The following is a 56,978-nucleotide window of genomic DNA, read 5'->3' as shown; positions in this document are numbered from 1 at the left end:
ACCTATGGCTGTGCGAAGGCAAGCACTCCGGCTGAGGCCGTTGCCGCGTCTGACTTTTTATTTAGCTGCCTCGGCGATGATCCGGATGTGATGGTCGTCTATGAGGAAGTCATTCCTGCCGCGCGAGAAGGCATGGTTCTGGTTGATCACACGACAGCAAGCGCACATCTGGCCCGGTCACTTTATGATCGCGCGCTCGGTGAGGGGGCTATGTTCGTTGATGCGCCTGTGTCCGGTGGACAGGCCGGTGCGGAAAACGGTCAGCTGACGATTATGTGCGGCGGTTCTGATGAGGCCTTCGCCGCAGCCGCGCCAATCATGGACGCTTACGCGAAGCAGATGACGCATATCGGTGGGCCGGGAGCTGGCCAACAGGCCAAAATGGTGAACCAGATTTGTATCGCGGGCATTGTGCAGGGCCTGTCGGAAGGGCTCGCTTTTGCACAGAACGCAGGTCTTGATCCGGCTAAGGTTATTGACGCGATCTCCAAAGGCGCAGCGCAAAGCTGGCAAATGGAAAATCGCTGGGAAACCATGGTGAATGGCAAGTTCAACTATGGCTTTGCGATTGACTGGATGCGCAAGGATCTGCGCATTGCTCTGGAAGAAGCCCGCGCGAACGGCTCGAAGCTTCCTGTTGCTGCACTCGTCGACCAGTTCTACGCTGACGTTCAGGATATGGGTGGTAATCGCTGGGATACGTCCAGCCTGATCACGCGCCTTGGACAGGACGTAAAACATGGCGAAAGCGGAAAATAAAACCAAAGCGACGAATGTTTCGCCGGAAAGCTTTATTAGCACTGTCGAACACGATGTGCGTCGCGCCGATGCAAAACTGCTCCTCGATCTCTTTGCGGACGTGACACAACTTGTGCCGCGTATGTGGGGACCGAGCATCATCGGCTATGGCAGATACCACTACAAATATGAGAGTGGCCGTGAAGGCGAGTTCATGATGACCGGGTTCAGCCCACGGAAGGCGAACCAGGTGATCTATATCATGCCAGGATACACCGACCACTCTGCCATTCTGGACCGCATCGGGAAGTATAAGATCGGTAAGTCGTGTCTCTACATCAACAAGCTCGCCGATATTGATCTCGATGTGTTGAGAGAGCTGATAACCGCAGGTTTTGAGGACATGAAGTCCAGATATCCTGACTGGAAGCCTGAATAGGACTACTCGTGAGCAAAGCACCGTTTCGACCACAAATCGCGCTCTATCGCGACTGGCTAAAATCAGAGCGCGGACTGGAATTCGCTGACTATGAGGCGCTTCGCAGCTGGTCTGTCACGGACGTCGATGCGTTCTGGCAGAGCATCTGGGATTATAGCGGCATGCAGTCGCCGACGCCTTATGAGGGCGTGCTGTGCACGGATAAAATGCCGGGCGGCGAGTGGTTTAAAGGCGCACACGTAAATCTCACCGATCACGTCTTTAAACATGTGGGTGCGGCGCATGCTGCGGGTCAGCCTGCTATCATTTGCGAGAATGAATTAGGTGAAGTGACCGAAGTCAGCTGGCCGGAGCTACGCCGGAAGGCCATATCGCTTGCGCTCAAACTCAAAGACCTTGGCATAGAGCCAGGTGACCGTGTCGCCGCCTATCTGCCGAACGGACCGGAAACCATGATCGCGTTTCTGGCGTGCGCAAGTGTGGGGGCGGTCTGGAGCCTATGTGCGCTGGATATGGGCGTTCGCGCGGTGATCGACCGGTTCGCCCAGATTGAGCCGAAAGTGCTGATCGCCGCCGATGGCGTCCATTATGCTGGCAAACCGATGGATCGGGGGCAGACCGTCATCGATCTGCTGGCCGAGCTGCCAAGCGTTCAGGCGACGCTGTTGGTTCAGACGCCTTATGCGACCGTATCGGTGCCAAACTGTGAGAGCTTTGAAGACGCTGTCGCGCGAGACGATAGCGGCGTTGCCGGTTTCGAGCCGGTGAAGGTGCCGTTCGATCATCCGATCTGGATTTTGTATTCCAGCGGCACAACTGGAAAGCCGAAGCCGATTGTACAGGGGCTTGGCGGCACGCTCATCACCTCCTTCGTCAATCTCATGCATATGGATCTCGGCCCGAGCTATGCTGAGAATAGCCTGAATGAGCGGTTTCATTGGTTCACATCGACAGGCTGGGTGATGTGGAATGCGCAGTTCTCAGGCCTCATCGCGGGTTCAACGATTTGCCTGTTCAATGGCGCACCGAACGGCCCGAAAGGCGCAACGGACTGGACGACGCTCTGGCGCTTTGCTGCCCGCCACAAGGTGACCTTCTTCGGGTCCGGCGCAGCATTCTATGTCAGCTGCGAGAAAGACGGCGTGGACCTTTCGACCTGCGGTGATCTCTCGTCAGTTCGCGCGCTTGGAAGTACCGGATCGCCTCTGCCGGAATCCACTCAAATCTGGGGCACAGACCAATTCGCGGCGATTGGAACGCCCGACATCTGGTGGTGCAATATATCTGGCGGCACTGATCTTGGTGGATGCTTCTGCACGGGCAACCGCGAACTGCCGGTCGTGCCGGGACAGATGCAATGTCGCCAGCTCGGCATGGCTGTCGAGGCGTGGAATGATGATGGTCAGCCGGTGAGTGATCAGGTGGGTGAACTCGTCTGTGTACGTCCGTCGCCAGGCATGCCGCTGCGCTTCTGGGGCGATGATGACGGGGAACGCTACCGCACGAGCTATTTCGAAAAGTATCCGGGCATCTGGTGTCATGGCGACTGGCTGAAAATCCAGCCTGATGGAAGCTGTATCATTTATGGCCGCTCGGACTCGACCATCAACCGTCATGGCGTTCGCATGGGCACGAGCGAAATCTACTCGGCTGTTGAGGCATTGCCTGACGTGGTGGACTCACTGGTTCTTGATCTGGAGTATCTGGGGCAGGAAAGCCGTTTGCTTTTGTTCGTTGTCCTTCGGGACGGATCAGATCTGAGTGACGACCTGAAATCCGCGATTAACGCCAATATTCGGTCCAATCTATCACCGCGCTTCGTGCCCGATGAGATTATCGTGGCACCTGAAGTTCCGCGCACGCTGTCCGGTAAGAAGCAGGAAGTGCCGCTGAAGAAGATTTTCCTCGGTCAGGACGCATCTAAAGTGCTAACGCGGGATGCCATGGCGAACCCACATGTTCTGGACTGGTATGTCGAGACAGCACGACGAATGTCTGAGTGACTGAGCGCTAAATGCGGTAAGTTTCCTTCGATAAAGGGCTTTCATCCTTCCATTCGCTCTGCCAGTTTCTGGTGAGACACATTGGGAGGATACCAGATGACGATCCGCGCACTCATTACGGACAAGGACGGCGAAGGCTACGCAACAAAGCTCACCAACATAGATCAGGCTGATCTGGGGGAGGGCGATGTGACCATCTCTGTCGAGTATTCCACGGTCAATTACAAAGACGGGCTCGCGCTGAATGGCAAGCGCATCATGGCGAGTTATCCGATGATTGGCGGTATCGATCTCGCAGGCACCGTCGAGGCGTCTGATAGCATCAACTTTCAGCCGGGTGATAAAGTGCTGGTGAATGGCTATGGTCTCAGCCAGACGCACAATGGCGGCTATTCTGAAAAGGCGCGTGTGCCTGCCGAGTGGGTGATCCCGCTTCCGGAAGCTTTCTCGACGCGAGACGCCATGGCGATTGGTACGGCTGGCTACACGGCCATGCTATGTATTCTGGCGCTGGAACACGGCGGCCTGACGCCCTCAAGCGGCGATGTTCTGGTGACCGGTGCAAATTGCGGCGTGGGCTCCATTGCGATCTCTATCCTGTCCGGCCTTGGCTATAATGTTCTGGCATCTACGGGGCGTCCGTCTGAGGCGGAGTATCTGAAGTCACTTGGCGCTGCGGATATCGTAGATCGCAACACGCTCTCAGAACCGGGCCGCCCGATCGGCTCCGAGAAATGGGCTGGTGCAGTCGATTCTGTTGGGAGCCACACGCTGGCGAACGTGCTGGCGCAAACCAAGTATGAGGGCGTTGTGGCTGCCTGCGGTCTGGCACAGGGTATGGACCTTCCGGCAAGTGTCGCGCCGTTTATCCTGCGCAATGTGACACTCGCGGGCATCGATTCAGTGAATGCGGGGCGCGCAAAGCGTATCGAAGCGTGGGGGCGACTGGCGAAAGACCTTGATCCGGCTAAACTCGAAAGCACGATCAGCGAAGTGAAGCTGGAAGAAGTTCCAGAGGTCGCGAATGCTATTCTGGGCGGTAAAGTGCGCGGTCGTACTGTAGTCAACGTTCAGAGCTGATGACTGACGGCGCGTCGTCTGTTTATTCGACGGCGACGCGCTTCCCATCAAATACTTCATGCGCGCCGATGTTTTCGAGCACGTCGCCAACGGATTGCACGTCAAATCCGGTAGCGTGAACCGCGTCGACAAGCGCCTGGAAGTCACTGGTCGAGCAGCCCCATTCAGTTGGTTTGTCCTGTACATCATGGGTGAAGATGATCATCCAGCCACCCGTGTTTTCCAGCTCTTTCAGATAGTCCAGGCATTCAGCGATACCGCCGCGATCAGACTGAATGCCATTCGCTTTCAGCAACGAAATGTCCGTTTCACCCTGATTGATGCCGCCCGCAACGCCGCGCAGCCCTGAAAAGTGAGGGAGTAGTGCGCGCTTCGTGAAGAGTGTGCTGGATCCGCGCGGATAAGCGAAGCTGCGGGCCTCTGGCAGTTCCTGATCGACGAAGAACTTACGGTTCGCAACGCAGTCCGAAATCGAAACTTCAGCGGGCTGTTCCGGGAAGTGAGAATGATCGAATGTGTGGCAGCCGATGTCCTGGCCTTTGTCTTTCAGCGCGTTGAGCGCGTCCTGCGTGAACATTGGTCCGTAGTTTGGGTGCACAGTGTTCATATAGCTGCCGCAGATATACCAGGTCGCGGTCCAGTTGTGCGCTTCCAGCATTGGGAGTGCGTTATCGAATGCGGACTGTGGGAAGTCATCAAAGCAGAAGCTGACGACAGGTCTTTCCGGAATGGAAATCGTGTGCCGGTTCAGATATTTTACGAGCTTTGCTTGAAGTTTCTCGTTCGCGTTTTGAGAAAGGTAAGACAAGGCTGACATGATTTCCCCCATATTCGAGAGGGGATGGTAGGCCGTGGTTGCAAAAATTTCTTTAAACAAGCTCAGCAATCTGTCCGCATCTGACCGGCAGGCGTGGGACATGATGCAACGTGAGAACTCAAACCTGCACAGCCCTTACTTCTCTTATGATTTTCAGAATGTTGTGAACGCAGTACGCGGCGATGTTGAAGTTCTGCGTTTCGCAGATGCCTCGGACAAACCGGTTGGTTTTCTACCATTGCGCCGAAACTTCATGCGCATGGCGCGACCGACTTCGGGTCCGATGGATGATCTTCATGGTGTGATCAGCGCAGCTGACGCAGACATCTCTTTTGATGCGGATGAGGTTAGCAAACTGATCGGTGGATATTCGTTTTCCGCTGTTCCGGCGCAGCAGTTCCAGTACGGCCTGAAGGGCTTTGCGGGAGATGGCAATTATGTGCTCGACCTCTCAAACGGTTTTGACGCGTATATAGAGAGCCGCTCTGAAGCGAGCAGCAATTTCCGCCGCGCATGGCGTAAGGCAGAGAAACTCCTCAAGACTGATGGCGTCACTATTCAGCACGATATCTGGGATGAAGCCGTCTTCGAGCGCATGATCGAACTAAAGCGCGATGCGCTGGCAGAGGCCGGGCATTTCGATCTGTTCTCAATTGAATGGCCTAAAGCGCTTCTGGAGGAACTCCATCATCGCAATCTGAATGGTGCGCGCGGCGTGTTTTCAACGCTTCAGATCGACGGTGAGGTCGCAGCGATCTGTTATTGCATGCGTTCTGAACACGTCCTGCATTACTGGTTCCCGTCTTATGAGCCACGTTTTCAGAAACAGCAGCCAGGGATGGCGCTGTTATTCAGTCTCGCTGAGTGGGCGTCCCATGAGGGCATGACTGAATTCCATCTCGGACAGGGCGATGTTCAGTATAAGCGCCTTATGGCGAGCTTCATCGCGCCAATGCGTCATGGCATGGTCGAGGTGAGTGTGCCGAACCGTATTCTCGGCGCAGTTGGCGAGTTGAGCTACAAACTTGATGGCCGTGGCAAGCTGTTAAGCCTGCCGGCAAAAGCGCTCCGCAAATGGGAGCGCATGGCGCTATTCGGCACGGTTCGGGCTTAAGTACGGAACTCTGCCAGCTTGCGCTTTTGGTGGCCGTTCTCATCAAAATTGTCTGGTGAGAGCCAGCGTTCAAAAGCCTGCTTGACCTCTGGCCAGTCATCATCCGTTATGGCGAACCATGCCGTGTCGCGGTTCTTGCCCTTCATGACCATGTCATTGCGGAACACACCTTCGAATTTGAAGCCATAGCGGGCAGCCGCGTTTCGCGACTTCTCATTCTCGTTGTGACATTTCCATTCAAAGCGGCGGTAATCGAGGTCATCAAAGATGTGGCGCCCCATCAGGTAGATGGCTTCGCTGGCGTGTGCGCTACGCTGGAGTTTCTTTGAATAAGCTACACAGCCAACTTCTATGCTGCCATGTTCCGGACGCTGGCGCATATAGCTTGTCGTTCCCAGCACTTCGCCTGTCTCGGCGTCGGTAATGATATAGGGCAGCCAATCATTCTTCCTGGCGAGTGCCGAGAAGACGTTGATGAAGTCAGCAGCATTCTCAACCGGATCGAACGGCATATAGGTCCAGATATCGTCATTGCCGGGCCCGGCGACAGCGTTGCCGAGCCCTGCGCCATGCTTTTCAACGTTCAGAGGCTCAAGGATGACCAGACGGCCACGCAGCACTCTGGTCCCGGGCAGGAGCCTCGGCGTGTAGTTCGACAGGTCTGCCATGATCTAGCTCAGCAGTTCTGCGGCGCGCTCGGCGAAATAGGTGACAATGCCGTCAGCGCCTGCGCGCTTGAAGCTGGACAGCGTTTCCAGAATGGCTTTGTCGCGGTCCAGCCATCCGGCTTCGGACGCCAGCATGATCTGGCCATACTCGCCGGAAATCTGGAACACGATGGTCGGCACGTTGAAGGTAGAAGACACGCGATAGACGATGTCCAGATACGGCAGGCCCGGCTTCACCATCACGATGTCCGCGCCTTCCTGAAGATCCAGCGCTGTCTCACGGATCGCTTCGTCCGTATTGCCATAGTCCATCTGGTAGGTCTTCTTGTCGCCCGTCAGAACTGCGCCTGAGCCGACGGCCTCACGATACGGGCCATAGAAGCAGCTCGCATACTTGGCCGAATAGGACATGATCATCGTGTCTTTATAGCCGTTGGCTTCGAGCGCCTCGCGGATTGCGCCGATACGGCCGTCCATCATGTCCGACGGTGCAATAACGTCTACACCCGCCGCAGCCTGAACAAGGCTTTGCTGAACCAGCATATTGAGCGTCGCATCATTATCGATCTGGTTCTTCTCGTTCATAACGCCGTCATGGCCGTGCGTCGTGAACGGATCGAGCGCGACGTCACACATCACACCGATTTCCGGAACGGCTTCTTTAATGGCGCGGATAACGTTCGGTACAAAACCGTTCGCATTGAGCGCTTCACTGCCAGTGTCATCCTTGCGGGACGGATCAATATGCGGAAACAGAGCAAGGGCAGGGATGCCGAGGTCCCGTGCGCGTTTTGCAGCTTTTACCGCTTCATCCAGATTGAGCCGGTCGACGCCCGGCATAGCCGTAACAGGAATGCGTGGCTCTTCACCGTCATGAACAATCAACGCCCAGACGAGATCATCTTTTGTCAGATAAGTCTCGCGGGTGAGGCGACGGCTCCAGTCAGCCTGACGGTTACGACGCATGCGGGTGAGCGGGTATTTAGAAGGCACAATCTGAGTCATGCCCTGCAGTTTTCATGAATCAGGATTGGCTGCAACACGCTTTTCGTCGCTCCTACCTTCAAAACCTGGGACGCGAAACCAGTGTTGGTCCCATTTGCCAGGACGGCGCATGAAGCAACGAAGGCTTACATCCATGGTATAAGACTGGATGGCTTCTAATTGCAGCATCCACTGTTTCATCTGATCGCGCGGAATTTCTGTGAAGCCATATTTTCTGTAAAATGGGCCATTCCAGGAGAGATCGCGAAAAGTGGACAAGACCGTGCCGCGCAGCCTCAGACTGTCGGCTTTGTCGATGACCTGTTGAAGCAATCCTGCGCCAATGCCGCGTCGGCCAAAGGCTGGCGAGACAGATATCTGGTCAAGATACAGATCTGGTGACACGCGCCGCGCCAGTGTGAAGCCGACAATCCGGTCTTCCGGCTTGAATACAGCAACGGTGGCCAGATCAGACTTTATACCTTCTTCCAGAAATTTCGCGGGAACCGGCTGCGGGCCATCTGGTCCGTCCTGAATCAGGCCTGTTGGTTCGAATAGCCGGGACGCGTCCAGATCGACTGCTTGGATCGCGTCAATGTCCCCGTGACTGGCGGCGCGTAGGCAAATATCGTCGCCGAAAAATTGCAAGCGTTCCCCTCCCGAATTCGTTCAGCGGTGTCAACATGAAGTGATCCGGCGCGTGTGACAATTATCGATGCGCTCGGGGGCAGGTGAATTTCTGACGCTTGCACGCAAAAACCTGGAAACTTTTTTAGGAATAATTTTGGAAATATCAGAAAAAAATTTTCGAAATTTTTTTGTCACCAGCCAGAACAGATGGAGTATAGGCAAGAAGTGTTCCGTTATGGAACAAAAGTCCTAGTATAGGGTAAAAATTGCCGCACCTGTTAGTTGTATGTTAACTATAGACTAGATTCGTGATTAGCGATTTCTTAGCATAGCTCATGTAAAACCCATCAAAACCAAACAAAATTACATGGGTGATAACATGATGATCGAGGCAAAAAGCCATACTGATTATGAAGGTGCGAGCGTTGGAGAAACCTTCCTCAAAAGCCTTTCCCTTCTGGAGCAGGTTCACCGTCGTCTGCATGACGTCGTTAAAGACGATCTGGAACGTTCCGGCGAACGTTCGCTTACAGGCGTTCAGGCGCTTCTGCTTTATGAAATTGGTGATGGTGAGACCCCGGCATCAGCTCTGCGCGCTCGTGGCGCTTTCGCAGGCACATCCATGTCATACAACGTCAAGAAACTTCAGGAAGGCGGCTATCTGGTTCAGACACGCAGCTCCGACGACCGTCGTACGGTCCGCCTGAAGCTCACTGCGGCTGGCCAGGAAGTTCGCAAGCAGGTTGCTGCTCTGTTTGAACGTCAGGCTCATGCGCTCGAACCAACAGCTAGCGTCCGTCCGGACGATCTGGATGCGTTCAACCGTACAGCGACCCGCCTGGAGCGTTTCTGGTCAGATCAAATTCGTTATCGCCTTTAGTCTGTAGATCCGTTCAATACGGAATCTGGCAGTTCAAAAGCCTCGCGACCTGAAGGGTTGCGAGGTTTTTTGCATTTAGGCTTGGAGGCGCGCACCAATAGCTAATAGGGTGGTATTTGGCGGCAATATCTTACTCTGATTGTCTGGCGGGGGACTCAACATGCTTCACATTCTGAAAGCGTGTATGATGGCGACGGGTTTTGCGCTTGCCGTTTCAGGAAACTCTCAATCTCAGGAGATGCCAGTTGAATTCCTTCTGGTCAGCGATGCGGATATCGAGTTTCTCACGACGCGTGGTGATTTCAGGCACGCAGACTGGTCTGACGCTGCAGAAGGAAACCTTGAAACGGCCATTCGAACTGAATTGAGTGGCAGCCGTTTCGTCCTGTTATCGCAAGCAGCTGAGTGTTTTGATCAGGACAATAACCGACAAGCTATTCTTCTTGCGAAAACCATCGCGGTGTCTGTGGATGAACCGCGTTTTACCGACGACCTTGAAGGATTCACCTTGGGGGCAGGCGTCGCGCAACTACAGACCTGTGCTGATTTTCAGAAACTGGCCCTCATTTCACATGATGCGAGCCTGGCGAGTTCAGGAACGATACTTGCCAGCGTCGCAGCGGCTGCGCTCACAGGTTTTAACGCAGATCGCGATCAGTATTCCCGTACACGGCTCGATATATTTGACGGTCGGACGGGACGATTAATGACACACATTGATGTCAGTGGCGGCGATGCGCGTTCTGAAGAGGGCGCAGCGCGGCTGGTCGAGCGTCTCATCAGCGAGTGGGATCAATGAGCCGATCGTTCGTTTTTGCACTGACAAGCCTGTTTCTGGCTGCGTGTGCTACAACCAGCTTTCAGGTGCCCGACGGGCGGCTCACCCCCGGGGCTGAATTCACGGTCGAGATTTCGGAAGGTTGGGCCTATAGCTCACCTTCAAGCGATCAGGCCCTTTTTGGCGGATCCGCTACACGTGATGGCATGCGTCTCAACCGCGTTCACTTCGTCACGCTCGATGATGGTGATAGCCTCATCCGTGTTGCGCGCGGCATGGAGCGTCCGTTCTATTCAACTGGGTCCAGTGAGCTGGAAATTGTGGAGTTGGTGACCAACAGCCTGACGTCAATCGGTTACACCACAATGGAAGCTGACAATATCCGCCCGACGACGATCGACGGGCATTCCGGCATTGAGTTCGGCCTGTCCGGAAAATGGGAAAACGGGTTGAATATCAAGGGTGACGCGGCGGCTATTCCAGTAGGGGATCAGCTGCATCTGGTCGTCTTCCTGGCACCTGAACTACATTATTACGATGCTCTGCATTCCAGCGTCGGCGATATTATCCAATCCATGGACCTGCCGGGTAGCCCGGCTGTTGGCTAGATATTGAGAGATAACCGGATCAACTGGTCCGGTTATCTTCTCCCTTGAGGCCGCACGCTTCACACACAGTTTCGTCCCCGTCGTTGACGAGGGTAAAATGACCGCAGGACGGGCAAGGTTCGCCCAGATAGGCTTGTTCATCTTCGCCGTCTTCATCGCGATTACGGCGCTTATCCAGAATGACGATATTGTCTGGCAGTTGGCCGCGGCTGAAGCCTTTGGAGACGATCTGTGCAGCTTCGGCAGGGAAGGTGAATACATCATCTTTCAAGCCGCGACCGAGGCCGTCATGTGACTGACCTTCAGAGAGCTCTGCCAGGTCTTCCCGCCCAAGATATGAGACAGCAAGTTCGCGGAAGATATAGTCCAGAATGGATGTGGCGCGCTTGATCGAGTCGTTGCCGGTGACTTCGCCTGCCGGGTCGAAGCGCGTATAGACGAAGGCTTCCACAAATTCTTCGAGCGGCACGCCATATTGCAGGCCGATAGAAATCGCGATGGCGAAGTTATTCATGAGGGAGCGGAAAGCGGCGCCTTCCTTGTGCATATCGATAAAGATCTCACCGAGCTCGCCATTTTCGAACTCGCCAGTGTGCAGATAGACCTTATGGCCACCGACCGTAGACTTCTGAATATAGCCTTTGCGGCGGTCAGGCAGGCGCAGGCGACGCGCACGTCCGGCCTCGCCCTGCGCAAAGTAGGGTTCAGGCGCAGGTTCAGCTTCCGGACGATAATTTTCTTCGGCTTCGCGGCTGTCCTCGATCATATCGAGAATGCTGTTGATGCGTCGCGCGGCTTCTTCGCGGCGTTTCAGATCGGCGCTACTCGCAGACAAAACGAGCGAAGATTCTCCGACAGCTGAGAGCGCAGCGGGGACGGTGGATTCAATCGTTTCGGAATCGAAATCAACGGCGAAGCCAGTTGATATATTGTCAAATTCTTTGCTTACGGCATACGCCCAGGCCAGCTCGTCTTCAGAGCTCTCAACCAGATTTATACCGGATTGTTGCAGAAGCGGAATGAATGTGCGCGTTACGGCGGAGGCAAGGTGCTTATCTGCTGAATCAATGTCTTTTCGGGAAAAGCCCATATTCTTCAGAATTGAAGGATCTTCCTCATCGAGCAGATCGGCAGGTAGCTTCAATTCTTTGAGAATGATGTCATCGCCAAGCACCCAGCGAGAGGTCGCCTGACGAAGCGTCAGACCTTCTGACAGGTGTGTCTCGATCGTGTCGATGGTTTCACCTGACAGGCCGCGAGCCATGAGGCGCTCACGGTCCACGCCGGGCGCTTTTTCCAAAGAATAGAGATTGGCCAGCGCTCGCTCGAAAGCAGGCAGGAGCTGAGGGCTGGCCGCAGCAACGCCGTCACGCAGTACACTGATCTGAGCGTCATTCAGAATTGGCGCTTCTGTGTTCAGGTGGAACAGATTGATGCCATTGCAGAGGCATTCAAAGTGTTGAAGCACTTCGGGTGTCACCAACTCGAAGCTCAGGTCGATGTCGAAGTCGCTAACATTGGCGCAGACAGCTTTGACCTGTTCGAGAAGCGATTTGCTTGCCGCGATACGCGCTTCGTTGGACGAGTCCTGGCCGAGTTTGATCAGCGCATCGCCAAGTCCGCAAACGAGAAGCGGCAGCTCTGTTGCGCCGGTTTCAGCGGCCAGACGCGCAGGGATAGCGAGTGCGTCTTCGATCAGGCCTGTATCGACCTGACCGTCGAAAACACATGCGGACAGGTTCAATGCCAGTGCGCACATAGCGTCCGTATCGGAGGTCAGATAGCGCTTCAGAATGATGTCATTGCCAGCGCGGAAGTAACGTGACAGTTCCGGAAGCACGTCCGGGCCTGCCTCGGAGACGGCAAATACCGGCGTCTCCATGAGAGATTCCTCGGAAATCGTCTCATGCAGCGCCGCCACCGCGCCGCGAATACCTTCAGGGTGTGCGAGCGCGCGTTCCAGCAGATCGATGCTGAGGCCCTGCTGAAGCGCCTCAGCGATTTCAGGGTCACGCGGAGCCGGGCCGAGTTCTTCGAGTTCGTAGGCGGCAGTCCGCAGAAGGTCGGTCTTCAGCGCGTTCGCCAGACGTTCGGACACCAGATGCTCAAGCGCGTCACTCGTCAGCGGCATCGCTGGCGCATCAGAGCGCAGGCGGACGGCAAACAATGGCGCTAGTGGAGAGATGAGACGGTTCTGAATGGCTGAGAGATATTGCGCGCGGTCTTCTTCAGAGACCGGTGCGCCTGAAAGCGTCAGAATATAGTCCGCCCATTCCGGAGATTCTGTGATGCAGTTTGCATCGAATTCGGGGTCGCGCGCGAGAAGCACTGCGGCGCTGGACAGGCTTTCAGTCGCCCAGTCTGCTCCGGTGGTTTCATTATTTGTCAGTTCTGGCATCGAATCACTCCGCCTGTTGGCGAAATCATGACGCGTTCACCGGGGATTTGCGAGTCTGAGGGGGGGCTCTTCCACCGGAAATTACGCCGATATGAAAAAAGCCGGAGCTGAGCCCGGCTTTTTATGTGTGACCAATTGTGATGCGTTGTTATTCGCCGCCTGCGGAGCCTTGTTCCAGCTGGAGTGTGTTGGCGAGCGCTGTCACTGTGTTTTCGCTGTCAGGGAATTGGATCGCCTGAAACGCAATGCGTGTACGCAGGTCCGGCTCTGCCGGTCCCGTCATATCAATCGCAGTGAAGGCCGCTTCGAGCAGTTCTGTGACGTGCGTGTTGCGCGCGCGGGATGTTGCGCCGCCCAGCATCACCGCAATAACGCGATTTCCGTCACGTTGCGCTGTTGCCATCAGGTTGTAGCCAGATGCGCGGGTATAGCCGGTTTTGATGCCGTCAACGCCCGGCACAACGCCAAGCAGGCGGTTGTGATTGCGATAGGTTGTCGAGCGGTAGCGGAATTCCTGTGTCGCGAAATATGCGTAATGGTTTGGGTGATCTTCCATCATGCTCTGCGCCAGAATGGCCAGATCGCGTGCTGTAGAAATCTGGCGCGTATCAGGCAGCCCGTGTGCGTTATAGAAGCGCGTGTTCTGCATGCCCAGCGCGCGCGCCTGAACAGTCATCAGCGCCGCGAAGCGTGATTCAGACCCGCCGAGGCGCTCTGCTACAACGACAGCAACATCATTGGCGGACTTTGTGACCAACGCGAGGATTGCATCCTGCACAGAGATTGTATCGCCCGGTGCGAGGCCAAGGCGGGATGGCGGCGCCTGTGAAGCGCGTCGTGACACCGGAAGCTGCTCATCTAGTGTCAGTTCGCCATTATCGAGCGCATTGAACACCATGTAGAGCGTCATGACTTTCGTCAGCGAGGCAGGGTAACGCGGAGAGTCAGCAAAGCGGTCGTGCAATACCTGGCCTGAGCCCATATCGATCACGATACTGGCATAGCGGTCATCAGCATGAGACTGCAGAGGCATCACGCAGGCGGCTGCGATCAATGCGATAAATGCTGCAAAACTCCGGTAAACTACGCTCGGAAGTGTTGGGGCCATGGTCAAGCTAGCTCCTTCTAAGACAGCTGGAGTGTGCGTGAGGTGACTTTCTTATTCGTTAATGCTGTGTCCACTTTCGTTGGGAAATTCACAGAATTCCATTGTGGAACATTAACCATACTCAGTCATTAATTGTGCAGCGCACAAAAAATGTTGCAATTGCTCACTAGTTGAGTTATATGTTGAACACCCCAGAGGCGAAGGACAATACCAATGGCTACATCTGCTAAGAAAACTGTCGAAACTGCATTCGAAACATTCTCAACGACTGCAAATGAGACAATGAAGAAGTCATATGAGCGCTCAATGGAAATGATGGGCGAAGTTGGCGAGCTCCAGAAAAAGAACATGGAAGCGTTTGCCGAATCTTCCCGCATCACAACCAAGGGCCTCGAAGAGCTGGGCACACGCGCAGCATCTTACTCACGCGACGCGTTCGAGAAGGGTGTTGAAGCGGCTCGTTCAATGGGCGGTGCTCAATCCGTTCAGGAAGCAATGGAAATGCAGGCATCTTTCACGAAATCTGCTTTCGAAGCTTACCTTGAAGAAATGAATGCGATGACCGGCATGTTTGCGTCACTCGTTCGCGAAGCATCTGCTCCGCTGAACACGCAAGCTGGCGAGTTCGTCTCCATGATGCAAAAGTCTGCGTAAGTTTCGAATTCCGAAGCATACCAACTCCAAAACACTTAAAAGGCTGGCCATGTGCCAGCCTTTTTCATTTTGGAATTTGTTTCTACGCCGACTTTGACTATCTTCACAGAATGTCAGGCACAGAATCTCTCAAAACCATCCAGCGATCGCCAAAGCCGAATTCAGCGTTTTTTGCCTCTGAAGGCGTAGAAACTCAGGCTGAAGTGGATGAACGTCTGCCACAATTTGATATGTCGGCTGATGACCTTTTGAGCTGTGCTGTCGAAGTTTTTGGAGCGCAAAAGAACACTCGCACGACAAATCGTGATGAGAGCGTGAAGCAGGCAAGTTTCGTTTGCACGACGCCATTGCTGCGTTTCAAAGATGACGTCGATCTGGAGGTCGTCTCAATGGGAGAAGGCCGTGCTGGCATCATTCTTTTTTCACGTTCGCGCGTGGGCTATTCCGATCTCGGCACGAACCGCAAGAGACTTGCGCACTGGGTCGAACAACTCAATCACAATGTCAAAAAGGCTTGAACCGCAATTAAATTGCCTTCAGGCTTTCGATACAGAAAACAGATATTATCTTATAAGCATGACCGACACGAATTTCAGACATTCGCGCCTTCTCTCAGACATGACCATCCGTATGAGCGAAGGTGAGGGCGACAAGTCCAACGGTGATGATCCCAATATTGGGATTGCGACACGTACTAAGGCAAAGACGAAACGTCCTTCAATGTATCGTGTCTTGTTGTTGAATGACGACTACACACCGATGGAGTTCGTCATCTACGTATTGGAGCGCTATTTTAATAAGTCGCGAGAACAGGCGACGCAAATTATGCTCCATGTTCATAATCACGGGGTCGGGGTGTGCGGCGTCTTCACATACGAAGTCGCAGAAACGAAAGTCGCACAAGTGCTGGATCTCGCGCGGCGGAATGAACACCCGCTGCAGTGTACAATGGAAAAGGAAGACTAGAGGCCCATTATGCCATCACTGACCCCAAGCCTCGAACACGCTCTTGAAAAAGCCCTCGCGCTGGCTGCCGAACGGCGCCACGAGTACGCGACGCTTGAGCATTTGCTTCTGGCACTCACAGATGATGAGGACGCAGTTGAAGTGATGTCGGCCTGCAAAGTCGATCTCGAAAAGCTTCAGGACGACCTCTCCGATTATATTGATGACGAGCTGTCTAATCTCTCAGTTGACGAGCTTGATGATCAGGTCCGCCCGACAGCCGCTTTCCAGCGTGTTGTCCAGCGCGCGATCCTGCACGTTGAAAGTTCTGGCCGTGATGAAGTGACAGGCGCAAATGTGCTCGTCTCTATCTTCTCCGAGCGTGAGAGCCATGCCGCTTACTTCCTGCAAGAGCAGGATATGACGCGCTATGATGCAGTAAACTTCATCTCTCACGGCGTTGCGAAAAAGCCTGGTATGTCCAAGCCACGTCCGTCCAAGCCAGCGGGTGAGCGCGAGGAAGAGCCGCAAAAGCCGGCTAACGAGGCGCTGGATGCTTACTGTGTGAACCTCAATGAGAAGGCTCGCGAAGGTAAGATTGATCCGCTGATCGGCCGCCAGCTTGAAGTGGAACGCTCTATTCAGGTGCTTTGCCGCCGCCGTAAGAATAACCCGCTTCTGGTGGGTGACCCAGGCGTTGGTAAAACTGCGATTGCCGAAGGCCTTGCGAAACGCATCGTCGATGGCGAAGCGCCAGAAATCCTCAAAGAGTCTGTCATCTACTCACTTGATATGGGTGCGCTGCTCGCTGGTACGCGTTACCGCGGTGACTTTGAGGAACGCCTTAAAGCGGTTATGAAAGAGCTTGAGGGCCTTGAAAAGGCTGTACTCTTTATCGACGAAATTCACACTGTGATCGGCGCTGGTGCAACATCCGGCGGTGCTATGGACGCGTCCAACCTTCTGAAGCCTGCGCTTCAGTCCGGTGGCCTGCGTTGCATGGGCTCAACCACATTCAAAGAGTACCGTCAGCACTTTGAGAAAGACCGCGCGCTTGCTCGCCGCTTCCAGAAAATTGACGTTGTGGAGCCAACGGTTCCTGATGCGATCAAAATTCTCAAGGGTCTGCGCCCACACTTTGAAGAGTTCCACGGCCTGAAATATTCAGATGATGCGATCAAAACAGCTGTTGAGCTGGCTGCGCGCTACATCACAGACCGTAAGCTCCCAGACAAGGCGATCGACGTGATCGACGAAGCCGGTGCCAGCCAGTGGCTACTGCCGGAAGAGGAGCGCAAGAAAGTCATCGATGTTGAAACCATCGAAGCTGTTGTTGCGAAGATGGCGCGTATTCCGTCTAAGCAAGTTACCAAGTCTGATGCCGAAGCGCTTAAAGGTCTTGAGAATGATCTGAAGCGTGTTGTTTTCGGTCAGGAAACTGCGATCACGGCGCTCTCGTCTGCGATCAAACTGTCGCGTGCGGGTCTTCGTGAGCCGAACAAGCCGATTGGTTGTTACCTCTTCTCCGGCCCTACGGGTGTCGGTAAGACAGAAGTTGCCAAGCAGCTTGCATCTCTTATGGGCGTTGAGCTGCTCCGTTTTGACATGTCCGAGTATATGGAACGCCACACGGTGTCCCGTCTCATCGGCGCGCCTCCAGGTTATGTCGGCTATGATCAGGGCGGCCTTCTGACAGATGGCGTTGATCAGCATCCACACTGCGTGCTGCTGCTCGACGAGATCGAGAAAGCACACCCGGAACTGTTCAACATCCTGCTGCAGGTTATGGATAACGGCACGCTGACCGATTCTAACGGTAAGAAGATCGACTTCCGCAATGTCATTCTGATCATGACGACCAATGCGGGCGCATCCGAATCCGCCAAGAACTCAATCGGTTTTGGCCGTGGCAAGAAAGAAGGCGAAGACGAAGAAGCAATCAAAAAGCTCTTCACGCCGGAATTCCGCAACCGTCTGGATGCGACGATTCCGTTCGCCGGTCTGTCCCAACCGATCATCGAGCGTGTGGTCGAGAAGTTCGTGCTTCAGCTTGAAGCTCAACTGTCTGATCGTAACGTGACAATCGAAATGACAGATGCCGCGAAGTCATGGCTCGGCAATAAAGGCTTCGATCCTGATTATGGTGCGCGTCCATTGTCGCGTGTCATTCAGGAACACCTCAAAAAGCCTATGGCCGAGGAGCTGCTCTTTGGTGATCTGAAGTATGGCGGCGCTGTGAAGGTCGACCTGAAACAGGACGGCGATGAAGGCAAAGGTGAGCTGACGTTTGAATTTTTCCCGGCCCCGAAGCCAGAGCCGCAGGAAGAAGTGAGCCAGTCAGAGGATGATGGCGATGCGCCTGATTCTGATGAAAAGGCCCCTGTGAACTAGGCCTGCACGTAAAAGCAAACTTTTAAAAACCCGGCGAGAGATCGTCGGGTTTTCTGCATCTGGCGCGCCGTTAATCAATGGTTAGCGATATGTTAATCTTGAATCGCCAATTTTCACCGGTGAACAGCTCCTGAAACATAATCAGGGCATCTAAGGGAAAATGCGGTGAGTGGCCTGACATTAGTGTCTTCGAACAATATGACGGGGTGGGGGCAGTCTCAGGCTGACTACCAGTATCGTCATGCCGTTCAGACGGACGCTTATGAGCTGCTTGACCTCATCGAAAACCGGTTTGCTTATGCGGAGCGTTTCCCCAACGGGTTGACGCCGGTACGCGCCGAGTTGCAGCATCTGATCCCGTCTCTTCAGGGACGAAATGATCTGATTGCGTTTTGTCAGAGCGCCTTCCACGCGCTTTATGACCATCATTCCATCACATCGACGGGCCTGCTCGACGATTATGCGCTTGTGCCAAGTTTTGCCGATCTCTGGGTCGAGAAAACGGCCGGCGGCTATCAGATCATGGATGTCCGCCGTGGATCGCCGGCTATGCAGGTTGGGATTCGCCCGGGAGCGGTCATCACGTCGCTTGAAGGCAAGCCGGTCGATCAGGCCGTTGCTGACTTCATCGGACTTTATCCGTATGCGCTGAATGACGAACGTCGCAGCTATGCCGCGCGTGTTATGGCGGCGGGGCGTAAAGGTTGGCTGCGCCGAATTGGCCTCTATCATGACGGTCTTGAGTGGACGGTCGAGCTGCCAACGCTTTATCACGCGCGCCTTCGCCGGGATACGAACCTTCTCAGCGTGAGCAGCGTATCTCATCTCGGCCGCCGTTATGGTGTCATCCGTTTCAATGATAGTCTGGGCTATAACGAGACGGTTCAGGCCTTTGACTATGCTCTGAACACGCTGCCGAACGTGAACGGACTTGTGCTCGACCTGCGCGATACAGCGAGCGGCGGAACTGCGCTTGTTGCACGCGGCATTCTCTCCCGCTTTATCTCTGCTCAGACCATGTATCAGCGTCATGAGCTGCCGAGCGATCAACGCGATTTCGGGGTGAAGCGTAGCTGGTCAGAGGAAGTCGAGCCACGTAGTTGGACGTTCAACGCGGCTGTGGCTGTGCTGTCTGGTCGTTGGACGGCGAGCATGGGCGAGGGGCTGACAGTTGGCTTTGACGCTATTGGCGCAGCAACATTCGGCACGGATATGGCGCGCCTTCTGGGCGGCATCACCGATCACACGCTCAAAGAAACCGGCGTTAAGGTGAAGCTAACCACCGAGAAGCTGTTCCACGTGGACGGCACGCCGCGTGAATTCTTCCGTCCTCGTGGCTATTTCAATTTTGCAGACGCGCGTGATGAATGCGGTCGCGACGGCCCAATGGATGCCGCGCTCGATTATCTGAGCCAGCACTAGCATTTTCCAGAATCAAAAAGGCCACGCAGAGCGTGGCCTTCGTGAGACTAGGTGCCTCAAATACTTGTCAGAAGACGTGGTGTTTATCCACGTACCAGAGGCTGCTCCGATACGTTGATCTCACACTCAAGCATTTTCACCACCTGCAGGACCTCACTAGACATCGGATCACCTCCTTTCTGCTGTTAAAACCAGATCTCAAGGTAGGATGATTTGCGGAAAAAGCAAAATCCAAATGCAGAAAAATACCTATTCTATGCAGCTGCTGATTTTATCGGCAAGCGCGTTGAGTTCAGACATGTCTGCCTGTTGTCCGTGGCTGTGCCCTTTAAGGCTGTCCCCTTCATAGCGCGGGATGATGTGGAAGTGCAGATGGAAGACCGTCTGACCGGCTGGCGCGCCATTGAACTGAGTGACGACTATGCCGTCCGGCTCAAGCGCTTTTGAAACAGCTTTAGCCACCTTTTGAACGCGCTGCATGTAAGACCCGACCAGATCGCCTGGCATTTCAATGAGATTGCGGGCTTCGGCGCGCTTGGGGATGACCAGCGTATGGCCCTTGGACTGTGGGAAGATGTCCATAAAGGCGAGGGCGGTGTCGTCTTCGAAAACTTTGACGCACGGGATTTCTCCGCGCAGCATTTTCGCGAAGACATTGTCTGTGTCGTACTCACCGTGAAGGCTCATTGTGTCTCTTCCCCTTTGTTTTTGAACGGCTGCCGCGCGAGGAGGTATTCATTCTCGTCAGCGACGGCGTAGCGTTCCTGTTCCAGATATTGATCGACTGCGCGACGTAATCCTTCATGTCCAATCCAGTGGACAGAATGCGTCGTCACGGGGCCGTAGCCGCGTGCGAGTTTGTGTCCGCCCTGTGCGCCAGCTTCAACGCGTTTCAGTCCGCGTTCAATGGCAAAATCGATGGCCTGATAATAGCAGACCTCGAAATGCAGAAACGGGCGCTCTTCCAGACGTCCCCAGTAGCGACCGAATAGCGTCTCAGAGCCGATGAAGTTCAGCGCGCCCGCAATCGGCTTTCCGTCCTCGCAGGCGAAGATCAGGAGCGCATGCTCGCGAAGCCGGTCATGGATCAGGTCGAATGTCGCCCGGTTGATGTATGGAAAGCCCCATTTGCGGCTACCGGTATCCATGTAGAATTCGAAGAATGCATCCCAGTGATGCGGTTGGATCTCGTCACCGGTCAGCCACTCGAATGTCAGGCCTTGCTGAGCTTTCTTGCGCTCTTTGCGCAGGTTTTTGCGCTTGGCTGACGATAGCTCCGCCAGGAAAGCGTCAAAGTCCTCATAGCCACGGTTTTCGAAGTGGAATTGCTTATCCGTGCGCTGCAGCAGGCCGAGCTCTCCGAGATCGTCGTATAAATCCTGCTCGACGAAATTGATATGCAGTGACGAGAGGTCGTTGTTCTGCGCAAGCTGGATTGCGCCTGACAGAAGCGCGTGCTGAAGACCGCGCTTGTCGATCTCGCCATCGCGTACGAGAAGCCGCCGCCCCGTAACCGGTGTGAACGGTACAGCGCTCAACAGCTTAGGGTAGTAGTCACCGCCTGCACGCTCATAGGCGTCTGCCCAGGCATAGTCGAAGATATACTCGCCCTGAGAATGCGCTTTGGCATAAAGCGGCATCGCCGCCGTCAGCTCGCCGTCCACATTTTCGATGATGAGATGGAGCGGTGACCAGCCTGTCTCGCGGGTGGCAGCGCCGCAGCTTTCCAGTGCTTCGAGAAATTCCCAGCTGAGAAACGGATCGAAGGGTTCGCTCGATGGATTGGCGGCAGCATTCCATGCCGCCGGATCGACAGCTGACAGGGAGGAAACGGTTTTCAGCTGCAACTCGGACATGCACCTAATCTAGGAAGCGAAATGCGCTCTGACGAGGTCTGTCGGAAGATTTTCAAAGATCGGTGCCGCATTAAGTGACCGGCATCCTTCAAGGCTCGTTTCGTCGCGAACGGTCCAGCTTGCGAGTGGCAGATTGCTATCCCTGAAATGCGTGAGCTGGGAGACGTTGGGCCCGAGATAATCCGGTTGGATATCTTTTACGATTCCGAAAAAGCCCACGCGGCCTTCAGGCGTCTCAATGCGCCGGGGATCAGCCAGAAGGCCGAGCGTTATGTGTGATGTGATCTGTTTACAGATTCTGATCAGCGACGGGCTGAAGCTCATAATCGCCACAGGCCCTTGCGCTTCTGCCACGCTCATCAGGGTTGCGGCTGCGAGGCCAGGCAAATCAGTCGTCTCGTCTGCTTTGAGTTCAACCAGCAAAGGCTGATCGCCCATGGCGGAAAGCACGTCTGATAAAGTCGGAATTGTGTGGCCAGTGCCTGCCAGATGTAGCGCGTGAAGCTCGTCTGCGCTCGCGTCCGTTATTGCACCTTGTGTGTCGGTCATCCGCTCAAGCGTGAAGTCGTGAAAGACCATGGGTACGCCATCAGCCGACAGATGGACATCGCATTCGGCGCCGAACCCATGCTCTGACGCCCGTTTGAAAGCTTCCAGAGAATTTTCAGGCAGATCAGCCGACCAGAGCCCCCGATGGGCGTAGGCAAAGGCCGGCAGATCAAACGTAAGTGGCATTATGCGATTTCAAAAATGCCGTCGACTTCAACTGCGCAGCCAAGTGGCAGGGTCGGGCAGGCTACGGCCGAGCGTGCGTGACGCCCAGCATCGCCGAGCACGTCAACCATCAGGTCTGAGCAGCCATTGATGACTTGCGGAATTTCCACGAATGAGGACGCTGCATTCACGAAGCCACCAAGCTTCACAACGCGCTTGATGTTGGAGAGCTCACCTACGGCTGCTTTGCACTGTGCGAGCAGATTGATACCGCACAGGCGCGCAGCATACTGACCCGCTGCTGTGTCCATACCTTCACCCAGACGGCCCATGACCAGGCCGTTGACGCCCATGCTGACCTGACCTGACACGAAAAGCGTTTTGCCTGTGATGACGAACGGAACATAGTTTGCCACTGGCGCAGCAGGTGTCGGCAGCTGAATACCAAGCTCTACGAGTTTTTCTTCAGGGGTCATGTCAGGTGTCCTTATGTCTGGATGTCTGGTCCGAAGTCTTTTGTGTATCAGATTGTTTCCGGCTTTGCCTGTCCGCCTGTACACGAATGCCGCGTCCAGTGGAAATGGCGTTTGAGCCGAATTTTGTCTTTGCGATGTCGGCTGCCCGTTCTGCACGCGCGCGCTTCAATGCGCCGGGGTCAATCAGGTCGGCCATATCTGCGCCTGCCTGCTCCAGATCGGAAATGCCAATTCCGATAAGCCGGAAGCGGGCGCCATCAACTTCCTTGCCGAGAAGTGTCTGGCCCTGGCGGAACATAACCTGCGCAAGCTGGGTCGGTCGTGTGAGCGTCATGCGTCTTGTACGCGTTTTGAAATCACTCGTCTTCAGTTTCAGAGTCAGCACATTGCCTGCGACCCCGATTTCCTTTGAACGTAGTGCAACTTTCTCGCAGAGCCACCAGAGATGGTCGATCAGCAGTTCTTTGTCAGAGCAGTCTTCAAAGAAGGTCGTTTCGGCGGACACGGATTTGCGTTCCGACCGTGGGTCTACAGGGCGTTTATCGATACCGTTAGCGCGTTCGTGCAGCCAGAGACCGGTTTCCCCGAACAGGCCGATTAGCTGTTTCAGTTCGGCCATTTGCAGGCCGCCCAGCGTCTCGTATCCCTTCTGGCTGACCTGCCTTGCGAGGGCGGGGCCGACACCATGAATGAAGTCGACAGGGCGGGGCGCCAGGAATTCTCGCGCTTCGGCTTTTCCAATCATGGCAAAGCCGTTTGGCTTATCGAGATCGGACGCCGATTTGGCCAGAAACTTGTTGTAAGACAGACCGATGGAAACGGTGATGCCGACATCACGCTGGATGTTGTTCTGAAGTTCGCCCAGCATTTCGGCTGGCGCTTTGCCGTGAAGCTTTTCTGTGCCTGACAGGTCCAGATAAGCCTCATCAATCGAGACCTGCTGCACCAGCGGTGTCAGGGAATCCATGCTGGCACGGATCGCTCTGGAAGCGGTTTTGTATTTATCGAAATCCGGACGCACCACCACGGCATTCGGGCAGAGCTTCAGCGCCTTGAACATGGGCATGGCAGAGCGCACACCAAACAGGCGAGCCATATAGCAGCACGTTGCAACCACACCTCGCTTGCCACCGCCCACAATAACCGGTTTTCCTTGCAGATCGGGATTGTCGCGTTTCTCGATTGAGGCGAAAAATGCATCACAATCTATGTGTGCAATTGAGAGTTCTTTTATCTCTTTATGCGCAATGTAGTGGTCTGAACTGCAGTGAGGGCACAGGGAGCCCGAAGGCCGGATTTTCGAGCAATTCCGGCACAATCTGGGAGCTTGGGACGGCGTATGATGACGATCCATTGTCAGCATCTTAACAGAACGGTGCGAGCTTTCAGCAAGTGTTGTAAACAAGGATTAAGACTATCCGGGTTAAATGTCCCCTTGAAAGTTCATCGGGACGATTCTCAAGGAAGATGCTGGGCTAATGTCGGTCACTGAACGCAAAAAAGTTCTTGTCGTTGAGGACAATGAGCTGAACATGAAATTGTTCTGCGACCTGCTTGGTGCGTTCGGTTATGAGGCGGTTCAGAGCCGTGATGGCCTGAAAACCCTTGAAATTGCACGTGAACACAAACCCGCTCTCATCATCATGGATATCAACCTTCCGGAAGTGTCCGGCCTCGATCTGACACGTTGGATTAAGGATGATGACGATCTGGCTGATATTCCGGTCATGGCGGTTACCGCTTTCGCCATGCGATCCGATGAAGAACGCGTTCGCGAAGCTGGATGCGAGGCTTACATGTCCAAGCCAATCCAGATGATGCCATTTCTCAATCAGGTTCAGAAACTGACCGAAAGAGAGCCCGTTCAGTGAGCGCTCGGGTCCTCGTCGTCGACGATATCTCTGCGAACAGAAAACTGCTTCAGGCTAAATTGAGCCATGAATACTTCGAGGTGATCACCGCTTCGAATGGTCAGGAAGCCATTGATATGGCACGCGAACAGCGCCCTGACATTATCCTGCTCGACGTGATGATGCCTGTCATGGACGGCTTCGAGGCCTGCCAGATCCTGAAAACGGATCAGGATACCCAACACATTCCGGTTGTTATGGTCACCGCACTGGGCGACCGCGATCACCGCCTGAAAGGCCTGTTGGCTGGTGCGGATGACTTTCTGACTAAGCCGGTTGATGACTTTGCCTTGATGTCCCGCATCCGTGCGCTGACCAAGTTCAAACTCGTTATGGACGAGCTGCGGTCTCGAGAAGCTAATGGTCGCCGTATCGGCGTCATTGAAGGTGAAGAGCCTGGCGGGCCCATCGAGCCTGCACGCGTTCTGATCATCGATGATAATGAACGTCAGGCACGTCGTATCGCATTATCGCTCAAGCAAGAGCACCGCCCGATTCTCTGGTCTGAGGCGCGCAATCTTGCGGCTAAGGAAAAGGCGGGCATCGATCTGATTGTTTTGTCGCTGGCATCTGATTCTTTTGATCCGCTACGTCTGTGTGCGCATTTCAAATCTCAGCTTGCGACGCGTGATTTGCCGGTGTTGATTGTTGCCGACTTCGAAGAAGAGGCCAAAGCGCTGCGCGCGCTGGACCTTGGCGCAAGTGACATCATCATGCGCCCGATCGATACCGAAGAGCTGTCTGCACGTGTGCGGACGCAGGTGCGTAAGAAACGTTATCTTGATGCTGTGCGTCGTCGTCTCGATGAGAGCATGGAGCTGGCCATCACAGACCAGCTGACAGGCCTTTATAACCGTCGTCATATGAACAAGCAGCTGAATCAGTTTCTGCAGCGCGCAAATTCAGGCGGCGAGCCTGTGTCTGTCTTCATTGCGGACATCGATCACTTTAAAAGCGTCAATGACACTTATGGTCATGACGTTGGCGATGAGGTGCTTCGCGAGTTTGCGGAACGAATGCGTGAGAATGTGCGTCCCGCTGACATTCCCTGCCGACAAGGCGGGGAAGAGTTTGTTGTCATCATGCCGGACACGACGGGTGATATGGCGAGTGTTGTTGCTGAGCGCCTGCGCCGTCACGTGGCGTCACAGACATTCGCTGTCGAACGTGGCCGCAACCAACTCGATGTAACGGTCAGCCTTGGCGTCTCAACGTCTTACGGCAGCGATTGCACAATTGATGACCTGCTCAAGCGTGCGGACGAAGCGCTGTATGAAGCGAAGCAGTCCGGCCGAAATCAGGTGAAAAGCCGCGCCGCTTAGGTTCGCATTTTCTAAAAATCAGGCACAAAAAAAAGCCGGCGCACAAAGCAACCGGCTTTTGTTTTGTCCGTAGAAGACAGATCTTACTTGATCTTACCTTCTTTGAACTCGACGTGCTTACGTACGACGGGATCATACTTACGCATCACCATTTTTTCAGTGATGTTGCGAGGGTTTTTCTTTGTGACATAGAAGAAACCCGTGCCTGCAGTAGAGTTCAGGCGGATCTTGATTGTAGCTGGCTTCGCCATGAGAGCAGACCTCAGTTAGAATTCGAAGGGCGCATAAACACCGTGTTGCCCCGGTAAGTCAAGAGGGGTTTTTCCTATATACGCTCAACAATGTGACCTTTTGCAGAATACCGCAAAAAGAGTGGGTCATGCAGCGTCTTCGGAGCCTCTAATCGGGCTTTGACCTCGTCTATCATCATCTGAGTGACGGCGGGAAGGTCGATATCGCCTGTATCTTCCAGATCAATCCAGCGTACATCCACAAGTTCTGCGCCGGATGCTGCCGGTCGCTCGTCAATCAGAGCTGTTTCAGCGTCCGCCATGAAGAATCGCGCATCGAATCGGCGTGGCCTGTAAGGCGGGGTGATAGCGCGACCGACGAATTCGAGATTCGTCATGCAGGGTAGCGCGCCTTCTGCGAGGAATGGACGCCAGTTTTTTGGGGCGCGCGCTTCGTCGTTGAGGGACTTGCCGATGATCAGGCCGGTTTCTTCGAAGGTTTCACGAATCGCAGTCAGACCGAAAGCTCGCGGCTTACGGCGTGCTTTGAACTGAAGCTTGGCTTCCACAGGCGACAGCAATTCGGAGATTGCCGGCGCGCGGCTGTCTTCGGGATCAACCCGTCCACCGGGAAATACAAATTTGTCCGGCATGAAGGCGTGTTTGTTGGAACGCTTGCCCACCAGCACGCGTGGCTTCGGGCCGTCGCGGCGGATCAGTATGAGAGTTGCTGCGTCTTTGGGGCGTGCAGATGGCTTAGAGCGATCTACAACGTCTCCATCCTCCATTTTATCAAAGACGCCGGTTCCGTATTCTTTTTCTTGTGTGGTCATCTTCTGCGTTTGCCTTTGAAGCCTCCTTTGCGGGGGCCGCCTTTCCCGGGTCGTTTATGTTGTAGCACACGTTTGTGGCGATGTTTCGAAGGTGGCTTTTCACCTTTGCGTTTTGGACGAGGCTCAGACAGCATTTCCAGCACAAGACTAGCCGCGACAGAGTTCGCTTCTTTCAGCTTTACGCGTACTGGCTGGCCAAGCTCGTAACGACGAGCTGAGTGTTCTGCGACGAGCGCAGAGGCGCCATCATCAAAGAACCAGTACTCGTCACCGAGAGAGGCCGCGGGCACAAATCCGTCAGCCGCAGTTTCATCGAGGCGGACGAATAGACCGAACTTCGCCACACCGGTGATACGGCCTTCGAACTCCGCACCGACGCGATCCTGCAGGAAGGCTGTCAGATAGCGGTCTGACGCGTCACGCTCGGCGGCCATGCTGGCACGTTCGCGGTCAACCAGATGGCCCGCAATCTCTTCCAGGCGCACACGCTGCTGGTCATCAAGGCCATCAGGACCAAGCCCATAAGCGCGGATGAGAGCGCGGTGTACGATCAGGTCTGAGTAGCGGCGGATCGGTGACGTGAAATGCGCATATTTCGTCAGGTTCAGCCCGAAGTGTCCGAGATTGTCGGGCGAATAGATCGCCTGGCTCTGGCTGCGCAGAACGATTTCGGAAATCTCGTGATGACGGTCGGTTTCGCGCGCGATCGCGAGAAGACGGTTGAAGCGGGCAGGGGTGACCTTCTCGCCCATGGACCAGTTGAGATCGAGTGTTTCGAGGAAGGTCGAAAGACCGTGAATTTTCTCATCAGATGGTTCTTCGTGAACGCGATAGATGAGTTCGTGTCGCTTGGTTTCCAGAGCTTCTGCCGCGCAGACATTGGCCTGAATCATCATCTCTTCAATGAGCATGTGCGCATCAAAGCGATCTCTCACCCGCACGCCGAGGACTTCGCCGTCTGGCGACAGTTCGATCTTGCGTTCCGGAATATCGAGATCGAGCGGAGAGCGTTCAGAGCGTTTATTCTTCAGCGCGGCATAGGCGGCCCACAGAGGCTTCAGAACCGTCTCGAGAAGCGGTGCCGCGCGGTCTGATGGCTCACCATCAATCGCCGCCTGAGCTTCCTCATAGGACAGGCCTGCAGCCGAGCGCATCATACCGCGAATAATGCGATGTCGAAGTTTGGTCCCTTCAGCGGAGAATACCATCTCAAACGCAAGACAGCAGCGCAGCTCTCCTTCTTTCAGCGAGCATTCGCCGGCCGACAGTGCTTTCGGGAGCATGCTAGCAACGCGGTCTGGAAAATAGGTCGAGTTGGCACGCCGATAGGCTTCTTTGTCCAGAATACCGTTGAACGGCACGTAGGCAGAGACGTCGGCAATCGCGACGATAATTTTCCAGCCATCCTTATTTTTCGGGTCGTCATCAGCTTGCGCAAAGACGGCGTCGTCATGGTCGCGCGCATCCGCAGGGTCGATGGTGATGAGTGGGATTTGCGTCAGGTCTTCGCGCGGGCATTCTGCAGGCTGGGCAGCCTCAGCGGCGGCTATAACATCCGGATCGAATGTGTCCGGAATGTCGTAAGACGCCATAGCGATGAGGCTGGCCGCCTTCGGATTGTCCGCGTTTCCGAGGATTTCGACGATCTTGCCGCGCTTCGGACCATGGCCGTGGTTGCGGGAAGGCTTAGGCTCCACGCGCACGAGGTCGCCATGGCGTGCATCCATCTGGTCGCCCGGAAAGATGAGGAATGAGCGTTTGTCCTTGCGGGATGTGCTTTCAACCTGACCGCCGCCATGCGCCATTTGCTCGAAGACGCCGATCATAGTGTCAGAGCGCGTTTCGAACTTTTTGATCATGCGCGCGCGCCAGAGCCCGTCGCGGCCTTCTTCAATATCGCAAAGCGCACGATCTCGCATGCCCGGGTCCGGATCACGGCGTTTGCCGCGATGGCCTGCGTAGATGATCTCGGGGCCGAACAGTCCATCCTGGCCGACCGCTTTGCCGATCAGGTCGCCATGCTCGTCAATGCGAAGGAATTCGACAATGCCGGTCGGAGGCGGCACATCCGAGCGCGCGAATGCGCGACGGCCCACGCGTGAGATTACGCCTTCGGCCTCCAGCTCCTGAAGAATCTTCCGGAGCTCGCGCCGCGCTTCTCCGTTTACACGCAGACCCCTCGCAATATCTCGTTTGTTGGTTTCGCCCGGATTGGCGGCAAGATAGTCGAGTACGGTCTGTCGTGTAATTTCGGTCATTCAGATTTGGCTTTTGTCGTTTTCTTGGCCGGGGCTTTCTTCTTCGCCGGGGCCTTTTTCTTCTTAGGAGGTGATTTGGCCTTCGCGGCGATAAGTTCAACCGCCTGTTCCAGTGTCACCTCTTCAGGCTTGGAATCCTTTGGCAGTGTCGCATTGGTCTTACCATGCTTCACATAAGGACCATAGCGTCCTTCGAGAACCTGAATCGGATCACCGTCTTTCGGGTGGGCGCCGAGGTCTTTCAGAACTTTTGGCGCATTGCCACGACGTCCCGGATTAGCAAGCTTATCCGCAATCACGGAGACTGCGCGGTTCAGGCCGATTTCGAACACTTCATCAACGCTAGGCAGGTTCGCATAGGTTTTGAGGTGCTGCACATAAGGGCCGTAACGACCAATATTTGCGAGGATCGGTTCGCCGTCTTCCGGGTGTTTGCCAACTTCGCGGGGCAGAGACAGAAGCATGAGCGCTTTTTCGAGGTTTAGTTCCTCTGCGTTCCAGCCTTTCGGAATACTGCCGCGTTTCGGCTTTTCACCGTCCTCTGGTTCAAGCTCCACATACGGGCCGAAACGACCTGATTTGAGGCTGACATCGCGACCTGTTTCAGGGTCCTGTCCGAGCACATTGCCGTCCGGGTTGATCGGGTTCTGTGACTCTTCGGCATCAACCGAGAAGGCACGTGTGAACTTGCACTCTGGATAGTTTGAGCAGCCTACAAACGCGCCATGACGGCCAAGCTTCAGCGACAGAAGGCCATCTCCGCAGTTCGGGCATGCGCGCGGGTTCGCGCCTTCCTCAGCGCCCTCTGCAGGACGGAAGACGTAAGGGCCGAGCACTTCATTCAGCGCATCGAGCACTTCACTGACACGCAGATCGGAAATCGAGCCAATCGCAGCCTGGAAGTCCTTCCAGAAATTCTGGAGGAAGTCTTTCCATTTGAGCTGACCGTCTGAGACCAGGTCGAGCTTTTCTTCCAGATCCGCTGTAAAGTCGTACTCGACATAGCGGTGGAAGAAGCTTTCAAGGAAGCCCGTTACAAGGCGACCTTTATCTTCCGGAATGAAGCGCTTCTTGTCGAGGCGGACATACTCGCGTTCCTGTAGAACGGAGAGGATAGACGCGTAAGTCGACGGGCGACCAATGCTCAGTTCTTCCAGACGCTTGACCAGTGACGCTTCAGAGAAACGTGGTGGCGGCTCGGTGAAGTGCTGTGAAGATTTTGCCTCAAGCAGTTCAGGCGTATCGCCCTGAGTGAGCTTTGGCAGGCGGCTATTGTCCTCATCATCGCCTGGTTCGTCACGGCCTTCCTGATAAAGCGTCAGGAAGCCGTCAAACATGAGAACGGAGCCGGTCGCGCGAAGACCCGCAGTTTTATCAGCAGATGTGATGTCGACCGTCGTACGCTCAAAGCGTGCTGCTTCCATCTGGGAAGCAACTGCGCGGCGCCAGATCAGGCCGTAGAGCTTGCCAAGATCAGCATCGCCGCGGAACTCGTCCGGATGCAGGCGGAAGTCAGTCGGACGGATCGCTTCGTGTGCTTCCTGAGCGTTCTTGGCTTTGGAAGAATAACGACGTGCTTTCTCAGGCAGATACTTGCCGCCATAGCTGGAGCGGATGACTTCACGGGAGCCCTGATAAGCTTCCTCGGCCATTTGCACACCATCGGTACGCATATAGGTGATCTTGCCGTCCTCGTAGAGCTTCTGCGCGGCTTGCATGGTGCGTTTGGCGGAGAAGCCGAGGCGACGCGATGCGTCCTGCTGAAGTGTCGAGGTGATAAAAGGTGGTGGCGGATTACGTTTGACCGGCTTGGCTTCCACCGCATCAACGGTGAAACCGTTACGACGTACAGCTTCCAGAGCCGCGTCAGCATCGGCTTTGTTCGCGAGGCTGAATTTTTTGAGCTTCTCGCCATTCAGTTCAACGAGGCGCGCCTCAAAGGAAGACCCGTCAGAGGCTTTCAGGTCCGCCATGACCTGCCAGTATTCCTCCGGCTTGAACATTTCGATTTCGCGTTCACGTTCGCAGATCAGACGCAGCGCAACGGATTGTACGCGGCCAGCGGATCGGGAACCCGGAAGCTTGCGCCACAGGACCGGCGACAGAGAAAAGCCTACGAGATAATCGAGGGCACGTCGCGCGAGATAGGCATCGACCAGCTCCTGATCGATATCACGCGGGTTCTTCATCGCCTCGGTGACGGCAGACTTTGTGATCGCGTTGAATACGACGCGGCTTACGCCAACATCTTTGAGGACGCGGCGGTTCTTCAGCGCTTCGAGCAAGTGCCAGGAGATGGCTTCACCTTCACGATCGGGGTCGGTCGCGAGAATGAGTTGCTCAGAGCCTTTTACGGCGTCTGCGATTTCACGAATACGCTTGGTGGACTTCGCATCAGCTTCCCAGCTCATCGCAAAGTCCTCATCCGGACGAACGGATCCGTCCTTGGATGGGAGATCGCGGATGTGGCCATAGCTGGCCAGAACCTTGAAGTCTTTTCCCAGATACTTGTTGATGGTTTTCGCCTTTGCAGGCGATTCAACGACAACGACTTTCATTTATGTAATCCAAATATCCCGTCGCGACGGAAGTTGTAAGTGTGCGCGACGGAAGTCAACAGGCACTAACCGTCTTCCATATAGGCGATTGCAGTGAGTGCCGCGAACAAAGCGAAGAGAGGAGGGGTGAAAGCAGCAACCGGCATGGAGGTCGCACCAGCCGCGCCGAGACTGCTTGTAATCTCTGTGACGAAGTAAAGGATGATGGCCGCCAGAGCGCCCCAGGCGATGAGCTGGCCGGTGCCGCCCAGACGCGCAAGACGCAGGCAGACAAGCGCGCCAATCAACGCCATTGCCACGTAGAGAATGGGTGATGCCAGAAGCGACTGGAAGTGCATCCGGTAGCGCGACGCATCAAGGCCTGCACGTTCTGTCTGAGCGATGAAGCCCGGCAGTCGCCAGAAGCCGACAGTCGACGGCGCGGCAAACCGATCAAGCAATTTTGCAGGGTCCAGATCCGTCGGGATGGATAGCGCATCGCGGTGCACAGGTGCCAGATCCGGCACTTGCTCGACTACATTAATGAGCTCCCAGAAACCGTCTTTCAGCGTCGCTGTGTCAGCAGAAATGCGGCGACGGAATGTGAAGTCATTCGTGCCTTGTTCGCGCGTATAAATGCGTTCGAACTCGAACAAATCGACAGAATTCAGAACGATGCCTTCTGTGCCCGTAGTGTCGGCATGGATAACGATTTGATCGGTTTCGCTACCCTGACGCAGCCAGACGCCATTGCGCTCTGCAGCTATGCCTTCAACCGGCGCGCCGGTCAGGCTCGCACGCGTTGTCTCAAAACGTTCGTTCAGATGCGCACCGACAGGGTTCAGAACAAATATTGCAAAAAGACCGAGCATCAGCGCCAGAACCGCCATTGGCGTCAGAAAGCGCCAGGCTGACAAGCCCGCTGCGCGCATGGCTGGAAGCTCAGTCAGGCGCGACAGGCGGGAATAAGCGATGATCGCGCCCACCAGAATGATGAAAGGCATGGTGTGCTCGGTGAGCATTGGCAGTTTCATCAACGAGAGCGAGATCGCCGTAAGGACGGAAATGTCAGCATCTCCGCCTACGGTACGAAGTTGCTCCACAACGTCGACCAGAAGGATGGCAGCGAGAATGACGCCCAGTGTCATGAGGACGGCAGCCACACACTGGCGGAAAACATAAAACTGGAGGCGATTAAACAACATGATTACGCAGCCTCCGCATTCTGGGTGTCATCGGATTTTTTGAGCTTTCGGGTCAGTGCAGGTATTCCGCCGACCAGATACACAAAGGCGAGCACACCTGTCGTTCCAAGCGGAAGAAGATACTGAACAATGTTCAATGCCGGATCACTCGCCGCGCTCGGTGGGACAGACAGTGACAGAATGACCAGCAACAGTGCGCCAGCGACTGAAACTGTGATCCGCTTCTGATAACCACGCCGGCTGAAATTACCGCCGGTTACGGCCAGCACCGCGATCATCGCCATGGCGAGGTTGAGCAGCGGTGACGCGATGCGCAAATGCGCTTCTGCCAGATAATTGTCCTGATCGCGGTTTTGATAAAAGTCACCCAGGTCAGGGAAGAACAGCTCGTGCAGGAAACGGTCTGACGGTTTCAGAACGAGGTCTGAATCTTCTGCCATGAAGTCGGTGAGTTCGAAAACATAATCATCGAAAACCAGAACCGACAGCTGGTCGAGTTCATCAACCTGCTGAATTTGGCCGCTTGTCATTCGAATAGCGGGCTGATTCTCGATCTCGATAAAATTACCGGTCTGCGCGATATAGATGGTCTCATTCGTCGGGTCACGCGTATCAGCGATCATCATCCCGCGGAAAACGCCGCCCGATGATTCGCGTACATAAATGGTCAGCCCATCGACCGGATAGGTGAAGGCACCCGGACGGATGAGAGACGAGGCGAGGTCTGCACGTGCCTCAGAAATTGTCTGGCGTAGTTCGCGTTGGGCCATTGGCTGGACAAAGAGATTTACGCACAAATGTGCAACGGTCACCATCACTGCGAGACGCATGACAGGAGATAGAATCTGCCAGCGTGTCATGCCTGCAGCCTGCGAAACGACGATTTCATTATCACGGTGAATACGGTTCAGCGCGTTCAACGCCGCCGCAAACAGGGCGATCGGGCCAAGAACCGCGATGATTTGAGGCGCACCCAGAGCGACAACGCGAAGATAGGTGAGGGCCGACTGACGGTTATCCACAATAAGATCAGTCTGCGACAGGCCTTGCGCCAGCAATGCCAGCAGCGCGAGACCACCAACAATCGTAATGACGGCTTTAAGAACGCTGAAAAAGATATACTTCTGAATTCGGTTCATAATCCTACTAACGTTTGTCTCTTTTCAGCTGTCGATGCCGTTTCAGGGTAAGGGCGGTTGCCGGAACACTCCAGAGGGCTTACTTCGAATTCAATTGGAGCAAAAGTATGAAGTTTGAAATCAAAGACACTTATAGTGGCGACGTCGCGATTCTGCTTACTCATGAAGCAGATTATGTCCCTGCTGAACTCGATGCCCTCGAAGCAGGCCTTGCTGGCAAGGTAAAGGCTGCAGTCGAAGCGGGTCGTTTTCGCGGTAAAGCTGGCCAGTCATTCGAATATTTTCTCTCTTCTGACGCAGGTCCGAAGAAAGTTATTCTCGTCGGTGCAGGAAAAACTGCTGAACTCACCGATGCAGAACTCGAGACATTCGGCGGTCACGCAGCCAAAGCTGTTCTGAATTCCGGCTACAAATCCGCAGACATCAAGGCGCCGAGCGCACGCGCGCTCGCTGGTGCGCGTCTGGCCGCTTACCGTTTCGACAAATACATGACGAAGCTGACGGACGACCAGAAGCCGTCTCTGGAAACCATCACACTGGTGACAGACAACGTATCAGCTGCCGAAGCTGAATGGGTTGGCCTCGCAGCGGCTGTCGCTGGCACCGAAATGGCGCGCGACCTGATGAACGAGCCACCGAACGTTCTTCATCCGGAAAGCTATGCTGATCGAATCCGCGAGATGGAAGAGCTCGGCATCAAGGTCACGGTCCTTGGCGAAGAAGAAATGACCAAGCTCGGTATGAACGCGCTTCTCGGTGTCGGTCAGGGTTCTGTCCGCGAATCGAAAATGGCGATCATGGAGTGGAAAGGCGGCGGCGACGAAGCTCCTCTGGCACTGGTCGGTAAAGGCGTCTGCTTCGACACGGGCGGTATCTCTCTGAAGCCGGGCCCGAACATGCAGGACATGAAGGGCGATATGGGCGGTTCAGCGGCGGTTGTAGGCGCTATGAAAACGCTCGCGCTTCGCAAGGCAAAAGCAAACGTTGTTGGTCTTGTCGGCCTCGTTGAGAACATGCCAGACGGCAATGCAAGCCGTCCGGGCGACATCGTGACATCCATGTCCGGCCAGACGATTGAAAACCAGAACACTGACGCTGAAGGTCGTCTCGTTCTGTGTGACGTACTCTGGTACGCACAAGAGAACTATAAGCCACGCGCTATCATTGACCTTGCGACGCTGACAGGTGCGATCATCGTGTCGCTCGGTCACGACAATGCAGGTCTGTTCTCGAACAATGACGAGCTCTCTTCCCAGCTGACGGCTGCAGGTCTTGCTGAGAACGAAACTGTCTGGCGTCTGCCAATGGGTTCGTCTTATGACAAGCTTCTCAAGTCACAGTTCGCTGACATGAAGAATATTGGCGGTCCGGCTGCCGGTTCGATCACTGCGGCGCAGTTCCTGAAGCGCTTCATTCAGAATGACACGCCATGGGCACATATCGACATTGCAGGCGTCGCCTGGAAGAGCGTCGATAAAGCACCGACAGACCCGTCCTGGGCGAGTGGCTTCGGCCCGCGTCTCCTCGACCGTCTGATCAAAGACAATTACGAGAACGCTTAATCTGATGGCGTGCGAGTGGTGGTTTTATCAACTCGAGCGGCCACCGATTGCCGGGGCGCTTGCGCCCCTTCTCGAGAAGGGTCTGGAACGGGACTGGCGTGTGCTGGTCTCGTCTCCGGATGTTTCCGCACTTTCCCAGCTCGATAAAGACCTTTGGCGCTGGAAGGATGACAGCTTCCTGCCGCATGGGCCGGAGGGGGAGCATTCGAGCCGACAGCCGGTTCTGCTCTCTGCATCGCTTGATAATGCAAACGACGCTAAAATTCTCGTTCTGATGAACGGTCAGGATGTGGAAACGCCTGATCAGCCGTATCAGCGGATCATGGTCGTCTTTCAGAGCGACGATCAGCATGCGCTTCAGACCGCACGCGGACAGTTCAAAGCAGCGCGAAATGCGGGGCTTAACGTCAAATATTACCAGCTCTCTGAGACCGGCAGCTGGATCGACAAGACGCGATAAAAACCGCCGTCATCGAAAAGTTACACACAAACTGTTGGCAGTGCGCATTTACGCAGCTATAGCGGCGCCAGAATATCAAGACCGCGATCAACGCGGTGGATAACAAGGATTCCTCCGATGGCTCTCGAACGTACTTTTTCTATCATCAAGCCAGACGCGACTGAGCGTAACCTCACTGGTAAAGTAAACTCTATGATCGAGGCTGCTGGCCTGCGCATCATCGGCCAGCGTCGTATTCAGATGACTGAAGAGCAAGCCAAGCGTTTTTACGAAGTTCACGCAGAGCGCCCATTCTACGGCGAACTCGTTGAATTCATGACATCTGGCCCGGTTGTTGTTCAGGTTCTCGAAGGCGAGAACGCTGTTGCGGCTTACCGCGAAGTAATGGGTGCAACAAACCCGGCAGAAGCTGCTGAAGGCACAATCCGTAAGGAAGTTGCTAAGTCTATCGGCGAGAACTCTGTTCACGGTTCTGACAGCGCTGAGAACGCTGCGATCGAAATCGCTCAGTTCTTCTCACTGGCTGACATCGCAGGCTAAGCGCCCGCGCAAAGCACATCTTACAGGGCCCGCACTCACAGGAGTTGCGGGCTTTGTTGTGTTTTAAGCCTTGTTTTCGACACGTCTCTGGCCGACATAAAGCACATGGCGATCCTGAATCTGCGAAATATCCTGTCTCTTGCGGCTGGCGTCTCTGCGTCTGCCGTGGCTGTGCGTAACGCGCTCGGCAAGGAAGTTGATAAACGCACGGACAAAATGATTGCCCGCGCTGTCGAGGAGGCGCGCGAAGAGCTGCGCATTCAGGCGCATACCTTCTTCTCTGACGGGTTCCGCCAGTTCCTCATCACGACGGGTGCGAAAGCATTGCTTGTGCTGATTGTGGCTGTGCTGTTCCTGTCGGGACTTTTGCCATCAAAATGGTCCGCGGTTGTACTGGCTTTGCTCTTTGTCAGCTTCTTTACCTTCGATACCGTCCGTTCTTTTCCGACGCTCAAATTCCTGCGTCGGGAGTTCAAGAAGTTCGGTTGGCGGCCCAAGCTTATCCTCTCCGAGACCGTCTCGGCGCAGGTATTCGAGAAAGTCCTGGAACGCGCCACAGACCAGCCTGTCGACAGCACAGAAAGCGTGCTGATGCTACTTGCGGGCCGTAAACGCGATGACGTGGTTGAGAAGGTCGCCCGCGCTGTCGCTGATATCGCGTCGACATCCAGCTGGGACGATGTGAAGCCGCTTGTGACGCGCTTCGCCGCCCGCTTTGCGCTCCTGTTTGTGCTGTACTCGGCGCTCGTCTGGAGCGTGATCTGGCTGATCCGCCACCATTTCGCGACGACGTGATTTTGTGCTCGGTGCTGATGCTTCGCGAGCTCAGCGCACCTGTGCCGGCGCTTTGCTTGTGGGTTCCCAAGCCGAGACTACGGTTCGGGCGATAGCCCGCCCCGCCGAAGGCGCTACGCGTCGTGAGGCATAATTGAATAATGAGAGCAAATAAAAGCAGCCTTGAGCCCGTTCTATGCGGACCTTGAGGTTCGCGAGAACAAATAAAAAAGGCGGCCATCTGACCGCCTTTCTTGTACTTAGCTTTCAATGCTTTGCCAGAATTCCCTGATCTCAGCGCGCGGGTCATACTCCACGCTCATTTCCGTATCAAAGATCATGGTTGCCCGCTCCGGTGAAGTGTACTCCGGCCAGTCCGGAACCTCATCATTGTTCGGGTTGCCGGTCGCAGCAAACGCTGCCCAGCTCGATGCGATACGGTCTGCCATCATAAGGCTTTCCGCGCTCGCACCTGTCAGGCCGCCGCGCACGGAGTGCAGGCTGAGACCGACATCAATGCCGTGAACCGCGCCGTAACGACCACCAAATGCTGGGCTCGGCCATTTCCAGAGATAGGTCCAGACCGGCGCACCACCCGCTGAGGCTTTCAGCTCGGCCTGACGGAAAGCAGACCGGCGGAAAGACAGGTCAGTGTCGATGCGCGCTTGAATCAGGTGAGGCGAGGCATCCGGATCTTCCGCGCGATACATCGCGACGGCGTCTTCCGCGTGATCTCCCGCGCGGCGACGGGCATAGGCCATAAGGCCTTCATCGCTCAAATCGAAGTTCGGCATACGGTAGGTCCGCTCGTCCAGCGCCGTTGAGATCACCATCGGTACGTTATGCGAGATAGCAGGGGCGTCCGGATCGAACGGGTGACGGACAATAGCTTCACCATCAATCACCGGCGCGAAGGATGTCGGGGCCTCGCCAAGCGCGCGGTCTGCCGCTTCGAGTGTCGCCTGCGCCTCCAGAATACGTGTGAATGGCAGGTCCTGTAGGCGATGAAGCTCATTCGTCGGGATTTCCAGCTCGCGCAGAAGGCGCTCCGCCGCCGCCGTGCCGTCATCCGCGGTGCGTGAGCGCAGCGCGGAACCGGACATGACGCCTGCGCGATGGATCAGGCCTTCCGCGCCCGGCATGGCCAGAAGCGTGCTGGTCTTCGCACCGCCGCCGGATTGTCCATAAACAAGCACGCGGTCCGGATCGCCGCCAAACTGGGCGACGTTCTCCTTTACCCAGGCGAGTGCGGAGACAATATCCATCATGCCAACAGCGCCGGAACGTGCGAACCGGTCGTCGAACTCTGCCAGATGCGCAAAGCCGAACGCGCCGAGACGGTGGTTCACCGCAATCACAACGCTGTCTGAATAGCGGGCCATTTCTTCGCCATCCATGCCGAACGAGTTGCCGGACCCGCCATAATATCCGCCGCCATGGATCACGAAGATTACAGGCTTCTTCGCATTCGCATCGAGTGTGGGGGTCCAGAGGTTTATCGCAAGGCAATCCTCGCCAAGGCCGGATGGGTGGCGATCAAAGACGATCAGGTCACCATAGGCAAAGGCACGACCGTTTGGCATTTGCGGCGCGGCATGGCTGAAATAAAGCGCATCTTTCACGCCCGCCCATGGTTCCACTGGCTGCGCTGGCATAAAGCGGTTCGCGCCGGAAGTTGGCGCGCCATAACGAATGCCCTTAAAGCTCGTAATGCCTGCGGCGTGTGCGCCGCGAAGACGGCCCTGCGCTGTCTCTACAACCGGAAACAGGGCGCTGTCGGCGAAGCCACGACCCGGCAGGGTTAGCAGGCCAGTGACAGCAGCGGTGCCAGCCATAAAGAAGCGGCGACCCGGATTAAATGGTTTCATTGTTACCTCCCGAACCACTAAATGCGTTTAGACTTATGTGTAGGGGAGTATCGCGACCGGCGCAATTGGTGAGTGCGTCGGGGATGTGATTTTCTGGAAGGGTGTTTTGAATGATAGAAATATAGGAGTCCTACGTGATATGATGTAGAACTACATTTAATCTCTCGTCGCCGGGCATCGGAACTGTGAGGGATCGCGAAGGAGAGTGATGAAACTTTCAACGAAGCTTATCGCAATACTAGCGCACGGGATGTTGCTGGGCTTCACCCTGCCTTCCCAATCCTGTGCATCACCACTGGACCCTTACTTTTCAGATAGTCGGGTTACTCTAGTGACCTATGCTCAGCTGGAAGACGAGTATGTGCTGGCGGATGATCAGGAGGTGCTGCTTTCGGCGCTGTCACTCCTGAATTTGCGGGATAGCACTTCAGTAAATTTGGTTGCTCCGAGGCACGGTCCCTTTCAGTCGATTTCGGCACGATATGTCGGTTATATAATTGGCAACCGATCAGTTTCCGCTTCTCCTGTCCGGGCCGACAGATATTTCTATTGCCGTTATGGTCAGCCATTTTCAGGTTATGGGAGCGTGTTCATCGATTTTGAAACCAAAGAGATCGTTGGTGGAATTTTGATCATTTCATCCGATCAGGTGGCGCTCAATACAAATATGAGTTTGGATGATTTCGGGATCGAGTTCAGTGTCACAGCTCAAACGGAGTTGTGTCTTATTTCGCGCAACGGATTTTCTCCTGAGTATGACTGACCCTTTTTATTGTAAAATCTTCGTTGCCACAGATAAGCCTATTGAGGAAGTGAGTAGGCTTGTAGCAATGCAAGTATCTGAAATTTTTGAGGATATTGAGGTCGATGCAGATGTGTCTCGAAATGACAATTTTCTGTCTGAGTGGGGGCAGGTCGAAGCATTCGATTTCATTGAAAACTGTCAGTTTTTTGTCGACCTTGTTCTCGTCGAAGAAAATGTAAAACTAACAGATCAGTTTCATTCCAATGCCGCGGAATTGGTGTGCGGCATTCGAAAATTGATCGGTATTGCGGTAGCGTCGTGCGAATTCGAAGACAAAATAGTAGATTTTTGCGGATGGAATTGGACTGTGAATAACCCTAACCCTCCTGGTTCGACGTTACAAAGGTTGTTTCGGGGTAGGGCGCATGTCGCGAAGAAATTCGGGAGATAAAACTAATCCAACCGCACCATGCGCCACCCTAAACTTGGGGCATGAACCCCGCGCTATCATCTGTTTCTGATTACACATCGCTGACCATCGGTCAGCTGATCGGGCTGAACCTTGCGCGGTTGTATGCCTGGTGCATGCGGCTTCACGCGTCCGGCGAAACGCGCGCGCCGCGTGACTTCGCGCAGATGGTGATCTCAACCGATGCGATGGTGCACGCTTATGTGCGCATGCTGGCCTCGAACCAGCTGGAGCGGGCCGGTTTGAACTTTGTGGCAAACGCCATGCGTATACCGATGGGTGAGCGACAAGCGTGTAGGTCGGCTCAAGCCGAAGGTGGAGCCGACATTTCTGTGTGCTCTCGCGTACCTTTGGTACGCATAGGGCGCGCTCAGGGTTGTCGTGTTTGCTCTCGTGAACCAAAGGCTCACAAAGGGCCGGCTCAAGACTGTGATCTCATCTCATTGGCCGAGCTGTCTGATCAGCTTCAGACCACAATCGAAAACTTTGAACGCGCCGAAATACTGGCGAGCCATTTGGCCCGTGTCACGGTCTGCGCGCTGGCTTATCTTCAACCTGAAGAGCGCACGTCTCTGGAGTTTGATGAGCCGACGGAACCAGCTTTTCCGTCTTGTCAGCACATCACGACATCGCACGAGCCATGGCCGCCTCCGGACCGCGCGGCATAAATCTTTTCGTTCGCTATCTGATTTCAATTTTTCCAATTAATATCCATGCGCGGCAAGGAAACCCCTTGCGGCGATACTGATGTATCAGGTGTTGGGATTACAGGCGTTTCTTCGCAAATGCGCGGCCTGATGCCGTTTTCAGGTAGGTTTCGAAATCCTTGGCCTTTTCGGCGTCGGAGAACCCAATATAGGTTTTCAGCGCCCACGGCTGAAATTTGGCAGTGTGGCCAACTTTACCAGAATTATGCTGAGCGAGCCGCCGTTTCAGATTGTCTGTGATACCGGTGTAATAGCGGTCATGCGTAGATTGGCTCTGAATAATGTAGACATACATCATTTTGAAAGTCCGCCTTCGCCGCGGCTTCGGCGCGACATCCGTTTCGCACGCTACACGCTATCGCGCTGTAGCGAAATTTTTCGAAGAAAAATTTGCGAAAGCGGATGGTGCCCGGGGGCGGATTTGAACCACCGACACGCGGATTTTCAATCCGCTGCTCTACCCCTGAGCTACCCGGGCATCTGGGGTACGCTAGTAAAGCGAGAGGGCTGTATAATTGGCTGTTGGCGTGCTGTCCATCACCTTCTGCGCTGAATTTGACATTTTTTTTGGTCGCGCAGGAAAGCGTATGTTTTGCAGGCGGTTTCTCTCTATTCCTGCGCCCACAAGGTCTCACAAACTGCAGCAATTTCAGCGGACGTCTCAATCAGGTTCTGAGGAATCCGATATGAGATCATTGCAGTGCCAGCGAGCGCGGAATTTGAGTCCGGATCATCCGGCCAGCGTGCCCCCGCAATGCCGCCTTCTTCAAGTTCTGCCAGATAGGCACCAAATTCATCCTCGCGCCCGTCTTTGAAGAGGGGGAGCCAGATGATGATGATGGCATTCGGCCAACGACGCAGGGCTTTAGGCGTCCACTCGATCAGGGCTTCGAGGTCGCCGAGCGTTTCATAGCTCGGGTCGATCAGAACAACCATTTGCTCTTTTGAGCGCGGGGCGAGCGACAGCGCGCCGCGATAGCCATCCGCTTTACGAATCTGCGCACGTGGATCATTGCCGATGTTTTTCGTCAGCGCGGCGTATTCTGTCGGGTGGAGTTCGAAGAACGCCATGCGGTCATCCTTGCGCAGGAAGTGCGTGGCAAGGGCAGGAGAGCCCGGATAGTTTTTCAGGCCGCCTTCCGGGTTCAGACGTTTCACTTCATCCAGATAGGGGCGCATGGAGGCGGGCAGGTTTTTGACGTCGATCAGCTGGCCAATACCGTCCGGAAATTCGGCGCCTTTCTGGGCTTCCTTGGAGTTCAGATCATACATGCCGCGTGCGGCGTGCGTCTCGACATAGAAGACTGGCTTTTTCTGTTTGGCGAGATCGGCCAGCACGGCGCTCAGAATAGCATGCTTGAGAACGTCAGCGCGGTTTCCGGCGTGATATACGTGTTGATAGCTCAGCATGGTGTTCGTCTGCCTTTTGAAAAATAAGAAGGGCCCGCCGGTGATGGCAGGCCCTTTAACATGGAAACGGCTTTAAGTTCTATTGCGCGTTTGCTGCGAGGTCTTCCTGACGGATCGCCTCGAACTCATTGCCTTCATACCAGGTTGGCCACTCATCAGATTGCGCGATGCGGCGGCCCACTTCGTAGAGTGCTGAGATATTCTGCTGCATACCAGACAGGTCCCAGTTCGGGTTATATTCGTCCTGTGGCTTGTGATAGCGCAGTGCCGTGTACTCGGCTGCGGCTGCCGTTCCTGCAGGGCGTCCGCCTTCAACCATGTCGTCACCGCCGTCCGCGTAGAGCATTGGGATGCCGATTTTCGCGTAGCTCACATGGTCTGAGCGGTAGAAATAGCCGTTCTGCGGAAGCGGGTCCGGTCGCACGACACGGCCGTCTGCCTCAAGAACATCTGTCAGAATGTCTTCCAGCTCGGATGCGCCATAGCCGACAACCACCATGTCGAGTGTCGGACCGGTTGGAAGCATGCCGTCCATATTGATGCCGGCAACAATCTGATGGCTATCAATGACTTCGTTCTCAGCCATGTAGGCCGAGCCCAGCAGGCCGGACTCTTCAAGCGTTACTGCTGCGAAGAGAACCGAACGGCGTGGGGCTTCAGCCACCATAGCTTCGGCGATGTCGAGCAGGCCAGCAGAACCGGTCGCGTTGTCTACGGCACCGTTATAGATCGTGTCTTCGGAAGCGAAGCTGAAGTTCGGGTCGTTTGGGTCGGCTGCATTGCCGAGGTGATCCCAGTGCGCAGTGAAGAGAACAAATTCGTCCGGAGCTTCTGTGCCTTCAATCATGCCGAGCACGTTGCGTGATTCTGCGTACTCAACAGTCTGAACGATGCGGCCCGATGCAGTGAGGTCGTCCATATCTACGTAAGAGAAACCCGGTTCTGCAGCTGCAGCATAGAGATCATCAAAGCTGAGGCCTGCCTCATCGAAGAGTGCGCGCGCGACGTCTTCGGTAATCCAGCCTTCCATCATGGCGCGGCTCTCACCGCCGTCGGCATAGACAAGGTCCGCCTGAGCGCCTGTCCATGAGTTGGCGACAACGTCCCAGCCGTAGGCAGCTGGCTCTCTCTGGTGAATGATGATGGCAGCCGTTGCGCCCTGACGGGCCGCTTCTTCGAACTTGTAAGTCCAGCGGCCATAGTATGTCATGGCATTGCCGTTAAAGAGGTCAGGATCCTGAGTGGCAAAGCCCGGATCATTCACGAGGATGATGACGGTTTTGCCTTCGACATCGAGGCCTTCATAGTCGTTCCAGCCATATTCCGGCGCGACTGCGCCATAGCCAACGAAAACGACTTCGGAATCTTCAAATGAGATGTCCATTTCGCGTTGGCGCTTGGACCAGATCACAGCGTCAGAGCCGATCTCGAATGGCGCAGCGTCGGCAGACGAGGAAATTGTCAGAGATGATTGCTCTTCATCGACCGTCTGGTTGACCATTTCAACGGTCTGGTACCAGGAGCCGTCATTTGCCGGAACAAGACCGATACGCTCCATCTCTGCAGCGATCCAGTCGGCAGCAGCTTCACCAGCGATGCTACCTGGGCCGCGGCCCTCGAATGTATCGTCTGCCAGTGTCGCAATCCGCACACGCAGATCGTCTTCTGTGATTTCCGGAGACGTTGTTGGAAGCGGCATGAGTAAGCCGTCATCGGCTTCGACGGCGGCTGTATCTTCAACGATCGGCGCCTCTGCCTCTGGGGCGTCAGTCTCTGATGATGGCGAGCACGCCGCCAGAATGGCCCCGAGGGCCGAACATGCAAGTAGTCGTTTCATAGAGGGCATCCTCTTTCAGAATTTTGATCAGACTTGGCACGCTGTGCCCCGATCGGCAAGTTTGTGCGCCTATTTCATCATCTTCCGGACATTGTTCGGAAGTGCGAGTGCACCTTTGGCAATATCCATGTTGAAGTAAACCAGCTTGTCCTCGTCGACATGGTCGTATTTTGGTTCCAGCGGGTTGTCGTCACTGATCAGGCCGCCGCACCAGTCGCCCGAAATGTAGAACGGGCAAGGCATCAGGAATGGCTTGAAGTGAGTGAACAGGTCTGCCAGCCGGTGGTACATGAGCGACATGCCGTTTGTATAAAAGGTCGGGCTGCCAAGCATCTGGCAGGTCACGCCGCCCGGACGGATGGCCTTTTTGATGTGCGAGTAGAATTCGTCAGTTACGAGCGGATTTGCCGTTTGTGCGCCAACGTGAGCTTCTTCGCAGACATCTGTTGAATCGATGATGATCGCGTCGAACGCATTCTCCTGCTCGGCGAGATATGCCGCGCCGTCGCCGATCCGGATTTCGACGCGTGGATCTTTGAGTCCGGCTGTTAGCTCGGGCAGGTATTTTTCGGAGACTTCCACGACAACCGGATCAAGCTCCGCAAGTACGATGCGCTCCAGTCCCGCATATTTAGCGAGCTCTGTCACCGTGCCGCCATCGCCGCCGCCAATCACCAGAACCGACTTCGGGTTCTCAATGCATGAAAGGGTCAGGTGCACCATGTGCTCATGATAAACGTAATGCGTGTCCTCAGACAGCATGAGCACATCATCAATCAGCATAACGACGCCATGAGCATCTGTCCTGACGAGTTTGATGTCCTGCCATTCGGAGGTCTCGTGCGCGATGAGCTCGCCTTCGACAAATGAGCCGTAGGACGGAGTATGTTTGTCTTCGAATCTGTTCTTGGTCATGGTCACTTTTTATGAGTGCATGCCTTTTGCGGCAAGACGCGTTGTGAGCAGGGCTCGCGAATTATTGGTCTTCCGGTAGCGGGATGAATTCATCCTCGTTAGGCGGCATGCCGAAAGGCGTGTTTTGCCAGTTTCCGGCGATTGATGCGCGCCAGTCTTCCTTAGCCTGATCGATACGTTCTTTGGTCGATGCGACGAAGTTCCATTCAATGTAGCGGCGTTCGGTGTGCGGTGCGCCACCAATAATGGCGATGCGCGTATTTGCGGCCAGTTCGACGGAGCCGATGTCACCGGGTTCGAATACAACCATTTGTCCCTCGGAAAAGGTGTGCCCCTCGAAGGTCATGGTTCCAGAGACGACATAGGCGGCACGCTCTTCGGTGTCTGCGGGCAGTTGAAGGCTGCATTCAGTTTCCGTCTCTGCGACGACATATAGAGTTTCATGAGGGAAACGGACCGGCGATGTCAGCTCATAGGCTTGCCCCATGACGACGCGCACTTTGGCGGGGCCAATCATTGCTTCGGGGATATCTGCTGCGGGGTAGTGATCAAACGCCGGATCGCATTCTTCATGCGATTTTGGCAGCGCCAGCCAGGTCTGGATGCCGTGAAGGCGATGACCGTTCTTTTCCAGTTCTACGGGTGTCCGTTCGGAGTGCGCGATGCCTTTGCCTGCTGTCATCAGGTTGACTGCGCCCGGATGGACTTCGATTTCGGTGTCCAGCGTATCGCGGTGGAGCATTCCGCCTTCAAAAAGATAGGTGACGGTGGAGAGGCAGGTATGCGGGTGTGGGCGGACATCTATGCCTTTGCCTGACGCAAATTCAGCAGGCCCAATGTGATCGAAGAAAATAAAGGGACCGACCAGCTTTTGCTTGGCGCTCGGAATCGCGCGTCGCACGGAAAATGCGCCGAGGTCATGTTCTTTCGGGCTAAGGACAAGCTTGATGGATGACATTGTATGGCCTCTGATGTGAACTATGGTTGGTATGTCAGATAGTGTGTCGGAATAGAATGTCATTGGAGCAAGGGTCGAAACCGGAGTTTGACGCGTTTTGTGCTGAGGTGGGCAGTTGTCGAGTGTGCTTGCAGTCGAAAAATCCTCTGCCGCATGAGCCGAGACCCGTCTTTCAAATTCATCCTGACGCGACCTTATTGATCGCGGGGCAGGCGCCGGGAAATCTGGTCAATCTGTCGGGTCGTCCGTTCACCGACCCGTCCGGTGATCGTCTGCGCGACTGGATGGGGATTGGCTCCGACATTTTCTACGATGCGTCGCGTGTGGCGATCGTTCCGATGGGCTTCTGTTTCCCGGGTTACACGCCCAAAGGCGCAGATAAACCGCCGAGAAAAGAATGTGCCTTGACATGGCGTGAGCAAATGCTCACATACTTGCCTAAGATCAGAACAACGCTTCTGATTGGTGGGTATGCCCAGAAGTGGCATTTAGAGGACGGATTTAAGGGGCGCGTTACGGATACGGTTGAGAATTGGCGGGCTTATGCGCCGCGTCACTTCGTGCTGCCGCATCCTTCATGGCGAAACAATGCATGGCTGAAACGACATTCATGGTTCGAAACAGATTTGCTTCCCGAGCTGCGAAGGGCGGTGCAATCGGCGCTTGCCTGAGTGTTGCCCTTATTCTGATCCTCACCACGATTTTGAACGGCTGTGTCAGCCATCTTTATCCCGAGTTTCCCGAGGAACGTATCGCTATGCCGCATTTTGATCTGGACCGGTCGCGTTTTGTCTCATTCGACGGTGCCGAACTTGGCCTCACGGTCTGGGGAGGTCATATACCTCAGCCGGAACATGTTGTTGTCGGTATTCATGGGATGAATGATTACGCGAATGCTTTTCATATGGCGGGGCCGTGGTGGGCTGAGCGTGGTGTCACAACGTATGCCTATGATCAGCGGGGATTTGGCAGGTCTCCCAATCATGGTCGCTGGCCGAATGAAGACACCATGCGGGAAGACCTGCGCACAATTGTTCGTGCTGCGCGTCAGGCTCATCCTGAAGCGACGCTGACTGTTGTTGGTATCTCGATGGGCGGCGCTGTTGCGATGTCTGTTTTCGGAGCTGACGGCGCGCCAGACATTGACCGGCTGATCCTTTCTGGGCCGGGGCTTCGCGGCATGGGTGCCATCCCGTTCTATCAGAAAATTGCACTTCAGCTGGCAACGCGTGTCCGTCCGAACTGGATTGTAACGCCGCCACGCCGTTTTGTTCGAATCGAGCCTTCCGACAATGTTGAAATGCTTGAGCGGACATGGTCGGATCCGCTTATGCAGCGAGAGAACCGGATCGATCAGGTTTATGGCGTTGCCCAACTGATGGAGACAGCTCACCAGCGGGCTCAAAATCTGCCTGAACGCACTTTGCTTCTGTACGGTGCGAAAGATTATGTAATCCCACCGTCCGGGGTGGAACGCACGGCCCAGGTGCTGCCGTCACATGTCCGCACAGCCTATTATGAAAACGGCTATCATATGATGATGCGAGACCTGCAGGCAGAAACGGTTTGGCAGGATCAGCTTGCCTTCATGATTGATCCGGAAGCATCGTTACCATCTGGTGCGTCTGCTTTGCCATGGATCGCCGAAAACTGATCCTCACAGAAGCCTGATGTTAACCATTGTATCATAATCAATAAGTTGATCAGACAGATTCGGGTGAGCCTGCAATTATGGTGGCAGCGCTGAAAAAATTAACTGGCGATGACCTCGTCGGGCGGTTTTCCGCCTGGTGGGATGGTCGTGAGTATGTTCCTTCCGGCGATGCTGAGTCCGAAGACACCGAAGCTGCGCCCGTTGAAGCCGACATTCCCGAAATAGAGAAGAAGCCCGCAAACACTGATGCGTTGTCTCCTGCAGCCTCGCGCATAGCCGCGATTGAGACTGTCTGGGGTGAGGGCCGTTTCGGTCCCGGAAGTGCAGAAATCGAAGCGCGCCTGACGGACAGTCTCGGAGCGATGGAGAATGGCTCGGAAGACCAGTTTGGCGTCATCAATTCAGATCCCGCCACTGTGCGACACATTATGGGCGTTACCGGAGGCACACCTGTCATTTCAGAGTGGCGCGTGCCTTGCGCGGGTCGTTTCCGTGAAGAGTTTCCTGACTTTGAGATGATGAATGGCGATCTTGATCGTCCGCCATTTCAGGCTGAATCACTGAAAATGATGTTCAGTCAGGATGCGTTCGCCTACTCAGATCACAAGTCCGGCCTTGCTGTGCGTGTGTTCAGGAGCCTTAAGCCAGGAGGCCAATGGGTGATTCTGGATACCCTGCGCGGTACGTCGACGGGGCGTCTTGCGTCTGCCTTTGCCTCATCATGGAGTGAGCCGCAGCTCGTTGATAGCCACGAGATTGCGGAAATCTGCGAAGGGGCGGGTTTTGAGCTCGTGAGCGACGAAGATGATCTGACCGGCGATGTCGTGCACGCTGCACGGCAGTCTTTTGACCGTTTCGGGCAGGACCTGTCATCGCGTCTGGCAGGCAAGCTGGAACAGGTGAATAAGGTCGTCTACATGCAGGAGCTCGGCTGGGAAGCTGAAAGCTGGAAGTGGCGACAGCGGGCTCTGGCTGGCGAATTGCTGCAGGTAAAAATGTGGAAATTCAGGCGTCCGGTTGAATAGCCTTCGGTATCGGTAGTTTTGGGGTTGTTTAATCCCTGTTTAGCTGTAACAGCGCAATAATAGTTCTCGCAATCGCTGGGGTAAGCCATGTTTGATCTGCCGTCATTTGATGCGCATGAAGGCGTTCACGTATTTCACGACGACAAGACCGGACTTCGTGCCGTTATTGCAATTCACTCAACGGCGCTTGGGCCCGCAGCAGGTGGATGCCGGATGTGGGACTATGTGGACAGTCAGGCAATGGTTCGCGATGCGCTGCGGCTGTCTCAAGGTATGTCTTATAAGAACGCGATGGCCGATTTGCCTCTGGGCGGCGGTAAGTCTGTGATCTGGGGCAACGCTAAGACGGATAAATCACCAGACCTGTTTCGTGCCTTCGGACGCGCGGTCGAGTCGCTGTCTGGAAATTACTGGACCGCGGAAGATGTTGGGCTGACGCCGCAGGACCTGGAATATGCCCGTGAAGAAACACGCTATGTGGCCGGCCTCACGTCCGGCGCTGCTGCGAGTGGCGATCCGTCTCCCGTCACAGCTGAGGGGGCTTATCGCGGCATTCGTGCAGCGCTGCTGGCAGACACCGGCTCTGACGAACTGGAAGGCCGCTCTATTGCGGTTCAGGGTGTCGGTCATGTTGGTGCGAACATTGTCCGCAAGCTGCGCCGTGAGGGCGCTACGGTTTACATCGCAGACATTGCTGCTGACGCAGTCTCTGACCTCGCCAATGAAACCGGCGCGATTCCGGTGGGCGTGGATGAAATCCTGTTCCGGGAAGTTGATGTGGTGTCACCGAACGCTCTGGGCGGCGTTCTGAACTCCGACACGATAGCCAAGCTCAATTGTCGGATCGTAGCCGGTGCAGCGAATAACCAGCTTTTCGCTCCGGAGATGGGTGATGAGCTTGCTGCTCGCAGCATTCTGTATGCGCCTGATTACGTGATCAATGGCGGCGGCATTATCAATGTCGCGGCGGAAATATCCGGCAATTACGATGAGGACTGGGTGGAATGTAAACTGTCGTCTCTTATCGATACATTGCGTGATGTTTTTGAGCGATCCAAGTCTGAAGGGCGCGCGACACACAGAATTGCAGATGAAATCGCAAGATCCCGCATCGCGGCAGCCCGTAGGTAAATTCACCTATATTTCAGGTTGCTTGGGGGAGGTTTATACCTGAAATTTGGGCAAGTACGCTAAATTCCGTAGCTGTTTTCAGTTAATGGCGTCGATTTTGCTGGAATTCATGAGAGGAATGAATAAGCTTCATAAAGGCTGGGCGGAAGACCTAGGGGGGACACAATATGTCGGATGTGATTGTCCATGTATCAGTTGGTGACAATCAAACTGAAAGCAAATTCTTCGCAGCGATTGATGCGTTCGCACGCCAGCGTTTCGGCGTTAAGAACACTCACAGCGATGAAGCGCCGGATATCATGGTGAAAACGATCCATTCCGGACAGAGTATCCGGAAGGCGATAACGTTTCAGGACCGCGAAACGGCGAGCGATTTTCTGAATTTCTGGCGCAGGCAGTGACGCCTTCAACTTTGTATACAGTGCTATACTGAAGGTCTCGTGCGGAGTGCTCCGAACGGAACGATTTAAATATTTCAATCTTTACTGATATGATTGCACTAGTTGCTGCTGATTCGGGAGGCGGATGTGCAATCATTTGCCCGTAATACAGGCACCATGCTCGACGCATCTGATCTGCTCGATGCCATGAAGCCAAAAGTCAGACTCAATATCGTGTTGATTGAAGACGACGCGCGCGATGCTTTGCTCTTTCAGGAGCAATTGCGAAGAGCGTCATTCATTACGCCCGAAGTGACTCACTTTACGAGTCTAGAAGCCTTCTTTGAGTCGAATTGTGACAGTCCGGACGTTCTGGTTCTGGATCGCTTTATCCAGCGTGTGGGGCTTACAGAAGGGCGAATCCGTCACGTGAAGGCGCGATATCCCGAGACAGGGATCATCATGTACACCGGTTCTATTGCTCCGGCTTTGCGCTCTATTGCGGTGCAGGAAGGTGCGTTTGCGGTTGTCGAGAAGGGTAGCCTTTCGCTGACCGAGCTCGAGCTCCTGATCATGACGACCGCGTATGTAGGCTCAAAAATAACCAACTGAAATCGCTGTTTGTGGCGTCAAAAAAGCATGAAGTATTCGACCTATTCGTAATAGTTCGCTCTCTCAAGGCTTCCCTTTTGCCAAAAAATTTGATGGATGCAGTTTGAAGATGCATGAGAGTGACACAAGTCACCCATCGATGGGCAAGCGTAGTCTGCAGGGAGAGCACGATGAACTTTATTGGTGAACCAACAGAAGACCAGTTGGCGATTAAAGATGCCGTAGAGCGTACATGCTCTCAGTTCGACGATGAATACTGGCGTGATATCGACGAAACGGGTGAGTGGCCTGAAGCCTTCACAAAGGCGATGGCCGAAGGCGGCTGGCTGGGCGTTGCGATGCCGGAAGAGGTCGGTGGTGCTGGCCTTGGCCTGACTGAGGCATCTATTGTGATGCACACAGTCGCGCGCTCTGGCGCAGGCTTTTCCGGTGCATCTGCGATCCACCTGAATATTTTCGGTCCAAAGCCGCTGGAGATTTTCGGGTCTGACGAGCAGCGCAATGTGCACCTGCCGAAGATTATCTCTGGCGAGCAGAAAATGTGTTTTGCTGTAACCGAGCCGAACTCCGGTCTGGATACGTCAAACCTTGAGTCCAAAGCAGAGAAGCAGCCAAATGGCGACTACAAGCTATATGGCCGTAAAATCTGGACGACGGGCGCACAGCGCGCGGACAAGATTTTGATCATTGCGCGCACGACGCCAAAGGATCAGTGCTCAAAGCCGTATCTCGGTCTGTCCCTGTTTTACACCGATTTCGATAAGGTGAAGGCTGGCGCGACGCCAATCCCGAAAATGGGTCGTAAGGCGGTCGAATGTAACATGCTGTTCTTCGACGGTTACGAGATCCCAAAAGAAGACCTGATCGGTGAAGAAGGGCAGGGCTTCAAATACCTGCTTCACGGTCTGAACCCAGAGCGTGTTCTGTTTGCTGTAGAAGCGATTGGTCTTGGTCAGGCGGCACTGGCAAAAGCAACTCAATACGCGAATGAGCGCCGCGTGTTCGGTCGGGCGATCGGTCAGAATCAGGGCATTGCGCACCCGCTTGCTAAATCCTGGGCAGAACTCGAAGCGGCTGAGCTGATGGCTTACAAGGCTGCTTCCAAGTTTGACCAGAAGCTGGATTGCGGCGCGGAAGCGAACGCGGCGAAATACCTGGGCGCTGAAGCAGGCTTTAAAGCGTGTGAAACGGCTGTTCTGTCTCACGGCGGCATGGGCTATGCGCGTGAGTATCATGTTGAGCGCTATATGCGCGAAGCGATGCTGGCTCGTATCGCGCCGGTGAGCCGCGAGATGATCCTCAACTACATCTCCGAACGTGTGCTTGGCCTGCCGAAGAGCTATTGATCCAGATCGGGCAGGTTCCGGGCCTTTCCTGGAACGGGACCTGCTCTTTTGCTTTGATCCATCGGCCCGCTCAATGGCACTCTAGTTTCATTTAGGTTGTGGAGGGTGTCAGAGTGATCCGTAATTTGGCATTTCTGATTTGCATGCTCGCTTGGCCCGCTTTCTGTCAGAGCGCGGCTGCACAGCGTTCTGACCCGGCGGGCGAAGTTGCTCCGCAACCGGATAGTTGGGAGGCCATCAGTAGCGAGAGAGGCGCTTTCACCCTCTACTACATTGATGCTTTCCTTTACAGGGACCGCTTCAATCTGGCGCTGTGGAGTCGAGAGGATGCGATTGAAGGGCTTCACGATCTGCTTGACGCGGTGACCAATCGTGAAGCCTCCGTTCATGCGCGTTTGAGCGCTCTGGAAAAGAGCGGCATTCTAAGTGAACGTTTAGAGAGCGCCTCGACGACTGCAGAAAGATTGAGTAGCGAAATTCAGTTGGCTGCGTCGCGTACGAGGTTCGCAATTTTATACCTGACCGCGCAGCTGGAAACAGAAGACCCACTTCGAGGGCACTCCGAGTTTCGCTCCTCGCTTCAGGCTATGGCTCAGCAAACGGCCACCTACAACGCGCAAAATGAAGTGGAAATAGCCTCCATGGATGGCGGTGATCTGTCTCTCCAAGGGGTTAGAAATCCTCAAGCAGTTGTCCTTGAGCTTGAGAACAACACGCGCGAATTGCTGCTCAGTTTTCAGGAAGTGCTAGGGCTTCTGGAAGGCGTATCAGGCATGCCTGAGAAAAGTAGTGTTCGCGCGCAACTTCAGGACATCAGGTCACGTCACGCTGAGCTTGTCCAAGCCGGACGTGCTTCACGGCAGGAATGGTTTGAGCTTTTGTCGTCGCAGGAGCTAGGAATCAGTGAAAGGCAGCGTGCGGTCATTCTGAGCGTGATGGAAACATTCGACGCAACTTGGGCTATAGACACCGAATTGGTCGACCTTGTCAGTCGTTTTGAGCGCGCTTTCTTTTCTTCAGAGATTTCTCATGATGATCAGGTCGGGATTTACTGGGAAATATGTTTGGATATCCACAGGCTTCACGCCGCGCGCCATGATCTCATGAATCAGCGCGCTGCGTTTGTGAGTAGCCGGTATGGACCTTGATAGAGATCAGTTTCCTGCAGTCTAAGGTTTCTTTTACCGACAATAAGATTTAAGCAGCCTGTTCACAGATTGAGCAGGAGTTCGACTTGTCGGCACAAACTCAGATTCGACGCAAAACCGTACGTGATATCGCCAAGGCTAAAGGCGGTACGCCGCTTGTATGTCTGACAGCCTATGATGCGCCGCGAGCTGCGCTGATCGACGAGCACGTAGATGTTATCCTCGTCGGCGACAGCGTTGGTATGGTCGTTCACGGGCTTGATTCAACTGTCGGCGTTACGATGGATATGATGGTGCTGCACGGGCAGGCCGTCATGCGCGGTGCCAAGCAGGCGTTTGTGGTGGTCGATATGCCGTTCGGGTCCTACGAAGGCAGCCCAGTTCAGGCGTTTGAAAACGCGTCCCGCATTATGATGGAAACACGCTGTCAGGCTGTGAAGCTGGAGAGCGGCGTATATGCAGGTGAGACGGTGCGTTACCTTGTCGAACGCGGCGTTCCAGTCATGGCACATGTCGGCTTGCGCCCGCAGGCGATCAACGTGGATGGCGGCTTCAAAGCCAAAGGCCGGACCGACACAGAGCGCGAGCGTGTCATCAAGGAGGCGCGCGCCGCTGAAGATGCAGGTGCGTTCGCTGTGGTTGTGGAGGGCGTTGCCGAAGACCTCGCTGCCGAGCTGACACAGGAACTCAGCATTCCGACAATCGGGATTGGTGCGAGCGCGAAATGCGACGGACAGATTCTCGTAACAGAGGATATGCTGGGCCTGTTCGAATGGACGCCAAAGTTTGTGCGCCGCTATGGAAATGTGAAGGGTGAGATTTCCTCCTCGGTTGAAAAATACGCCGAAGAAGTGCGCTCCAGAGCCTTTCCGGGCGAGGCGGAAACTTATTCGCTGAAATCTTAGAAATCTTTAAAGTGAAGACGCGTTGAAGAGTGGGCAGACACCCGCTAATGTCTCGCCGCAATGTGAATTTTCCGGGGTAACCGTGTGAGTGATATTTTCGAAGAAGTCGATGAGGCGTTAGCCCAGGACAAAAGTCTTCAAATCTGGCGTGTTGTGCGCCCGTTTGTATATGGCGGTGTTGCTGTCCTCGTTATCGGTGTCGGCGCGTGGGAATTCATGAAGTGGCAGGGCGACCAGTCTCAGAATAATGAGGCAACGGCGTTCTATGCTGCCCAGACGGCGCTGGAAGCGAACGACTATGTCGCGGCTGAAGCCCTTTTCTCTGAAATCGCAAATTCCAACAGCGCATACGCTACGCTTGCGGGCCATTATCTGGCGCAGGTTGAGCTTTCAGGGCTTGGAGATCGTGCAGCAGCGATCGAGGCGCTGGATTCGGCTGCCGGTCAGGACGGGCCAATGGCAGATATTGCGCTGATGAAGTCGGCTTATCTGCAGGCTAACGCGCTCTCTGTTGAAGAACTTGAGACAATGCTCGCGCCAATTCTGGACTCAGATGGCATGACGCTGGTCTACCTCGCAGAAGAACTTATCGCGTCTCGCGCTTACCAGCTCGGTGATCTTGCTGAGGCGCGCCGTCGTTTTGAAATGATTTCTTTCTCACTGGATGCCTCCGATAGCGTTAAGCAACGTGCACAACAGGCACTTGCTGCGCTCGATACCCTCGCACAGCTCGACGGCACTAATCAGACAAACGGGGTGACCCAATGAAGACCCAATTGAAACTTGGCGCCCTGACACTGTCAGCGCTGCTTCTGGCATCCTGTTCTACCATCGATAATTTCAACCCGTTCAGCGGCGGCGGCAATGATGACGTCGACACTGTTGATCGTGCGGGTCGTATCGCGATGGTCTCAGCGGTTACTGAACTTGAACCTGATCCAGCGCTCGTAGCGACGGCGATTATTCTGCCAGACGCGCTGCGAGTGGACGCCTGGAGCCAGGCTGGTCGTGTGCCTTCAAAGGTCACGGGCCACGTCGCGGGCGGCACGGAACTGGAAGTCGAATGGCGCTGGACGCGCGGCGAAGGCGCTGACCGCAATCACGCGCTTACCGTTCCACCTGTTGCAGCTAACGGACGTATTTTCGTATTAGACTCTCGCCAGACGGTTCACGCAATCGACGCAGAGACCGGTCGTTCGCTTTGGGACGTAGAGCTTGAGTCAGACCACAGCCGTGACAGCCGTGCATTTGGTGGCGGCCTTGCCGTTGCCGGTGACAAGCTGATTGTGTCATCGGGCTTTGGTTTCGTCGCTGCGCTTGATGCTGCGACGGGTTCGGAAATCTGGCACCGTGCGACCGAGGCGCCGATTACAGGTTCGCCTTCAGTGCTTGGCGAGCGTATTTTCATCGTGTCCAACAATAACGAGTTTTTCGCCATGTCGCTCGAGACTGGCGAGATTCAGTGGACCGACCAGGCTATTGCGGAAACAGCCCGTGTTCTTTCTTCTCCGAGTCCTGCAGCCGTCGATGATGTTGTTGTAACGCCTTATTCTTCTGGCGAAGTCATTGCCTATCTGCCGGCCAACGGCCGCCGCCTCTGGACAGACTCTCTTACGCGTGCGGGCCGCTTCACACCGATCTCCGCGATCAACGACATTGCATCGCGTCCGGTTCTGAATGCTGGCCTCGTTTATGCGAGCAGCCAGTCTGGCGTGCTTGCAGCGATTGATGGCCGTTCAGGAACACGCGTGTGGGAACTTCCATTTGGCACGACACAGGCGCCTGTGATTTCGGGCGAATTCCTTTTTGCCGTCGGCGTGAATGGTCAGCTCATTTGCGTTGAAGCGATTACAGGCCGTGTTGTCTGGACAGAGCAACTTCCAAACTTTGAAGACATGGAAGACCGTGAAGACCGCATCAGCTATGCTGGGCCACTTCTGGCGTCCAACCGTCTTGTAACTGTATCGTCTGACGGACGCATTTCAGCGTACTCTCCGCAGACAGGTGAACTGATTGAAGAGCAACAATTGATTCGTGTTGGTCGATTTGGCGCAGATGCGGGCTTTTTCCTTGAGCCAATTGCGTATAATGACCGCATTCTTGTTCTCGCAGATGACGGAACACTGTTCTCTATAAGGTAAGTAAACCCTATGCCCCTGAAAGTGGCCATTGTCGGCCGCCCGAACGTCGGGAAATCTACGCTCTTCAATCGCCTGGCGGGACAACGTCTGGCGATTGTTGATGACCAGCCCGGTGTAACAAGGGATCGACGCGAAACGCCGGCGGAACTAGCCGGCATGAAGCTTTTGTTGATCGACACCCCGGGATTTGAAGACGTTCACGATACATCGCTTGAGGCTCGTATGCGACAGCAGACAGAGCAGGCGATCAAGGA

At 54.9% G+C, this 56,978-nt stretch carries 57 protein-coding genes and 1 tRNA gene (2 of these 58 running past the window's edge); 34 read left to right on the top strand and 24 right to left on the bottom strand.

Annotated elements, in window-relative coordinates; translation table 11 throughout:
• The 4 genes from G523_RS0114005 to acuI form a co-directional block, all read left to right on the top strand.
• Positions 1-759: the 3' portion of an NAD(P)-dependent oxidoreductase gene (locus G523_RS0114005; RefSeq protein WP_022695691.1), read on the top strand. The gene continues 126 nt to the left of window position 1, outside the view; only the last 759 of its 885 coding nucleotides appear in the window; its start codon lies beyond the left edge, outside the window; the stop codon is at positions 757-759.
• Positions 740-1,177, top strand: coding sequence for a DUF1801 domain-containing protein (locus tag G523_RS0114000; RefSeq protein WP_022695690.1), 438 nt, complete (start codon positions 740-742; stop codon positions 1,175-1,177). The genes G523_RS0114005 and G523_RS0114000 overlap by 20 nt, the downstream gene beginning before the upstream one ends.
• 8 nt (positions 1,178-1,185) lie before the next feature.
• On the top strand, positions 1,186-3,180 hold the full coding sequence (locus G523_RS0113995) for an acetoacetate--CoA ligase (RefSeq protein ID WP_022695689.1): 1,995 nt from the start codon (positions 1,186-1,188) through the stop codon (positions 3,178-3,180).
• A 96-nt stretch (positions 3,181-3,276) separates the two neighbouring features.
• The gene (gene acuI, locus G523_RS0113990) at positions 3,277-4,260 is read left to right on the top strand and encodes an acrylyl-CoA reductase (NADPH) (protein ID WP_022695688.1); all 984 of its coding nucleotides are present in this window, start codon (positions 3,277-3,279) and stop codon (positions 4,258-4,260) included.
• A gap of 22 nt (positions 4,261-4,282) precedes the next feature.
• On the opposite strand, the gene G523_RS0113985 is transcribed toward acuI, so the two are convergent.
• The gene (locus tag G523_RS0113985) at positions 4,283-5,077 is read right to left on the bottom strand and encodes a polysaccharide deacetylase family protein (RefSeq protein ID WP_022695687.1); all 795 of its coding nucleotides are present in this window, start codon (positions 5,075-5,077) and stop codon (positions 4,283-4,285) included.
• 100 nt (positions 5,078-5,177) lie between these two features.
• Between G523_RS0113985 and G523_RS0113980 the strand changes: the two genes are divergently transcribed.
• Positions 5,178-6,191, top strand: coding sequence for a GNAT family N-acetyltransferase (locus tag G523_RS0113980; protein ID WP_081648825.1), 1,014 nt, complete (start codon positions 5,178-5,180; stop codon positions 6,189-6,191).
• On the opposite strand, the gene G523_RS0113975 is transcribed toward G523_RS0113980, so the two are convergent.
• From G523_RS0113975 to G523_RS19425, 3 genes are read right to left on the bottom strand one after another with little or no spacing between them, the layout of a single operon-like run.
• Complete coding sequence (locus G523_RS0113975; RefSeq protein WP_022695685.1) at positions 6,188-6,859, bottom strand: GNAT family N-acetyltransferase; 672 nt, start codon at positions 6,857-6,859, stop codon at positions 6,188-6,190. The two genes, G523_RS0113980 and G523_RS0113975, sit on opposite strands and share 4 nt — an antisense overlap.
• Positions 6,860-6,862: 3 nt before the next feature.
• Positions 6,863-7,864, bottom strand: a complete 1,002-nt coding sequence (gene hemB / locus G523_RS0113970) for a porphobilinogen synthase (protein WP_022695684.1) — start codon at positions 7,862-7,864, stop codon at positions 6,863-6,865.
• Positions 7,865-7,876: 12 nt separating this feature from the next.
• Positions 7,877-8,491, bottom strand: coding sequence for a GNAT family N-acetyltransferase (locus G523_RS19425; RefSeq protein WP_022695683.1), 615 nt, complete (start codon positions 8,489-8,491; stop codon positions 7,877-7,879).
• Positions 8,492-8,840: 349 nt separating this feature from the next.
• On the opposite strand from G523_RS19425, the gene G523_RS0113960 reads away from it, so the two are divergent.
• The 3 genes from G523_RS0113960 to G523_RS0113950 all read left to right on the top strand — a co-directional run bounded on the left by G523_RS0113960 (position 8,841) and on the right by G523_RS0113950 (position 10,739).
• Positions 8,841-9,353 (top strand): MarR family winged helix-turn-helix transcriptional regulator, encoded by a 513-nt coding sequence (locus G523_RS0113960; RefSeq protein ID WP_022695682.1) that lies wholly within the window; start codon positions 8,841-8,843, stop codon positions 9,351-9,353.
• Between the two features lie 160 nt (positions 9,354-9,513).
• Complete coding sequence (locus G523_RS0113955; protein WP_022695681.1) at positions 9,514-10,152, top strand: hypothetical protein; 639 nt, start codon at positions 9,514-9,516, stop codon at positions 10,150-10,152.
• Entirely contained in the window at positions 10,149-10,739 is a 591-nt protein-coding gene (locus tag G523_RS0113950; RefSeq protein ID WP_022695680.1) for a hypothetical protein, read from the top strand. Before G523_RS0113955 ends, G523_RS0113950 begins: the two co-directional genes overlap by 4 nt.
• 19 nt (positions 10,740-10,758) lie before the next feature.
• Here G523_RS0113950 and G523_RS20440 read toward each other — a convergent pair whose 3' ends face one another.
• Both G523_RS20440 and G523_RS0113940 read right to left on the bottom strand, forming a co-directional pair.
• Complete coding sequence (locus G523_RS20440; RefSeq protein ID WP_022695679.1) at positions 10,759-13,137, bottom strand: TSCPD domain-containing protein; 2,379 nt, start codon at positions 13,135-13,137, stop codon at positions 10,759-10,761.
• Positions 13,138-13,285: 148 nt separating this feature from the next.
• Positions 13,286-14,245: a D-alanyl-D-alanine carboxypeptidase family protein gene (locus tag G523_RS0113940; RefSeq protein ID WP_022695678.1), complete on the bottom strand. Its 960-nt coding sequence runs from the start codon at positions 14,243-14,245 to the stop codon at positions 13,286-13,288.
• Between the two features lie 213 nt (positions 14,246-14,458).
• Here G523_RS0113940 and G523_RS19415 point away from each other — a divergent pair, with 213 nt between their 5' ends.
• The 5 genes from G523_RS19415 (at position 14,459) to G523_RS19405 (ending at position 19,657) form a co-directional block, all read left to right on the top strand.
• The gene (locus G523_RS19415; protein ID WP_022695677.1) at positions 14,459-14,899 is read left to right on the top strand and encodes a phasin family protein; all 441 of its coding nucleotides are present in this window, start codon (positions 14,459-14,461) and stop codon (positions 14,897-14,899) included.
• Between the two features lie 110 nt (positions 14,900-15,009).
• Positions 15,010-15,417 (top strand): DUF1499 domain-containing protein, encoded by a 408-nt coding sequence (locus G523_RS19410; protein WP_022695676.1) that lies wholly within the window; start codon positions 15,010-15,012, stop codon positions 15,415-15,417.
• Positions 15,418-15,529: 112 nt separating this feature from the next.
• Positions 15,530-15,865 carry an ATP-dependent Clp protease adapter ClpS gene (clpS, locus tag G523_RS0113925; protein ID WP_027441766.1) on the top strand — a complete coding sequence of 112 codons (336 nt, stop codon included), beginning with the start codon at positions 15,530-15,532 and terminating at the stop codon, positions 15,863-15,865.
• Positions 15,866-15,874: 9 nt separating this feature from the next.
• Positions 15,875-18,235, top strand: coding sequence for an ATP-dependent Clp protease ATP-binding subunit ClpA (gene clpA / locus G523_RS0113920; RefSeq protein WP_022695674.1), 2,361 nt, complete (start codon positions 15,875-15,877; stop codon positions 18,233-18,235).
• A gap of 165 nt (positions 18,236-18,400) precedes the next feature.
• A complete protein-coding gene (locus G523_RS19405) occupies positions 18,401-19,657 on the top strand; it encodes a S41 family peptidase (RefSeq protein ID WP_155802769.1) in 1,257 nt (418 codons plus the stop codon).
• Positions 19,658-19,906: 249 nt separating this feature from the next.
• Here G523_RS19405 and G523_RS0113910 read toward each other — a convergent pair whose 3' ends face one another.
• The 5 genes from G523_RS0113910 to G523_RS19395 are packed head-to-tail and all read right to left on the bottom strand — an operon-like array spanning position 19,907 to position 24,057.
• Positions 19,907-20,344, bottom strand: coding sequence for an HIT family protein (locus G523_RS0113910; protein WP_022695672.1), 438 nt, complete (start codon positions 20,342-20,344; stop codon positions 19,907-19,909).
• The gene (locus G523_RS0113905; RefSeq protein ID WP_022695671.1) at positions 20,341-21,513 is read right to left on the bottom strand and encodes a GNAT family N-acetyltransferase; all 1,173 of its coding nucleotides are present in this window, start codon (positions 21,511-21,513) and stop codon (positions 20,341-20,343) included. The genes G523_RS0113910 and G523_RS0113905 overlap by 4 nt, the downstream gene beginning before the upstream one ends.
• Before the next feature lie 9 nt (positions 21,514-21,522).
• Entirely contained in the window at positions 21,523-22,248 is a 726-nt protein-coding gene (locus G523_RS20435) for a glycerophosphodiester phosphodiesterase family protein (RefSeq protein ID WP_022695670.1), read from the bottom strand.
• On the bottom strand, positions 22,248-22,703 hold the full coding sequence (locus tag G523_RS0113895; protein WP_022695669.1) for a RidA family protein: 456 nt from the start codon (positions 22,701-22,703) through the stop codon (positions 22,248-22,250). The genes G523_RS20435 and G523_RS0113895 overlap by 1 nt, the downstream gene beginning before the upstream one ends.
• 1 nt (position 22,704) lies before the next feature.
• Complete coding sequence (locus G523_RS19395) at positions 22,705-24,057, bottom strand: DNA polymerase IV (protein ID WP_155802766.1); 1,353 nt, start codon at positions 24,055-24,057, stop codon at positions 22,705-22,707.
• A gap of 124 nt (positions 24,058-24,181) precedes the next feature.
• On the opposite strand from G523_RS19395, the gene G523_RS0113885 reads away from it, so the two are divergent.
• Complete coding sequence (locus tag G523_RS0113885) at positions 24,182-24,574, top strand: response regulator (protein WP_022695667.1); 393 nt, start codon at positions 24,182-24,184, stop codon at positions 24,572-24,574.
• Positions 24,571-25,935, top strand: coding sequence for a PleD family two-component system response regulator (locus G523_RS0113880; protein ID WP_022695666.1), 1,365 nt, complete (start codon positions 24,571-24,573; stop codon positions 25,933-25,935). The genes G523_RS0113885 and G523_RS0113880 overlap by 4 nt, the downstream gene beginning before the upstream one ends.
• 83 nt (positions 25,936-26,018) lie before the next feature.
• Here G523_RS0113880 and rpmG read toward each other — a convergent pair whose 3' ends face one another.
• The 6 genes from rpmG to G523_RS0113850 form a co-directional block, all read right to left on the bottom strand.
• On the bottom strand, positions 26,019-26,186 hold the full coding sequence (rpmG, locus tag G523_RS0113875; RefSeq protein WP_022695665.1) for a 50S ribosomal protein L33: 168 nt from the start codon (positions 26,184-26,186) through the stop codon (positions 26,019-26,021).
• A 74-nt stretch (positions 26,187-26,260) separates the two neighbouring features.
• Entirely contained in the window at positions 26,261-26,998 is a 738-nt protein-coding gene (locus G523_RS0113870) for an NUDIX hydrolase (protein WP_022695664.1), read from the bottom strand.
• Complete coding sequence (gene rnr / locus G523_RS0113865; protein ID WP_022695663.1) at positions 26,995-29,256, bottom strand: ribonuclease R; 2,262 nt, start codon at positions 29,254-29,256, stop codon at positions 26,995-26,997. The genes G523_RS0113870 and rnr overlap by 4 nt, the downstream gene beginning before the upstream one ends.
• Positions 29,253-31,814, bottom strand: coding sequence for a type I DNA topoisomerase (gene topA, locus G523_RS0113860; RefSeq protein ID WP_022695662.1), 2,562 nt, complete (start codon positions 31,812-31,814; stop codon positions 29,253-29,255). Before topA ends, rnr begins: the two co-directional genes overlap by 4 nt.
• Positions 31,815-31,879: 65 nt before the next feature.
• Positions 31,880-32,998, bottom strand: a complete 1,119-nt coding sequence (locus G523_RS0113855; RefSeq protein WP_022695661.1) for an LptF/LptG family permease — start codon at positions 32,996-32,998, stop codon at positions 31,880-31,882.
• A gap of 2 nt (positions 32,999-33,000) precedes the next feature.
• Positions 33,001-34,137 (bottom strand): LptF/LptG family permease, encoded by a 1,137-nt coding sequence (locus G523_RS0113850; protein ID WP_022695660.1) that lies wholly within the window; start codon positions 34,135-34,137, stop codon positions 33,001-33,003.
• Between the two features lie 107 nt (positions 34,138-34,244).
• On the opposite strand from G523_RS0113850, the gene G523_RS0113845 reads away from it, so the two are divergent.
• From G523_RS0113845 to G523_RS0113830, 4 genes are all read left to right on the top strand, one after another.
• Positions 34,245-35,699 (top strand): leucyl aminopeptidase, encoded by a 1,455-nt coding sequence (locus tag G523_RS0113845; protein WP_027441764.1) that lies wholly within the window; start codon positions 34,245-34,247, stop codon positions 35,697-35,699.
• Positions 35,700-35,703: 4 nt separating this feature from the next.
• Complete coding sequence (locus G523_RS0113840) at positions 35,704-36,159, top strand: DNA polymerase III subunit chi (protein ID WP_022695658.1); 456 nt, start codon at positions 35,704-35,706, stop codon at positions 36,157-36,159.
• Positions 36,160-36,276: 117 nt separating this feature from the next.
• Complete coding sequence (gene ndk, locus G523_RS0113835; RefSeq protein WP_022695657.1) at positions 36,277-36,699, top strand: nucleoside-diphosphate kinase; 423 nt, start codon at positions 36,277-36,279, stop codon at positions 36,697-36,699.
• A 105-nt stretch (positions 36,700-36,804) separates the two neighbouring features.
• Positions 36,805-37,494, top strand: a complete 690-nt coding sequence (locus G523_RS0113830) for a hypothetical protein (protein ID WP_022695656.1) — start codon at positions 36,805-36,807, stop codon at positions 37,492-37,494.
• 239 nt (positions 37,495-37,733) lie between these two features.
• Here G523_RS0113830 and G523_RS0113825 read toward each other — a convergent pair whose 3' ends face one another.
• Positions 37,734-39,341 carry a carboxylesterase/lipase family protein gene (locus G523_RS0113825; protein WP_022695655.1) on the bottom strand — a complete coding sequence of 536 codons (1,608 nt, stop codon included), beginning with the start codon at positions 39,339-39,341 and terminating at the stop codon, positions 37,734-37,736.
• Between the two features lie 208 nt (positions 39,342-39,549).
• Between G523_RS0113825 and G523_RS0113820 the strand changes: the two genes are divergently transcribed.
• Genes G523_RS0113820 through G523_RS0113810 form a run of 3 tightly spaced genes read left to right on the top strand, consistent with a single transcriptional unit; the run spans position 39,550 to position 41,223 of the window.
• On the top strand, positions 39,550-40,104 hold the full coding sequence (locus G523_RS0113820) for a hypothetical protein (RefSeq protein ID WP_022695654.1): 555 nt from the start codon (positions 39,550-39,552) through the stop codon (positions 40,102-40,104).
• Positions 40,097-40,537: a hypothetical protein gene (locus G523_RS0113815; protein WP_022695653.1), complete on the top strand. Its 441-nt coding sequence runs from the start codon at positions 40,097-40,099 to the stop codon at positions 40,535-40,537. The genes G523_RS0113820 and G523_RS0113815 overlap by 8 nt, the downstream gene beginning before the upstream one ends.
• Before the next feature lie 41 nt (positions 40,538-40,578).
• A complete protein-coding gene (locus G523_RS0113810; RefSeq protein WP_022695652.1) occupies positions 40,579-41,223 on the top strand; it encodes a hypothetical protein in 645 nt (214 codons plus the stop codon).
• Between the two features lie 97 nt (positions 41,224-41,320).
• On the opposite strand, the gene G523_RS0113805 is transcribed toward G523_RS0113810, so the two are convergent.
• The 6 genes from G523_RS0113805 to G523_RS0113775 all read right to left on the bottom strand — a co-directional run bounded on the left by G523_RS0113805 (position 41,321) and on the right by G523_RS0113775 (position 46,382).
• On the bottom strand, positions 41,321-41,560 hold the full coding sequence (locus G523_RS0113805) for a GIY-YIG nuclease family protein (protein WP_022695651.1): 240 nt from the start codon (positions 41,558-41,560) through the stop codon (positions 41,321-41,323).
• Between the two features lie 105 nt (positions 41,561-41,665).
• Positions 41,666-41,740 (bottom strand) — tRNA-Phe (locus G523_RS0113795).
• Between the two features lie 131 nt (positions 41,741-41,871).
• Complete coding sequence (gene rlmJ, locus G523_RS19390; protein ID WP_022695650.1) at positions 41,872-42,672, bottom strand: 23S rRNA (adenine(2030)-N(6))-methyltransferase RlmJ; 801 nt, start codon at positions 42,670-42,672, stop codon at positions 41,872-41,874.
• Between the two features lie 79 nt (positions 42,673-42,751).
• Positions 42,752-44,509: a M28 family metallopeptidase gene (locus G523_RS0113785; RefSeq protein ID WP_022695649.1), complete on the bottom strand. Its 1,758-nt coding sequence runs from the start codon at positions 44,507-44,509 to the stop codon at positions 42,752-42,754.
• 69 nt (positions 44,510-44,578) lie between these two features.
• On the bottom strand, positions 44,579-45,424 hold the full coding sequence (locus G523_RS0113780; RefSeq protein ID WP_022695648.1) for a spermine/spermidine synthase domain-containing protein: 846 nt from the start codon (positions 45,422-45,424) through the stop codon (positions 44,579-44,581).
• 61 nt (positions 45,425-45,485) lie between these two features.
• Entirely contained in the window at positions 45,486-46,382 is an 897-nt protein-coding gene (locus G523_RS0113775; RefSeq protein WP_022695647.1) for a pirin family protein, read from the bottom strand.
• A 122-nt stretch (positions 46,383-46,504) separates the two neighbouring features.
• Here G523_RS0113775 and G523_RS0113770 point away from each other — a divergent pair, with 122 nt between their 5' ends.
• From G523_RS0113770 to der, 12 genes are all read left to right on the top strand, one after another.
• Entirely contained in the window at positions 46,505-47,053 is a 549-nt protein-coding gene (locus G523_RS0113770; RefSeq protein WP_407674756.1) for a uracil-DNA glycosylase family protein, read from the top strand.
• A complete protein-coding gene (locus tag G523_RS0113765; protein ID WP_233347306.1) occupies positions 46,975-48,036 on the top strand; it encodes an alpha/beta hydrolase in 1,062 nt (353 codons plus the stop codon). The genes G523_RS0113770 and G523_RS0113765 overlap by 79 nt, the downstream gene beginning before the upstream one ends.
• A gap of 77 nt (positions 48,037-48,113) precedes the next feature.
• Positions 48,114-49,061 carry a class I SAM-dependent methyltransferase gene (locus tag G523_RS0113760; protein ID WP_022695644.1) on the top strand — a complete coding sequence of 316 codons (948 nt, stop codon included), beginning with the start codon at positions 48,114-48,116 and terminating at the stop codon, positions 49,059-49,061.
• An 87-nt stretch (positions 49,062-49,148) separates the two neighbouring features.
• Entirely contained in the window at positions 49,149-50,192 is a 1,044-nt protein-coding gene (locus G523_RS0113755; RefSeq protein WP_022695643.1) for a Glu/Leu/Phe/Val family dehydrogenase, read from the top strand.
• A gap of 167 nt (positions 50,193-50,359) precedes the next feature.
• Entirely contained in the window at positions 50,360-50,593 is a 234-nt protein-coding gene (locus G523_RS0113750) for a hypothetical protein (protein ID WP_022695642.1), read from the top strand.
• Between the two features lie 126 nt (positions 50,594-50,719).
• Positions 50,720-51,184 carry a DNA-binding transcriptional response regulator gene (locus G523_RS20430; protein WP_155802763.1) on the top strand — a complete coding sequence of 155 codons (465 nt, stop codon included), beginning with the start codon at positions 50,720-50,722 and terminating at the stop codon, positions 51,182-51,184.
• Between the two features lie 170 nt (positions 51,185-51,354).
• Positions 51,355-52,530: an acyl-CoA dehydrogenase family protein gene (locus G523_RS0113740; RefSeq protein WP_022695640.1), complete on the top strand. Its 1,176-nt coding sequence runs from the start codon at positions 51,355-51,357 to the stop codon at positions 52,528-52,530.
• 113 nt (positions 52,531-52,643) lie between these two features.
• The gene (locus G523_RS0113735) at positions 52,644-53,678 is read left to right on the top strand and encodes a hypothetical protein (RefSeq protein WP_155802760.1); all 1,035 of its coding nucleotides are present in this window, start codon (positions 52,644-52,646) and stop codon (positions 53,676-53,678) included.
• Positions 53,679-53,764: 86 nt separating this feature from the next.
• Positions 53,765-54,583 carry a 3-methyl-2-oxobutanoate hydroxymethyltransferase gene (gene panB / locus G523_RS0113730; RefSeq protein WP_022695638.1) on the top strand — a complete coding sequence of 273 codons (819 nt, stop codon included), beginning with the start codon at positions 53,765-53,767 and terminating at the stop codon, positions 54,581-54,583.
• An 84-nt stretch (positions 54,584-54,667) separates the two neighbouring features.
• Positions 54,668-55,351, top strand: coding sequence for a tetratricopeptide repeat protein (locus G523_RS0113725; RefSeq protein ID WP_022695637.1), 684 nt, complete (start codon positions 54,668-54,670; stop codon positions 55,349-55,351).
• Positions 55,348-56,724: a PQQ-binding-like beta-propeller repeat protein gene (locus G523_RS0113720; protein ID WP_022695636.1), complete on the top strand. Its 1,377-nt coding sequence runs from the start codon at positions 55,348-55,350 to the stop codon at positions 56,722-56,724. Before G523_RS0113725 ends, G523_RS0113720 begins: the two co-directional genes overlap by 4 nt.
• Positions 56,725-56,733: 9 nt before the next feature.
• A protein-coding gene (gene der / locus G523_RS19915; RefSeq protein ID WP_022695635.1) for a ribosome biogenesis GTPase Der crosses the window boundary here: on the top strand, positions 56,734-56,978 show its 5' portion. 1,141 nt of this gene lie beyond the right edge of the window; only the first 245 of its 1,386 coding nucleotides appear in the window; it begins with the start codon at positions 56,734-56,736; its stop codon lies off the right edge, out of view.

This window comes from Ponticaulis koreensis DSM 19734 (assembly GCF_000420665.1).
GTDB lineage: Bacteria > Pseudomonadota > Alphaproteobacteria > Caulobacterales > Hyphomonadaceae > Ponticaulis > Ponticaulis koreensis.
The sequence above is the reverse complement of the archived record's forward strand: the minus strand, read 5'-3'. Positions and strand labels throughout refer to the sequence as shown.

Bases quoted from the DNA above. Each gene is read 5' to 3' on its own strand.
- G523_RS20435 (WP_022695670.1), bottom strand. From the start codon at position 22,248: ATGCCACTTACGTTTGATCTGCCGGCCTTTGCCTACGCCCATCGGGGG.
- rpmG (WP_022695665.1), bottom strand. From the start codon at position 26,186: ATGGCGAAGCCAGCTACAATCAAGATCCGCCTGAACTCTACTGCAGGC.
- G523_RS0113810 (WP_022695652.1), top strand. From the start codon at position 40,579: ATGAACCCCGCGCTATCATCTGTTTCTGATTACACATCGCTGACCATC.
- G523_RS0113765 (WP_233347306.1), top strand. From the start codon at position 46,975: ATGGCTGAAACGACATTCATGGTTCGAAACAGATTTGCTTCCCGAGCT.
- G523_RS0113760 (WP_022695644.1), top strand. From the start codon at position 48,114: ATGGTGGCAGCGCTGAAAAAATTAACTGGCGATGACCTCGTCGGGCGG.
- G523_RS19395 (WP_155802766.1), bottom strand. From the start codon at position 24,057: ATGGATCGTCATCATACGCCGTCCCAAGCTCCCAGATTGTGCCGGAAT.
- clpA (WP_022695674.1), top strand. From the start codon at position 15,875: ATGCCATCACTGACCCCAAGCCTCGAACACGCTCTTGAAAAAGCCCTC.
- topA (WP_022695662.1), bottom strand. From the start codon at position 31,814: ATGAAAGTCGTTGTCGTTGAATCGCCTGCAAAGGCGAAAACCATCAAC.
- rnr (WP_022695663.1), bottom strand. From the start codon at position 29,256: ATGACCGAAATTACACGACAGACCGTACTCGACTATCTTGCCGCCAAT.
- G523_RS0113980 (WP_081648825.1), top strand. From the start codon at position 5,178: ATGATGCAACGTGAGAACTCAAACCTGCACAGCCCTTACTTCTCTTAT.
- G523_RS0113785 (WP_022695649.1), bottom strand. From the start codon at position 44,509: ATGAAACGACTACTTGCATGTTCGGCCCTCGGGGCCATTCTGGCGGCG.
- G523_RS0113885 (WP_022695667.1), top strand. From the start codon at position 24,182: ATGTCGGTCACTGAACGCAAAAAAGTTCTTGTCGTTGAGGACAATGAG.
- G523_RS0113780 (WP_022695648.1), bottom strand. From the start codon at position 45,424: ATGACCAAGAACAGATTCGAAGACAAACATACTCCGTCCTACGGCTCA.
- G523_RS0113960 (WP_022695682.1), top strand. From the start codon at position 8,841: ATGGGTGATAACATGATGATCGAGGCAAAAAGCCATACTGATTATGAA.
- G523_RS0113850 (WP_022695660.1), bottom strand. From the start codon at position 34,137: ATGAACCGAATTCAGAAGTATATCTTTTTCAGCGTTCTTAAAGCCGTC.
- G523_RS0113720 (WP_022695636.1), top strand. From the start codon at position 55,348: ATGAAGACCCAATTGAAACTTGGCGCCCTGACACTGTCAGCGCTGCTT.
- G523_RS0113985 (WP_022695687.1), bottom strand. From the start codon at position 5,077: ATGTCAGCCTTGTCTTACCTTTCTCAAAACGCGAACGAGAAACTTCAA.
- G523_RS0113940 (WP_022695678.1), bottom strand. From the start codon at position 14,245: ATGGCCCCAACACTTCCGAGCGTAGTTTACCGGAGTTTTGCAGCATTT.
- ndk (WP_022695657.1), top strand. From the start codon at position 36,277: ATGGCTCTCGAACGTACTTTTTCTATCATCAAGCCAGACGCGACTGAG.
- G523_RS0113820 (WP_022695654.1), top strand. From the start codon at position 39,550: ATGAAACTTTCAACGAAGCTTATCGCAATACTAGCGCACGGGATGTTG.
- G523_RS0113905 (WP_022695671.1), bottom strand. From the start codon at position 21,513: ATGTCCGAGTTGCAGCTGAAAACCGTTTCCTCCCTGTCAGCTGTCGAT.
- hemB (WP_022695684.1), bottom strand. From the start codon at position 7,864: ATGACTCAGATTGTGCCTTCTAAATACCCGCTCACCCGCATGCGTCGT.
- G523_RS0113845 (WP_027441764.1), top strand. From the start codon at position 34,245: ATGAAGTTTGAAATCAAAGACACTTATAGTGGCGACGTCGCGATTCTG.
- G523_RS0114000 (WP_022695690.1), top strand. From the start codon at position 740: ATGGCGAAAGCGGAAAATAAAACCAAAGCGACGAATGTTTCGCCGGAA.
- G523_RS20440 (WP_022695679.1), bottom strand. From the start codon at position 13,137: ATGCCAGAACTGACAAATAATGAAACCACCGGAGCAGACTGGGCGACT.
- G523_RS0113910 (WP_022695672.1), bottom strand. From the start codon at position 20,344: ATGAGCCTTCACGGTGAGTACGACACAGACAATGTCTTCGCGAAAATG.
- G523_RS19410 (WP_022695676.1), top strand. From the start codon at position 15,010: ATGTCAGGCACAGAATCTCTCAAAACCATCCAGCGATCGCCAAAGCCG.
- G523_RS0113950 (WP_022695680.1), top strand. From the start codon at position 10,149: ATGAGCCGATCGTTCGTTTTTGCACTGACAAGCCTGTTTCTGGCTGCG.
- clpS (WP_027441766.1), top strand. From the start codon at position 15,530: ATGAGCGAAGGTGAGGGCGACAAGTCCAACGGTGATGATCCCAATATT.
- G523_RS0113815 (WP_022695653.1), top strand. From the start codon at position 40,097: ATGACTGACCCTTTTTATTGTAAAATCTTCGTTGCCACAGATAAGCCT.
- rlmJ (WP_022695650.1), bottom strand. From the start codon at position 42,672: ATGCTGAGCTATCAACACGTATATCACGCCGGAAACCGCGCTGACGTT.
- G523_RS0113870 (WP_022695664.1), bottom strand. From the start codon at position 26,998: ATGACCACACAAGAAAAAGAATACGGAACCGGCGTCTTTGATAAAATG.
- G523_RS0113750 (WP_022695642.1), top strand. From the start codon at position 50,360: ATGTCGGATGTGATTGTCCATGTATCAGTTGGTGACAATCAAACTGAA.
- G523_RS0113805 (WP_022695651.1), bottom strand. From the start codon at position 41,560: ATGATGTATGTCTACATTATTCAGAGCCAATCTACGCATGACCGCTAT.
- G523_RS0113755 (WP_022695643.1), top strand. From the start codon at position 49,149: ATGTTTGATCTGCCGTCATTTGATGCGCATGAAGGCGTTCACGTATTT.
- G523_RS0113840 (WP_022695658.1), top strand. From the start codon at position 35,704: ATGGCGTGCGAGTGGTGGTTTTATCAACTCGAGCGGCCACCGATTGCC.
- G523_RS0113895 (WP_022695669.1), bottom strand. From the start codon at position 22,703: ATGACCCCTGAAGAAAAACTCGTAGAGCTTGGTATTCAGCTGCCGACA.
- G523_RS0113830 (WP_022695656.1), top strand. From the start codon at position 36,805: ATGGCGATCCTGAATCTGCGAAATATCCTGTCTCTTGCGGCTGGCGTC.
- G523_RS19415 (WP_022695677.1), top strand. From the start codon at position 14,459: ATGGCTACATCTGCTAAGAAAACTGTCGAAACTGCATTCGAAACATTC.
- acuI (WP_022695688.1), top strand. From the start codon at position 3,277: ATGACGATCCGCGCACTCATTACGGACAAGGACGGCGAAGGCTACGCA.
- G523_RS0113775 (WP_022695647.1), bottom strand. From the start codon at position 46,382: ATGTCATCCATCAAGCTTGTCCTTAGCCCGAAAGAACATGACCTCGGC.
- G523_RS0113740 (WP_022695640.1), top strand. From the start codon at position 51,355: ATGAACTTTATTGGTGAACCAACAGAAGACCAGTTGGCGATTAAAGAT.
- G523_RS0113825 (WP_022695655.1), bottom strand. From the start codon at position 39,341: ATGAAACCATTTAATCCGGGTCGCCGCTTCTTTATGGCTGGCACCGCT.
- G523_RS0113975 (WP_022695685.1), bottom strand. From the start codon at position 6,859: ATGGCAGACCTGTCGAACTACACGCCGAGGCTCCTGCCCGGGACCAGA.
- G523_RS0113855 (WP_022695661.1), bottom strand. From the start codon at position 32,998: ATGTTGTTTAATCGCCTCCAGTTTTATGTTTTCCGCCAGTGTGTGGCT.
- G523_RS0113955 (WP_022695681.1), top strand. From the start codon at position 9,514: ATGCTTCACATTCTGAAAGCGTGTATGATGGCGACGGGTTTTGCGCTT.